Genomic DNA, 55,384 nt, shown 5'->3' on the forward strand with positions numbered 1-55,384 from the left:
CGCCACACCCTCGACCGAGACCATGGTCTTCTGCAGCAGGATCAGTTCGGGCCGCAGATGCATGTCGAACAGGTCGGTGATCTCGAACAGCTGGCCCAGCAGACGGCCCATCGAGACCTTGGAGGCCGCCTTGCCGATGACAGGCTCACCCACAGCCCGCAGGGCCTGGGCGAAGGCCTCGACCGAGTGTTCGGGCGGCACATAGCCGGCCTCGAAATGCACGCGGCTGATGCGGTCATAGTCGCGGCTCAGGAAGCCCCAGAGAATCTCCGCCAGATAGCGCCGCTCAGCCGGCCCGATCCGCCCGACGATGCCGAAATCGATCGCCGTCAGCTCCGCCGGCGCATGGCAGAACAGATTCCCCTCATGCAGGTCGGCGTGGAAGGTCCCGTGATCCAGCGCCTGGGTCAGGAAGGCGCGCACGACATTGTCGGCCAGGGCGTTCTTGTCCAGCCCCGGCTGGTCGGCGGCGGCCGGGTCCGTCATGGCCATGCCCGGTGCCCATTCCAGCGTCAGCACCCGCTTGCCGACCCCGTCCCAGATCACCGCCGGCGCCGTCATATGGCCGCCGGCCGCGACGTCCCGGTCCATGATGTCCTTGAGCTCGGAGGCCGCGGCCGCCTCCAGCCGCATGTCCAGCTCCAGCTGCAATGCCCGGGCAATGGTCTCGACAAAGGCCGAGGGCTCCAGCCGGCGCGCCAGCGGCACGAAGCGGACCGCGAGCCGCGCCGCCAGCCGCATCGAATCCAGCCCCTGCAACACGCGCCGCTCCACGCCAGGGCGCAGCACCTTGACCGCCACCTTGCGGCCGTCGGCCAGCCAGGCCGGATGAGCCTGGGCCAGGGAGGCCGCCGCGACCGGCGCTCCGAAATCGGTGAACAGGGCCTCGACCGGACGACCCAGTGACCGCTCGACCTCGCGCCGGGCCTCTTCCAGCGGGAAGGGTGCCAGGGCGTCCTTCAGCCGGCCCAGATCGCGCGCGAACTCGATGCCGAAGATGTCCGCCCGCGTGGCCAGCACCTGCCCCAGTTTGATCGCCACCGGCCCCAGATGTTCGAACGCCTTGCCCAGCCGCTGACCGGGACGGCCCTCGCGGCCCTCCTTGCCGGCGAAGGCGTGCAGCAGATGGGCCAGCCAGCGGATCCACACCGGCAGCAGGGGCGTGATCTCGCGCGGCGCGAGGGCGTCATGGCGCACCAGCACCCAGGCCCAGCCGAGCAGCCGCAAGGTCGCCTCGACCGGGCGGCGCACCGGTTCGGTCGGCGGCGGCGGCGGTGCCGTCTTGTAGTCAGCAGGAAGGGTCAGATCGCCCACCCGTGATGGATGGCGGCCACGCCGCCCGACAGATTGGTCACCGTCACCCGGCTGAAGCCGGCGTCCTCGATCATGCCCTTGAAGGTCGTCTGGTCCGGGAAGCGGCGGATGCTCTCGACCAGATACTGGTAGCTGTCCCGGTCCCCCGCGACCCAGCCGCCGATGCGCGGAATGGCGTGGAAGGACCAGGCGTCATAGGCCTTGCGCACCGCCGCCGCGGTCGGTCGCGAAAACTCCAGGCACAGGAACCGCCCGCCCGGCTTCAGCACCCGCCGCGCCTCGCGCAGGGCCTGCGGAATATCGGCCACATTGCGGATGCCGAAACTGATCGAATAGGCGTCGACCGAGGCGTCCGGCAGCGGCAGGGCCATGGCGTCCCCGACCGACCACTGCATCTCGGGCTCGCCGCCCTTCTGCACGCCGGCCATGATCATCTCGGCGTTGTAGTCGAGCACGATGATGGAGGCGTCCTCGCCGCCGCGCCGCTCCTGCGCCGCCCGCGCCATCTTCGCATAGCGCCGCGCCATGTCGCCGGTGCCGCCGGCCACATCGAGGATGGTCTCGCCCGGCCGCGGGTTCAGCTTGGCCGCCGCCGCATCCTTCCAGAGCCGGTGCACGCCCCCGCTCATCAGGTCGTTCATCAGGTCGTAGCTGGACGCCACGCTGTCGAACACGCCGCGGACAAGCTGCACCTTCTCCTTCGCGTCGACGTCGCGAAAGCCGAAGGATGAGGTCTTGCCGGTCGAGGTGGAGGCGTCGGTCATGGGCGCGGTCTAGCGCGTCGTCGCCCGTCCGTCACCGGGCTGCGTGGTCGCGGTCGCCGCCTCAGTGAACCCCGGCTTTCGGGCGCGGCACGCCGAGGTCCTTCATCAGGCCGCGGATCGCGCCGTAGCAACCGCAGGCAGCGGCTTCCAGCGCCTTGCGGTCGGTGACCTCGACCCAGCCGCGGCCCCGGCGGATCAGGCCCTTGTCGACCAGCAGGGTGCCCACTTCCGATACCGTGGCGCGGCGCACGCCCAGCATGCCGGCGATATCGGCCTGGGTCAGGACGAAGCGATCGCTTTCGGCCCGGTCATGGATGGTCAGCAGCCAGCGCGCCAGCCGCTCGTCCAGCCGGTGCCGGGCGTTGCAGGCCGCGGTCTGCTGCACCTGGGCGAACAGGCTTTCGGTGAATTTGGCCAGCGCCATCCGCATCGGCTCGCTGTCCTGCAGGGCGTCGGCGAAGACGTCCGCGGGACAGCAGGCCGAGACGCCCTCGACCTGGGCAATGGCGCGACTGGCGGCGCGGGCGTTCATCGGCCCGCAGGTGACCCCGACCAGACCCTCCCGGCCGATGGCGGCCGTCTCGATCATCCGGTCGTCGTCGAGGATGGTCATCAGGGAGACCACCCCGCTCATCGGGAACCAGACCTCCTCGACCGCCTCTCCGGCGTCGTACAGCATCTGGCCCTGTTCAAACGGCCGTTCGTGCAGATGAGGCTCGATCCGCCGCCGGTCAGCGGCGGGAAGGGCGGCGATCCACATATTGTCCAAGGTCGACTCCCGTCGTGAAGGCTTACGCCGGGTAACGCCAAAGCTTCACCGCGTGTTCCGTATCGCTTGTGGACGCCCGGCGGGCGCGATACGGCGAGGGGGACAGGAGGACGCCATGGCCGACCGGATTGACGTTGCGGAAGCTCTGAAAGGCCTGCCGCTGTGGCGCGCGCATGACGGCGACCGCCCGGCGATCGCCCGCAGCCTGGCCTTCGCCGACTTCAATGCCGCCTTCGGTTTCATGACCCGCGTCGCCCTGCTGGCGGACAAGGTCGATCATCATCCCGAGTGGTCGAACGTCTACAATCGCGTCGAGGTCCTGCTGACCACCCACGACGCCGACGGCGTGACCGACAGGGATGTAAACATGGCCCGCTTCATCGATGAGGCGGCCGGCGCGATGGGAGCGAAATGATGACGGGCAAGGCAGGACGGGTTGCGGGCAAACAGGCCCTGATCACAGGCGCGGCCGGCGGACTGGGCGAGTCCATGGCCTGGATGCTGGCGCGCGAGGGCGCCAAGGTCGCCGTGACCGACGTCAATCTGCCGGGCGCCCGGGCGCTCGCCGATGCCATCAATACCGAGATCCCCGGCTCGGCCTTCGCCTTCCAGCATGACGTCGCGAAAGAGGACCAGTGGGCCTCGGTCATCGACGGGGCCGTCGAGGCGATGGGCGGCCTGTCCATCCTCGTCAACAACGCGGGCGTCGGCGACGGCCTGACCTTCGTCGAACAGGATACGGTCGCGTCCTGGCAGCGTCAGTTCGAGATCAACCTGCTGTCGATCATGCTGGGCTGCAAACACGCCATGCCCCACCTGCGCGCTACCGCGCCGGCCTCGATCATCAACATCTCCTCGATCGCCGGCCTCGCCGCCGCCCCGGGCATGGGCGCCTACAACGCCACCAAGGCAGGGGTGTGGATGTACACCAAGACCGTCGCGCTCGAGGCGGCCAAGATGGAGTGGAACGTCCGCTGCAACTCGGTCCATCCGGTCTTCATCAAGACCCCGATCCTCGACCCCTTCATCGCCCTGGCCGGCGGCGACGAGGCCAAGGCCCACGAACGCCTCAGCCGCGGCATCCCGCTGAAGCGGATCGGCGAGCCTGACGACGTGGCGTACTGCGTCCTCTACCTCGCCTCGGACGAGTCGAAATTCGTCACCGGAACCGAGTTCAAGATCGACGGCGGCATGCTGGCGCAATGAAGTGTGCCGTCTCCTCCCCATCTCTGATGGGGAGGGGGACCGCGAAGCGGTGGAGGGGGGCCGCGCCGCCATCTACCCCTCCGTCACGGCGCAAAGATGCGCCGCGCCACCTCCCCATCGCTTCGCGACAGGGAGGAGACATTTCAGTCCAGGTCCACCGGCAGGATCTGGCTCGAAAGCAGGGTCTCCATCCCCTGCCAGTGATCCGGACCCTGGCGCTCGACCCAGGCCTGGACCACGTCGCGGCCGAGCCCGTAGTTGATGATGTAGCTGCGGTTGACGTCGATGAACCGGACCCTCTGGGACGCCCGCGCCTCGCTGAACAGGATGTAGTGCATCAGCAGGCGGGTCGCCTCGGCCCGGTCGATCCGCCCGGCCAGATAGGCGTCGGCGATCGTATATTCCGCCCGTGCCAGCTTCCGCATCAGCGCCCCGAGCCGCGCCTTGCGTTCGGTCGTGGCCGGGTCGAGACCGGCCAGCGGGAACAGCACGTCCCGCTCATAGGCCAGACCCTCGTCGCCCGGGAAGGCCAGGTCGATGCCGTAGTTGGCGCTGCCCTCAGCGACGAAGGACATGGGCGAGAACAGCGGATAGACGCTCATCTCGACCCAGCCGCGCTCGCGCACAAAGGTCTGTTCCAGCAGGGCGTTGTAGACGTGGTGGCCCGGATAGCCCTCGTGGCAGCCCAGATCGATGGCCCGTTCGGTATAGATCGGCAGGTCGGAATTGATCTCGATCCGGCTGGCGGCGTCACCGAGATAGTAGTTGTAGCCCGACCAGACCTTGTCGCCGACGAAACTGAGGGTGAACCGCTCATGCGCCGGCAGTTCGATATGCAGGGCGGTGCGACGGCGGCACTCGGCGATGGCGGCATCCATCACCGGCTGCAGCCGGTCCTTCGGAATGACGAAATCGGCCCGGAAGGCGATGACCCGGTCGGTCAGCGAACCCTCGCCCGGCAGCAGGGCGTCGATCTCCGCCAGGACCGGATCGAAGCTTTCAAGCGGCGGCAGGTCCGGCCGGATGCCGAACAGGGCTTCGGCCTCATCGGCGAAACCCATTTTCTCGCCCGAGATCATCCGCAACCGCGCCGCGGCCGCAGAGACGTGGGCGACCAGATATTTGCGCCGCTGGACCTCCGCCGGAGCTGCGCTCGCCATGCCGCCGTTGCGGTCGAGGTTCGCCAGCCGGTCGGTCAGGGCACCGGCGCGCTGGATCAGCTGGGCCGGAGTCTCGGTCTCGGCCCGGGCGGCCACCTGCCACGCGGCCGGCCCGTAATAGGCGTCCACATAGCCCGGCTCGAGCTCGCCGATGTCCAGGATCAGCATGACATAGGATTCGGCGATGGCATCAAGGCTGTCCGGCGCAACGCCGGGATGGCCGGTGGTCGCATCGTCCGGCACCGTGGCGCAGGCTCCCACAAGCATCAGCAGGCTGAACAGAACGGCACGCATCGGGACCTCCATCATCGAAGCGAGTACAGGCTAGACCGGGACGCGTCGTCCCGCACCCCGCAAATCGACCGGTCCGGCCGGGCTTCGCCTCGGAAGCGGGCAGGTCGCATTCGGTGTTGAGGGCGGGGCGGTCCTGCTGTAAGGCCCTTCGTCCGGCGTTTAGCCGTCAGACGCACCCGTAGCTCAGCTGGATAGAGTACTGCCCTCCGAAGGCAGGGGTCAGAGGTTCGAATCCTCTCGGGTGCGCCATTTTCCTTCCCGACCGGAGCCGCGCGTGACCGACGCCCTTCCGACCGCGCCAGCCGGCCAGCCCGTCGGGCGCGTCATCGCCATGCCCGCCGACACCAATCCCGAGGGCGACATCTTCGGCGGCTGGCTGCTGGCCCACATGGACCTCGCCGGTGCCACCCCGGCCTTCGAACTGGCGCAAGGGCGCTGCGTGACCATCGCCCTGGACGGCATGGTCTTCCACCAGCCGGTTTCGGTGGGCGATGAGGTCTCGATCTACGCCCGCGTACTCAAGACCGGCCGCACCTCGATCCGCGTCCATGTCGAGGCCTGGAAACGCCCCCGCAACCACGCCCAGGCCGCCTCGGTGCGCGTGACCGAGGGCGTCTTCACCTATGTCGCCATCGACGAGGACCGCAAGCCGAGGACGCTGCCGACCGCCGTCGGATAACCCACTGCGACAGTGGGAAATCTTGACCTTTGGCCTCCGCGCCCCTACCTCGCGGGCATGTCCATTCGTCGCATCCTCACCATCGACAACGCCGCCGACCTGGCGGTGCTGAAGCAGATCTCCACCCCCGTAGAAGGGCCGGTGACCGATGAGCTGCGCCGTCTGATGGATGACATGCTCGACACCATGTACGACGCGCCCGGCATCGGCCTGGCCGCCGTCCAGATCGGCGACACGCGCCGGGTCATCGTCATGGACCTGAACGATCGCGACGGCGTCGCCGACGATCAGGACCCCGCCGAACTGTCCGACGAGGACCGGGCCAGGTGGGAGCTCGCGCGTCGCAACCCGCGCTACTACGTCAATCCCGAGATCGTCTGGGCCTCCGACGAGCTGTTCGCCTATGAGGAGGGCTGCCTGTCGGTCCCCGAATATTACGACAGCGTCGAACGCCCCGCCCGCGTCCGCCTGCGCTACATCAACTACGCCGGCGAGACGGTGGAGGAAGAGGCCGAGGGCCTCTACGCCGTCTGCATCCAGCACGAGATGGACCACCTCGAGGGCGTCCTGTTCATCGACCATCTGTCCCGGTTGAAGCGCGAGCGCGCCGTGGCCAAGGTCAAGAAGAACGCAAGGCTGGCCGCCTGATGCCCCGGCTCAAGCGCGGCCGCGACCGCATCATCGACACCCAGGGCCGTCGCCGCCTGACCCGCAATGAAAAGGTCGGCATCGGCAGCCTCGCCGTCCTGCTCGGCGTCGCCGCGGCCGGCGTGATCGCCGGTGTCCTCCTCGACCGCCTGCTCGATTTCGACGACATCCTCGACGCCGGCGGCGAATGGGACGAGGGCGGCGGCGTCCACACCCGCTGGGAGTAGGCCCGTCAGGCCGCTACCACCGCACGTGTGTGTTCGTTGAACCACTCAAGCGTCCGCGCCCAGGCCTGGGCCGCTGTCGTTGGATTGTACCGCTCGGGCGTGGCGTCGTTGAAGAACCCGTGGACGGAGTCGGGCCACAGATGGCCCTCGTGGCGGACATTGTGGCGCGCCAGCTCGGCCACCTGCGCCGGATAGTCGGCGGCCAGCCGGGTATCGAGCGCCCCGTGATGGATCAGGATGGCGGCACGGATATTCGCCACAGCGGCCGCGGGCGTCGCACCGCCGTAAAAGGGCGCCGCTGCCGCCAGCTCAGGTCCCAGAATTCCGGCCAGCGCATTGGCCTGGCCTCCGCCGAAACAGAAGCCGGTCGCCGCGATCTTGCCGTTGCAGTCGGGGCGCGCCTTCAGCCAGCGGGCGGCGGCGACCAGATCCTGGGTCATCTTCGCGCGGTCCAGCGACGCGAAGAGCTGCCCACCCCGGTAGTCGTCGCCGGGGTAGCCGCCCACCGTCGTCAGGGTGTCCGGAGCGAAGGCCATGAAATTCGCCAAAGCGAAGCGACGCGCCACATCCTCGGTATGGGGGTTCAGCCCCCGGTTCTCGTGAATGACGATGACGCCCGGCAGCAGGGCGGGCGTGGCGCTGCGCGAGTCCGCGCTGAAGGGGCGGACCAGATAACCCCGGATCGAGCCGTGGCCGTCCGGCGACGGCACGGTGACATAGGAGGCGCGTATCCGTTCGTCGTCCTTCTGCACCTGCTGACCCAGGGCATAGTTCGGCATCAGGGCCTCGACGATCGCCGTCGCGGTCAGCCCGCCGACGGCATAGCGACCGACCCCGCGCATGAAGGCACGGCGCCCGATCTCGCCATGGATGAAGCGCGTGTAGAGGTCGATCGCCGGTGCCGGGATCTTCCCGGGATCATCAGTCATGGTGTGCGCTCCTGTTCCACGGCCCCCGCGACCGGGGCACGGGCAATGTGCACCACGGTTCACGGAACGACCACTGCGGCGAGACGGATCGGGCCACCCGCAGGATGGGACGGCGAGACCGCGATTGACGATCGATCATCCCGCCTGACAAACATCGGGCCGGCGTTCGACAGGAGGCACCAGATGTCACGGCGGCTGATCACCCTGCCTGCCCTCCTGCTCGTCCTGGGTCTCGGCCTCGCCGCCTGTGGTCAGGCAGATGACCCCGGGACCGGGACGGCCCCTGTCGAGGCCCCGGCCGCGGCCCGCGAGGCTTCGACCGCAAGAGTCGAGGTGCCCAAGGTGGAGCGGGAGGGCGTCTGGCAGCCCGGCCCCGACGGCACCCAGGTGCCACTCTGGCCCGCCACGGTCCCGCTCGCCAAACCCGACAGCGGCGATCGTCCCGAGGCGACCGGCAATGGGTCGCCAACGGTCGGGGGCCGGCCATGGCACTGGGCGACCTATGTCACCCGGCCGACCATGACGGTCTACCGGCCGAGGGGGCGCAACACCGGGGCCGCGATGCTGGTCCTGCCGGGCGGCGGATTCCACGCCGTGGCCATGGACCTCGAAGGCACCGAGATCTGCGACTGGGTGGTCCGGCAGGGGATGACATGCGTCGTACTCAAATACCGGACCCCGCAGGTGTGGCCGACGGTGAATGGCCGGCAGCAACGACCGGAGGTGTTGCTGGGTCTCGAAGACGCCCAACGCGCCATGGCCCTGCTGCGGCAGGACGCCACCACCTGGGGCATCGATCCACGGAAGATCGGCGTGATCGGCTTTTCGGCCGGTGCCTATCTCGTCGCCAATATGAGCAATACGGATGAGCGGACCTATCCGCCGACCGACGCCGCCGACCGCCAGTCCTCACGGCCTGACTTCGCGATCGTCGCCTATACCGCCCGCATGCTGGACAACCGCGAAGGCCGGAACAACCTGCAGCTTCAGCCCTGGGTGACGATCAGCGAAACGGCGCCGCCGACCCTCATCATTCACGCCATGGACGACTCCGTCGACGATATCCGCCAGCCCATGGCCTATGCGCTGGCGCTCAATGACGCCGGCGTGCCGGTGGACATGCGTCTGTATGCCAAGGGCGGCCATGCCTTTGGAATGCGACCGACGACCGATCCGATCACGACCGACTGGCCCGAACAGGTCAGGACCTGGCTGATCGGCCTGGGGGTGTTGTGACCCTGCGGCCCTGACACCGGTCTTCCCCTCGCCTTGTCCCCGCCCCGCGCATAGGGCAAAGCGCGCGGATGCGCCTCGCCTTCATGGGTACCCCCGAATTCGCCGTGCCGTCCCTGGCCGAGCTCATCGCCTCGGGCCATGAGATCGTGGCCGTCTATTCCCAGCCGCCGAAGCCGCGCGGCCGCGGCCAGAAGCTGACGCCGTCGCCGGTGCAGGCCTTCGCCGAGACCATGGGCCTGCCGGTCTTCACCCCCGCCTCGATGAAATCCCCCGAGGCGATCGAGACCTTCCAGAGCCTCGAGGTCGACGCCGCCTGCGTCGTCGCCTACGGCCAGATCCTCAAGACCGAAGTGCTCGACGCGCCCCGCCTCGGCTGTTTCAACCTGCACGGCTCGCTCCTGCCCCGCTGGCGCGGTGCCGCCCCGATCCAGCGCGCCATCATGGCCGGCGACCGCCAGACCGGCGTCCAGATCATGCGCATGTCCGAAGGCCTCGACGAGGGCGCGATCCTGCTCTCGGAAATCCTCGACATCCGCCCGGACGACACCGCCGCCACGCTCGGCGAACGCATGTCCCACACCGGCGCCAGCCTGTGGCCCCGGGCGCTGGCCGCCATCGAGCGGGGCGGCGTCGAGGGCACGGAACAGGTCGGCGAGCCGACCTATGCGAAGAAGATCACCCCCACCGAGGCCCGCATCGACTGGTCCCGCCCGGCGGCCGGGGTCGACGCCCATATCCGCGGCCTGTCGCCCTTCCCCGGCGCCTGGTTCGAGGTTCCGGGCGAGGACGGGCCGGTGCGGATCAAGGTCCTGATGTCGCGCGTATCGACCGGCTCGGGCGCGGCGGGTCAGGTGCTGGACGGCGCCCTGCGTATCGCCTGCGGCGACGGCGCGGTCGACCTGCTCCGGGTCCAGCGCGCGGGCAAGGCGGCCCAGACGGCCGAAGAGATGTTGCGCGGCTTCCCGCTGCCGGCCGGAACGGTGCTGGGCTGATGCCGCGCTACCGGCTCACGCTGGAGTATGACGGCTCGGCCTACAACGGCTTCCAGGCCCAGACCGACCAGCCGACCGTGCAGGGCTCCGTCGAGACGGCGATCACCGCCTTCTGCGGCGAGACCGTGCGGCTCGCCGCCGCCGGCCGCACCGACACCGGCGTCCACGCCACCGGCCAGGTCATCAGCCTCGATCTGGAAAAGGACTGGCCGGCGAAGACGGTGATGAACGCCCTCAACGCCCATCTGGTCGGCGAGGCGATCTCGGTGCTCGATTGCGTCGGCGTTGATGACGACTGGCACGCCCGCTTCTCGGCGACCGGCCGGCGCTACCTCTACCGCATCCTCAACCGCCCCGGTCCGCCCGCGCTGGACGCCGGCCGGGTCTGGCACATGCGCAAATCCCTGGACGCAGACGCCATGCACCAGGCGGCGCAGAGCCTCGTCGGCCTGCACGACTTCACCACCTTCCGCGATGTGAACTGTCAGTCGAAATCGCCGGAGAAGACGCTCGATGTCGCGCGCGTTTCACGCGTCGGCGATGAGGTGCATCTGGTCTTCGAGGCGCGCAGCTTCCTGCATCGTCAGGTCCGGTCGATGACCGGCACCCTGGCCGAGGTCGGGCTGGGCCGGTGGGCGATCGAGGACGTCGCCGCGGCCCTCGACGCCCGCGACCGCGCCGCCTGCGGCCCCGTGGCACCGTCCACGGGGCTCTATCTGACGGGCGTGGTCTACTAGTTCCTGGCGCCTTCAGCGCCCGCAGCGACGGCGCTGCCCACGGCGGACACGTCACGGCCGACGCCCGAGATGGTGTTGCAGCCCGACACAACCAGCGAGGCGGCGACGAGGGTCAGGGCGATGATCTTTTTCATGGAGAAATTCCTTGGGAGGATTGAACCTTGGCCATGAACGCGAAGCGTGGCCGTGGGGTTGCATGGCCAAGCCGGGGTCTGATCTGCTAACCCCCGCCTCATGAGCCAGCCCGCCAACACCGCCGCCCGCCGCATCGTCGACACCCTCGTCATGAACGGCATCGATCGCGTCTTCTGCGTCCCGGGCGAGAGCTATCTCGCCGTCCTCGACGCCCTCGCGGACGTGCGCGACAGGATCCAGGTCATCGCCTGCCGTCATGAGGCCGGTGCCGCCAACATGGCGGAAGCGTACGGCAAGCTGACCGGCAAGCCCGGCGTCTGCATGGTCACGCGCGGGCCCGGTGCGACCCACGCCTCCATCGGCGTGCATACAGCGCATCAGGACTCCACCCCGATGATCCTGTTCGTCGGCCAGATCGCCCTGACCGACCGCGGCCGCGGCGCCTTCCAGGAGGTCGACTATCGCGAGGTCTTCGGCGGCCTGGCCAAATGGGCCACCGAGATCGAGAGCCCCGAACGCACCGTCGAGGTCGTCGAACGCGCCTTCGCCACCGCCCTGCAGGGCCGGATGGGGCCCGTGGTCATCGCCCTGCCCGAGGACATCCTCCACGCCGACGGCGGCCCGGCCCCGATCCGGCCGGTGACCCCCGCGAAGGCGGCGCTGGACCCGGCCTTCGTCGAACAGGTCCGCGAGCGGCTGGCCAGGGCCGAACGTCCCCTGCTCGTGCTGGGCGGCTCCGGCTGGACCGAGGACGCTGCCGCCGCCATCGGCGACTGGGCCGAGCGCATCGGCCTGCCGGTTACCCTGTCCTTCCGGCGCAAGGACATCCTGTCCAACGACCGTCCCAACTACGCCGGCGACCTCGGCCTCGGCTGCAATCCGAAGCTGACGGCCCGGGCGAAGGCCGCCGACCTGGTCATCGCTGTCGGCGCCCGCCTCGGTGAGAACCCGACCCAGGGCTACACCCTGTTCACCCGCGAACAGACCGCCGACCGCCTGATCCACATCCATCCGGGCGCGGAAGAGCTGGGCCGCGTATGGACCCCGCTGATCAGCGCCACGGCCGACAATTCCCTCGCCGCCCACGCCCTGTCCACGATCGGTCCGGGCCGGACCTGGCACGATGAGGCCACCGCCGCCCACGCCGACTACCAGGCCTTCTCAACGCCTGTGCCGGTCACCGGCGCGGTGAACATGAGCGAGTGCATGGCCCATGTCGGCGAGAGCCTGCCGCCGACGGCCATCATCACCAACGGCGCGGGCAATTTCGCCGCCTGGCTGCACCGCTTCTACCGCCATCGCGCCTGCCGCACCCAACTGGCCCCGACCTCGGGCGCCATGGGCTACGGCTATCCCGCCGCCCTCGCCGCCAAGTCCGTCCATCCCGACCGCGAGGTCATCTGCATCGCCGGTGACGGCGACTATCTGATGACCGGTCAGGAGATCGCCACGGCCGTCCAGTACGGCATCAATGTCGTGGTCGTGGTCGTCGACAACGGCACCTACGGCACCATCCGCATGCACCAGGAGACCCACTATCCCGGCGCGACGCGGACCATCGCCACCGACCTGGTGAACCCCGATTTCGTCAAATATGCCGAGGCCTTCGGCGCCTTCGGCATCCGCTGCGAGACCACCGCCGGCTTCCCCGCAGCCCTCAAGGCCGCACGGAACGCAGGCCGCCCCGCGCTCGTTCACCTGATCACCTCGGCCGAGGATATCGCCCCGACCCGCACCATCACCGGCCTGCGCGCGAAGTAAGGGCCGGTGACGGCGGCGGCGCGCCCGCCTATGTTCGCCGCATGACCGACGCCGCGCCCGACTCGCCCTCCCCCGACGCCTCCCAGGACGGCCAGCCCGTCCGGCTGTGGATGATCGACGCCTCGGCCTATATCTTCCGCGCCTATCACGCCCTGCCGCCCCTGACGCGCAAGTCCGACGGCCTGCCCGTCGGCGCCGTCCAGGGCTACTGCAACATGCTGTGGAAGCTGATCCGCGACATGAAGGGCGCGGACGGCCCGACCCATCTCGTGGCCATCTTCGACCATTCGGAGAAGACCTTCCGCAATGAGATGTACGACCTCTACAAGGCCAACCGCTCGGCCCCGCCCGAGGACCTGATCCCCCAGTTCCCGCTGGTCCGCGAGGCCACCGCCGCCTTCGGCGTCCATTGCGTCGAACTGCCCGGCTATGAGGCCGACGACCTGATCGCCACCTATGCCTGCAAGGCGCGCGACGCCGGCGGCGAGGCGGTGATCGTCTCCTCCGACAAGGACCTGATGCAGCTGATCGGCCCCTCGGTCGTCATGTGGGACCCGATGAAGGAGCGCCGCCTCGCCGAGGAGGCCGTGTTCGAAAAATTCGGCGTCACCCCCGACAAGGTCGTCGAGGTCCAGGCCCTGATCGGCGACAGCGTCGACAACGTCCCCGGTGCCCCCGGCATCGGCCCCAAGACCGCCGCCCAGCTGATCGAGGAATACGGCGACCTCGACACGCTTCTGGCCCGCGCCCATGAGATCAAACAGCCCAAACGCCGCGAGACCCTGATCGAATTCGCCGACCAGATCCGCCTGTCGCGCCGCCTCGTCACCCTCGACTGCGAGGCCCCCGCGCCCGAGCCCATCTCCGACTTCGCCGTCCGCGACCCGGACCCCGAGACCCTGGCCGCCTTCCTCGACAAGATGGAGTTCCGCTCCCTGCGCAACCGCGTCGGCGACGGCAAGGCCCCCGCGAAAGACGGCACCGCCTTCGTCGCCCGGCCAAAGGTCCCCTCCGCCCCCGTCGCCACGCCCCGCTACGGCCAGGTCGCCACCGGCCCCGCCGAGGCCCAGGGCTTCGACACCGAGGCCTACACCTGCGTCCAGACCCTCGAAGAGCTCGACGCCTGGATCGCCCGCGCGACAGAAGCCGGGGTCGTCGGCTTCGACACCGAGACCGACGCCCTGTCCGCCACCCACGCGGGCCTGTGCGGCGTCTCCCTGGCCATCGGCCCCAACGACGCCTGCTACATCCCCCTGACGCACGAGCACCCGCCCGCCGCCAACGCCGGCGGCCTCGACTTCGGTGGCGAGACCGAGCAGCGCGAAGCCCTCACCCAGATCGACAAGCCTGTGGCCCTCGCCCGCCTGAAGGCCCTGCTCGAGAACCCCGCCGTCCTCAAGGTCACCCAGAACGGCAAATACGACCTCGCCGTCATGGCGCAGCGCGGCATCCGCGTCGCCCCGATCGACGACACCATGCTGATCTCCTACGTCCTCGAGGGCGGCCTGCACGCCCACGGCATGGACGAGCTGGCCCGGCTCCACCTCGGCCACGACCCCATCACCTTCAAGACCGTCGCCGGCACCGGCAAGGCCCAGAAATCCTTCAAACACGTCGAGCTGAAACCGGCCACCGCCTACGCCGCCGAGGACGCCGACGTCACCCTGCGCCTCTGGCACATCCTCAAGCCCCGCCTGGCCGAAGACCACCTCGTCACCGTCTATGAGACGCTCGAGCGCGGCATGCCTGCCGTCCTGGCCGACATGGAGCGGGCCGGCATCCGCGTCGACCCCGACCGCCTCAAGCGGCTGTCCTCCGAGTTCGGCCTGCGCATGGCCGAGCTGGAGCAGCAGGCGCACGAGCTCGCCGGCCGCCCGTTCAATGTCGGCTCCCCGCGCCAGATCGGCGACATCCTGTTCGGCGAGATGGCCCTGACCGGCGGCAAGAAGACTGCCAGCGGCCAGTGGGAAACCGGCGCCGCCACGCTCGAGGCCCTGGCCCTCACCCACGACCTGCCGCGCGTCCTGCTGGACTGGCGTCAGCTCTCCAAGCTCAAGGGCACCTATACCGACGCCCTGATCGAGGCCGCCGACAAGACCACCGACCGCGTCCACACCAGCTACCAGCTGGCCGCCGCCACCACCGGCCGCCTCGCCTCCTCCGACCCCAATCTGCAGAACATCCCGATCCGCACCGAGACCGGCCGCCAGATCCGCCAGGCCTTCATCGCCGCCCCCGGCCATGTCCTGATCAGCGCCGACTACAGCCAGATCGAGCTGCGTCTGCTGGCCCATATCGGCGACATCCCCGAGCTCAAGCGCGCCTTCGCCGCCGGCATCGACATCCACACCGCCACGGCCAGCGAGATGTTCGGCGTCCCCGTCGACCAGATGGACCCCGAGACCCGCCGCCGCGCCAAGGCGATCAATTTCGGCATCGTCTACGGCATCAGCGCCTTCGGCCTGGCCGCCCAGCTGAACATCGACCAGGGCGAGGCCGGCGCCTACATCAAGACCTATTTCGAGCGCTTCCCCGGCATCCGCACATACATGGACGCCACCAAGACCCAGGTGCGCGAGACCGGCATGGTCTCGACCGTCTTCGGCCGCCGCATCCACATCCCCGCCATCCATTCGAAATCCGGGGCCGAGCGCCAGTTCGGCGAACGCGCCGCCATCAACGCCCCCATCCAGGGCGCCGCCGCCGACATCATCCGCCGCGCCATGATGCGGATGCCGGGGGCGCTGGTCGACGCCGGCCTGTCAACGAAGATGCTGCTCCAGGTCCACGACGAACTGGTCTTCGAGGCCCCGGAGTCCGAGGCCGAGCGCGCCATCGCCGTGATCAAGCGGACGATGGAAGGGGCGGCGGAACCGGCCGTGGCGCTGACGGTGCCGCTCGTGGTGGAGGCTCGGGCGGCGGGCAATTGGGACGAGGCGCACTGAAGGCCGTTTAGCCGGTAAAGCCGTCGCCGGTTTCACCGATATTGGACACCAACCGCCCGCCCTCCAGGGTCACCTGGCGGCTGCACCGTCCGGCCACGCCTTCATCGTGGGTGCACATCAGGAAGGTTGTGCCGTCATCCCGGTTAACCTCACGCATCAGACCCAGCACAAGATCGGCCGACTCCCGGTCGAGGTTTCCGGTCGGTTCGTCGGCGATTATGAGGTCCGGCCGGTTCATCAGGGCACGGGCGATGGCGACGCGCTGCTTCTGCCCGCCTGAAAGGCGGGTGGCCGGGAAGTCGATACGGTCCTTCAGCCCCACCCGCGTGAGCAGGTCCCGCGCACGTTCGCGCATCGCCGGTGAAATCCCGCCGGCCGGGGCGGCGGCGGGGAAGGCCACATTCTCCATCGCCGTGAAGTCCGGCAGGAGGTGATGGAACTGGAACACAAAGCCGAGGCGGCGGTTTCGAAACTGCGCCCGCATCCGCTCCGACAGGCCGTCCACCCGTTCGCCGCTGATGGTCAGGCTTCCGGCCGTCGGGGCCAACAACAGCCCGATGATCGACAACAGCGTCGACTTTCCCGACCCGGACGCACCCAGCAATGCGACCAGCTCGCCCTTGTCGAGGGTCAGGTCGATACCCTTCAGCACGAGGGTTTCCTCGTCGCCGTTGCGGAACGTCTTCTCGATCCCCAGCGCTTCCAGGACTCTCGTCATTGCTGGATCGCCTCCAGTGGATCGACCCTGGACGCCGAGCGCGCAGGAAGGATGGAGGCCACCACCGCGCCGAGGGTGGTGAGGACCAGAGCCCAGACATAGCCGCCCTGTTCCGGCGCGATCGGCAGGATGGACGTGCCGTCGGGCCTTGTGATGCCCTCGATCCAGACACAGAGGCCATAGCCCGTGGCGCAGCCGATCAGGGCGCCGATCAGGCCGATCAAAAGTCCCTGAAGGACGAAAACCCATAGAATAAAGCCACTCGGCACGCCGAAGGCCCGCATGATCCCCACCTCGCTCCGGCGCCGGTAGGCCGAAAGAACAAGGGCGCTGGCGACGCCGATGATGATCGAGATCAACGAAAAAGCCTGGATCATGGTGCCGGTCCGCGCCTGGGCCTGCAGGGCATCCTCCAGTCCGAGGTTCTTCTCCTGCCAGGGTGTGGCGCGCAGGCCGGTCGCCTCGCCCAGGAATTGGGCCTTGGCGCGGGCGGCCTCCGGATCGTTCAGCTTGACCTCGATGTTCGTCACGCCCTCGGGCAGGACGAAAAGCGGCCGGGCGGTCTGCAAGGAGACGAAGGCGATGCGCTCGTCCAGGCTCTGGACGCCCGTGCGGAACACACCCTTGACCGTCAACTGTCGCTCGACGCCACGTTCGGTCCGCAGCAGGACAGACTGGCCGGCGCCGAGTCCCAGTTGCTCGGCCGTCCGCACGCCGATCAACAGGCCGTCCGCCCCCAGGTCGCCATCGCCCTCAATGATATTCGGGGTGATCTCGGAGATGGCGTCGATGCCCTGCGGCTCCAGCCCGATGATCGATACGGGCCTCACGGCCTCGGCCTTGACGAGAAAGGCGCTGCCGGAAATCCGGGCGCTGATGGCGGTCACGGCCGGATCGGAACGCAGGAGCTCGACCACCATCGGCCAGTTTCGGATCTGCTCCCGCTGGAAGGTGGAAACCAGCGCCACGGATTCGACCGGCAGGTCCGGCCCGGCCAATACCCGCGCAACCCGCGTCGGCGGCTCAAGACTGATGTGTGCGCTGTCGCCCGTCACCTGGTCGGTCAGAAGCGTGGCAAGGCCGGCGATCAGGGCGGTGATGAAGACGAAGACCGTGACCCCAAGCGCAACGCCCGTAATCAGCAGCAGGGTCTGGGACGGGCTGGAAAAAAGATACCGACGCGCGACCAGGAGGACGAACATGGGTCATCCACCCGACATCGGCGCCACGGGACGAACACGTGCGCCGGGGCTTGTCGAAGCAGGGTCCAGAACCACGCGGTCGCCGGCCTTCAACCCCGTCTCGACAATCGCGTTGACCGAAGGCCAACGCGCCATGGTGATCGGTCGCAGTCGAACAATATCGTCGGCATCCACCACATAGACCTTTGCCGCGACCGTCGCGTCCACCACGGCGCTGCGCGGTACAACGGTCGCACCCTGACGCTGATCCACAATAATGGTCACGTCTACGGACCGGCCCGGCGGAAGATCCGGCGCGCCGTCCGACGACAGCCGGACCATGCGTCCACCGGTGCTGGAGTCGACCCTCGGCGAAACCTCGGTGACGCGAGCCGAAAAGATGACGGAGGATCCTGACAGTGCGGCACGGGCCATCTGGCCGGGCCTCAGGGCGTCGGCATAGGCCTCCTCGACCTCGGCGCGTATCTCGACACCGCTTGTCGAGCCCAGCTCAAACAGGGTTTCGCCGGCCGCCACCACCTGACCGTTGTCGATCGGACGAACCAGCACCATACCGGCCATCGGGGCCAGGATGGTGAAGGCCCGCGCCCGCTCGGCCGACGCGCGCACGGCGGCGGAAGCGGCCGCGACATTGGCCTCCGCCGTGTCGAGCGCTGCACGCGCGGCGTCGAGCGCCGCCCTGGCGGCAAAGCCTCGCTCGTGCAGGGTCCGGGTTCGTTGATGGCTGAGCCGCGCTTCCCTCGCCTCAGCCTCGGCGGCGCGCAGCCGGGCCACATCCGCCTCCGTCTGCGCCTGTTCGACCGCCGCGAGAATGACCGCCAGGGGGGCTCCCGCCGCGACCTGGTCTCCCTCATCCTGAAACAGACGGGTGACCTGGCCCGGGTTGGGCGATGAGACCTGCACCAGCTCCGCCGAGCGGGCGCGCCCGACCACGGACAGGGCCTGCTCGATCGTCCGGGGTCTGATCTCGAGGACGGCGACCTCGGCCGGACGTCGGGACAGGGCGACCACGGCCGCGACCACAATCACCAGCACCAGGCCAATCGCGAACAAGACCGGTCTGGAGATTGCCCGCATGTCGTGATCTTCCCGGCCGCGGCGCGACGCGACGCCCTGTTCCTGCGCGACTGACCGCCGCTATGCAAGTTCTCAGAGCCGTCGCGAGGCTTCAGACGCCCGGCAAGAACGCCGATCTTCCCGCACAGGGCTCAACGTCGACGATCGGAACCAATCTGGAAGGGGGTCTCCAGCCTACCGACCGCAGCTCGATCCGCGCCGCCTGTTGCAGGATGGCGCCGGGGCAGGCGCGCTCGATCTCGGACAGCAGGGTACCGATGCCGGCGCGGCCGTCGGCGCTGGTCAGGTCGAGGCCCTCCAGGGCCTGCAGCAGGCGGGCGGCGATGCGATCTTCGGCACGCATGATCTGTGTCCTCTTTCTGTAACGCCGACCCGGGGTGATCCAGCCGAACGGAGGGGGCGGAGTCAATCAGAACGTTCGTGATTTGTTCTTTTCGTGTGGGCTACCCCCAAAGCTATCGTCATTCCGGGCGGAGAGGCGCGCAGCGGCTCGCAGACCCGGAACCCAGCGGCGCCGCGACGGCGGCGAAACACTGGCGTTCGCAAGAGGCCCTCACCCGTAAACACCGCGCTCCCGACAGGTTCGCGCTATCGCGCGCCGCTGGGTTCCGGGTCTCCGCTGCGCTTCGCCCGGAATGACGAAAGCAAGAGGGGATGGGGCGCCGCCAACAGTGTCTTCTCGCCCCCGATAAACACGCCCCTTCCAGCCCCGAAAGGTGCCCTTACAGTCCCCGAACAGCCGCCGCGCACCACCACCAACCCCCCATCACTCCGCACCGGCGTATAATGCGACTCGAGGCGGCCAAAGGGCCGCCCCGCTTGAACGGTCTTTGACATCACCACCCTCAAACCCCGCCCGACCGCCCCAGGCCGACGCGGATTGTCAGCAGATTGACGCTGCCCGGACCCGCGCCCGAAACCGCCCCAACTTTTTCCGCGCCTCACAGTGTACTCCCGCCCCTCGCGCCGCCCGTGCTAAGGCCCCGCCATGACCCCTCAGACCACAGATGTCCTGATCGTCGGCGCCGGCGCGGCCGGGATGATGTGCGCCATCGAGGCCGGGCGGCGCGGGCGCTCGGTCCGCATCCTCGACCACGCCCGGGCGCCGGGCGAGAAGATCCGCATCTCCGGCGGCGGGCGCTGCAACTTCACCAACACCGGGACCAGCCCCGCCAATTTCCTCGGCGAGAACCCCCGGTTCGCCACCTCGGCCCTGAAACGGTTCAGCCAGCATGACTTCGTCAAACGCGTCGACCGCGCCGGCATCGCCTGGCACGAAAAGACCCTCGGCCAGCTGTTCTGCGATGACTCGGCCAAACAGATCATCCGCATGCTGACCGACGACATGCGGGCGGCGGGCGTGGTCCTGTCGCTGGGCGTCTCGGTCGATCGCGTCGACCGGGTCGCCGATGGCTATGAGGCCGCCCTGTCGGACGGCTCCGTGGTCCGCAGCCGCTCACTGGTGCTGGCCACCGGCGGCAAGTCGATCCCCAAGATGGGGGCCACCGGCTGGGCCTGGGACGCCGCCCGCCAGTTCGGCCTGCGCGTCACCGACACCCGCCCGGCCCTGGTCCCCCTGACCTTCGAGGCCGGCCTGCTGGAGACGCTGACGCCCCTCGCCGGCGTCGCCGTCGACGCCGTGGTCAAGGGCGGCGGCACCAGCTTCGCCGAGGCCATGCTGTTCACCCACCGCGGCCTGTCGGGCCCCGCCATCCTCCAGATCAGCTCCTACTGGCGCGAAGGGGAGCCCATCACCGTCGCCATGGCCCCCGGCGAGGATCTCTACGCCCGCCTCAAGGCCGCCAAGGAGGAGAACGGCAAACAGATGGTCCACACGGCGCTCGGCCACCTCATCCCCCGCCGCCTCGCCGAAAGCGTCTGCGAGCGCGAGGACGTCAAGGGCAAGCTGGCCGAGGTCGGCGACAAGACCCTGCGCCGCCTCGACGCCGCCGTGAACGGCTGGACCGTCAAGCCCGTCGGCTCCGAAGGCTACCGCACCGCCGAGGTCACCCTGGGCGGCGTCGCAACCGACCAGCTGGACCAGCAGACCATGGCCGCGACCTCCGTCCCCGGCCTCTACGTCATCGGCGAGGCCGCCGACGTCACCGGCTGGCTCGGCGGCTACAATTTCCAGTGGGCCTGGTCGTCGGGTTGGGCGGCAGGGCAGGCTTGCTGAGCACGCTCAGGGACAGACCTGAGGTCGGGAGACGGCCACCGGCGGAGCGGAGGCGACCACCAGCATCTGTGTCTCGCGCGGCGCCGAAGCGGGCTGGGCGGCGAAGAGCCGGTTCCTTTCCGTCAGCGTGAGCGTCTCGATGGCGACGGCGTTCCAGCGCTGACCCTCGTCGTCCTCCACAGCGAGAATGAAGCGGCCGCCCTGAGTGGCTGCTTCCAGAAGCCCCGGAGTCGCAGGCCCACCGTAGGCGTCCGCTCCGTGTCCACCGCTGGACCAATACTGGCGGTGGTCCGGCCCTGCGGGAACGAACACGCGATAGCCCCGCCAAACCTGTCCCGAAGGACCCTCGACCACGGACTGAACCCAGCTGTCGCGGTTGCGGCAGTAGTTCTGGAAACCGATCGACCATGACACCGAGTTCGGCGTCGAAAGATCGACGGCCTCGTTCTCGAAACCGATCGCGAACTGGAAGCCCGAGGCGTCGACATAGTCTCCCGCCTTGAGCGAAAGCTCTCCTGTCGGTTCAAGCCTGACGGTCTCCGTCCGCATCGGCCGTCCGGACGGGTCGGACGAAGTCGCGCAGGACGAGATAACGAGCGCCGCAAAGGCACAAAGCAAGGTTCGCATCTGGCTTCCTGTTTTCCCGTCACAGTGGTGGCACCGGCCAGATCAAGTCAAGCCAGCCCGGCGGGTCGATCCGTCAGGTCTTCGCGGGCCTGCGTTTCGCCGCTACATCCCCCCCATGCCCTTCACCGCCACCGTCCTGACCATGTTCCCCGAGGCCTTTCCCGGCCCGCTCGGCGTCTCGCTGATCGGCACCGCGTGGCGCGAGCGCGGGCTCTGGAGCCTTGATACGGTTGACATTCGGGCCTTTTCCACAGATACGCGCGGCTTCCTGGACGACACCCCCGCGGGTGGCGGCCCGGGAGCCGTGCTGAAAGCGGACGTGGTGGCCAGGGCGCTCGACAGCGTATCCGGGTCAGGACGGCCGCTTTTGTACATGAGCGCCCGGGGTCGGCCCCTGACCCAGGCGCGCGTCAAGGAATGGGCGAAGGCGGACGGGATTACCGTCCTCTGCGGCCGGTTCGAGGGGGTGGACCAGCGCGTGCTCGACGCGCGCGGGTTCGAGGAGGTCTCCGTCGGGGACGCGGTGCTTGCCGGTGGCGAGGCGGCGGCCATGGTGGTCATCGAGGCGTGCGTACGACTGATCCCCGGAGTGCTGGGCCAGGCGATGAGCCTGAGTTCGGAGAGCTTCGAGGACGGCCTTCTGGAGCATCCGCAGTACACGCGACCGCGAACGTTCGAGGGGCTGGAGATACCCGAGGTGCTTCTGTCGGGCGACCACAAGAAGGTCGCACAATGGCGCGAAGAGCAGCGGCGAGAGACGACCCGGGAACGACGGCCAGACCTCTGGGCGGCTTATCCGGACAAGACCAATGCGGGACCAGGGCCCGCCAAATCACAGCTAAAGAGCGCAAAAGCTCGAGGAGAATAGAATGAACATCCTTCAGACGATCGAAGCCGAAGAAAAAGCCCGCCTGATCGCCACGCGCGCGATCCCCGACTTCCAGCCCGGCGACACGCTGCGGGTCATGGTCAAGATCAAGGAAGGCGAGCGCGAACGCATCCAGGCCTTCGAGGGCGTCTGCATCGCCCGCGCCGGCGGCGGCGTGAACGAGAATTTCACCGTGCGGAAGATTTCCTTCGGCGAAGGCGTGGAGCGGGTCTTCCCGATCCTGTCGCCGAACATCGACGCCATCGAGGTCAAGCGCCGCGGCGTCGTCCGGCGCGCCAAGCTCTATTACCTGCGTGACCGTCGCGGCAAGTCCGCCCGGATCGCCGAAAAGCAGACGATCCGCCCGGTCAAGGGCGTCGTGGTCCCGGAAACCGGCACCGCACAGAAGGCCGACGAAACCGAAGCATAAACCGCTTCCTTTCGTTGAAATTGCAAAGGCCCCGGCGAAACCGCCGGGGCCTTTTCTATTGCGGCTGGTCGTCGGCCTAGTTCGGGTAGAGCCGCCCGTCCGCGTCCTTCTGGCCTTCCAGGCTGTGCTTGAGATCGCGCATCTGGTCGTGCCCGTCCTTCACCGTGGTGTAGGCCCGGCGGATGGTCTCGCGGGTCGTGGCCGAGACCTTCGAGTCATCAAGAGCGGTTTCGAACTTGCCCTTGATGAAGTCCTCGCCGTTCTCGACCGAGTTCACCACGGCCTGTTCGTCGCGCAGCAGGGCGTGTTTGACGTCGAGAAAGGCGCGATGGGCCTTGGCCAGGATCGAGCCGTCGTCTTCGGGCTCCCCGCCCAGGTTGCGGACCGTGCCCTGCAGGTCAACCGCCACCTGCTGGCGCTCGAAGCTCCGGGCCTCGAACAGGGAGCGGTAGCCGGGCTTGTCGGTTTCCTTGGCGGCTTCGCGATAGCCGTCGGCACTGTCGATCGTGGTCTCGATCAGGCTGTTGAGAACGTGGATGTCGTGGTCGTTGGAGGTGGTCATATTCAGGCCTTTCACAGCTTCCGGGAGGAGACGTGAAAGCGCTGTCGGGCCTGAAAAGGTTTCAGCTTCGCCGTTCTACAATTTCGTGCGCAGCGACCAGAGCTCGGGGAAACAGCGGCGTTGCAGCGTCTCGGTCAGGTAGGCGACACCCTCGGTTCCGCCGGTGCCGCGCCGCCGGCCGATGATGCGCTCGACCGTTACGACGTGCTTGTGTCGCCAGGTCAGCAGGGCATCGTCGAGATCCACCAGCTTCTCGGCGAGTTGATAGAAGGGCCACCAGCGGGCGGTGTCGCGATAGACCTCCAGCCAGGCGGCCTCGACCTCCTCGGAGGGCTCATAGGGCTGACTGACATCCCGGTTCAGAACCGCGGCCGGGATCGGCAGGCCCGCGACAGCCAGCTGGGACAGGGCGTCGTCGTACAGGCTCGGTGCGACGAGGGCGGCCTGAAGCGCGGCATGGGCCGCCGGACGTTCGACATGGAAGCGCAGGAAGCGATCGTCCTTCAGCCCCAGCATGAACTCGAACCGCCGGAACTGGTCGCTCTGGAATCCCGAGGACGAGCCGAGGACGCCGCGGAAACGCAGATAATCGGCCGGCGTCATGGTCGCCAGAATGTCCCAGCTCATCGTCATCACCGCCTGGATGCGGCTGACGCGGGCGAGGCATTTGTAGGCGGGGACCAGATCACCGCTGCGGACCAGGGCCTGGGCCAGGGTCACCTCATGCAGGATCTGTTTGAGCCAGAGTTCCTTGGTCTGGTGGATGATGACGAAAAGCATCTCGTCATGCTCGTCCGACAGCGGGTGCTGGGCGATGAGCAGCTCGTCGAGGCTGAGATAGCCGGCGTAGGTGATGTCGGAGGGTTTGGCGGCGTCGGTCATTCCCGACCTATCGCGCGGGAGACGCGGAGGCTCAAGGCTTGTCGGGATCGCCCGGCCGGTCGTCCCAGCCTTCACGGCTGGACTTGAACGCCAGCGCCATCAGGATCCAGGTCAGCGCGACAGTGCCCAGTACGCCGAGCGAGAGGGCGATCAGGCCATGCAGACCCAGTGGCCCGCCGCCGATCGCAATCCATGCGAAGCGGACGCCGACCGTCGCAATCAGGGCGACGCCAAGGACGGTGAGGCCCCTCAGCAGCAGACGACGCGCGGTCAGCGCTGGACCCATTGGCCCTGGGCGTTGCGGTACCACTGGCCGGTGCTGATCCGGGGCAGAAGCTGCGTCTGGAACATCCGGGCTGCGGCGGTTTCGGTCGTCGCGCCGTCGCCGGCGGCCTGGGCGCTGCGGGCGTAGGCCTCGCGGCGTGCGACGTTTGTCGCCTGGACGGCTTCGGTCAGGGCGGCGTCGGAGGCCGGGACGCGGAAGCCCAGGTAGCCGTCAGCCTGTTCGCCGACCGTACCCTGCACCTTGGCGGCGTCGATCATCGACTTCTGGGCCGACGTCTGGGCGAAAGCCGCGCCCGCGGCGACGCCGAGAGCCGCGATGGCCGCAGCGACGACGAAGAACTTGCGGAAAGACATCTGGGTCAACTTTCGCGTCAGAACAGGTTGGGGTTTTCGACGAGGAGGTCCTGCAGCTCCTTGTCGAGTCGCACGCGAACATCGGCGTCGAGTTTCGCGTAGATCTGGATCGGATCCACCTGCAGCCGGACCGTGGGCGTGCAGGCACCGAGGCCAACTGCGGCGATGATGCCGAGCAGGGCGAGGTGGGTGCGCGTCCGGGTCTGGGGCCGAGTCATGAGCGGTGGTCTCCGGTCTTCAATCCACGACGATCTAACGCGATTGAGCGTGAATGGGTTCTGAACGAGGAAAATGTTCCGATCACGGCGTGCCCGGAGGCTCAGCCGGCGACGGCGACGAAGGACGGCCGTCGCGGGCGCGATTGAGCTCGAGAAGATCGCCGATCAACTGGTTGAGGTTGAGGGTGGTGTCGAGAGTCAGGTCGATCCCTGTGCCCGACGGCAGGGGCAGGGTCCGGTTGAGGAACTCACGGCTGATGAATTCGGCGAGTGGGATGCGCAGTTCCTGTCGCACCGGCGGGTCGTGACGACCGCGGATGCGGAACAGCACGCCGATCCGGCCCTGGTCGAGGCTGTTGACCTCGGCGGACAGGATGTCGAACGAGAGGTTCTCCATGGCCTGGTAGGCCAGATCCTGAACTGTGTTGGGCGGCACCCCCTCGCCGCCACCGCCGGCCTCGAGGCCGCTGAGCGCCTCACGCGCGATGGACAGGCGGCCCGGCTGGACCGCTGCGAGCGACCCACCGGCGATACGGACGCCGTTCACCCGATCGGAGGTGAAGGGCAACCGACCCGAGACCACGGCATCAAGGTTGACCTTGTCGCCGAACCCGGAGCCGGCGATCACCTGACCCAGCTGAACGTTCTCGAACACGATGACGCCGCTGATCGGCTGCGCGGGGTCCAGTGGCACGGCGAAGGGCTCGACCCGGATGTATCCGCCGGCCACCGCGAGATCGCCGCCCTCGATGGTCACCGCCGCCTTGTCGAGACCGAACGTCAGCTCAATGTCCGTGAGCGGGACGACCGACTCCAGAAGGTCGGCGGAAAGGCGTTGGCCCGGCGCCGCGGTCAGAGGGGCCAGATTGATGAAGTCGATGGTCCCGCGCAGGCCCTTCACCGGGCCGGCGGGGCTGGTGAAGTCGAGGCCGGGGATGGTCAGGCGGCCCGCGCTGGTCCCCTCGGCATCCGCTCGCCAGTCGATGCGGCCGCTGAAGGCCGCCGAACCGGTCGCCGGCGAGCCGACGAATGCGGCCAGGGGACTGAGGTCGGCCGGTTGAAGCCCGCCCTCAGAGAACACGATGGAGGGGGCGTCGATGGTCAGGCCGCCGACCCCCGACTGGCCATCGTGCGCCAGGGTCAGGCGGCCGAGCGAAACGCCCTGGCGCGCAAGATCGAAGGCGCCCGTCCAGTCCTCGCCGGACAGGCGGGCCGATCCGCTGGCGGTCAGGGGGTTGAAACGCAGGGGCGTGGTGGCGTCCTCGACCGCCGCGCGCGCAATACGGACCTCAAGGCCGACACCGCCCGGACCGCCGGTCGCCGTGAAGCCGCCCTCTGCTTCGCGGAAATTCAGTGCCAGGAAAGGCGCGGAAGCGATCAGCCCGCGCAGGGCACCCTCCGACCGCCAGCGGCCATCGGCCACGCTGACCAGCGGGCGGGCGACGGGGCAGATGTCGCCTGCGATGTCGGCCACATCGCTCTCATCGAGTTCGAGCCGGTCGACGGTCAGCGGTATGCAGCGCGCGGCGACATAGGCGAGGCGGCTGCCCGAAGAAGTCAGTTCGCCGCGGGTCTGAAGGGTGATCCCCCGGGCGAGACCGAAATCCAGAGCGGCGCGCCCATCCAGGGTGGCGGTGAACCCCGACGGCGTCAGCCGCCAGGCCGGAATGGCGAAGGCGGCCTCGGGCAGGCCCTGACCGCGCGTTGTCGTCAGCGACAGGGCACCGCCGCCGGCCTGGCCGGCGGCGGCGAGGAATATCGGCGTCGCAGCGGGGCGAAGGGTGAGCACGCCTCCGTTCGTCGGCCGCAGGGTCGCCGGACGGGTCAGGGTCAGGCGGGTCCCCGAGTGCCCCGTACTCAGATCGAAGCCGGGGACATCGAGCGCAAAGGCCGAGAGTGCGCGCTTCATACCCGCCAGTTCCGGGACGTCATCGTTCGAGGGCGTACCGAACAGGGGCCAGGCCCCCCGGGCCGACCGGAGCGCGCCCGTGGCCATAACCCGCAGCCCGCCGTCAGAGACCAGATCGAAATCGGTCCTGCCCCGGACACCGGTCAGGGTCAGTTCGTCCCGGGCCAGCCGCGCCGCGGACAGGGCGACGGTGCCGCCCGCTTCCACCGCTGCGCCGTGACCGCCCATGGTCAACCAGCGGGCTGTCAGCGTCAGCCCGGCGCCGTCCAGCCCGGCTCCGGATGCGCGGGCGGCGCTCGCGACCGCGCCACCCGCCAGGCTCCAGCCGAGACCGCGAGGATCGCGCGCCACGGTGGACCGGGCGTCGGTCAAGAGCAGACGGGCAGTCGCCGCCGACGCCGCGGGACCCTCGATCCGGCTGGCCCGAAGATCGACGGCGCTGGTCCCCTCTATGCGGAAGGCGTCGATCCAGCCGCTTGTCTGGCCGTCGAAGGTCAGGCGCAGGTCGGTGTCGCGCGCCGATGCGTCACCGGCGGCGAGCCGTGCAACCGCGACATGCAGGTTGACCCGCGCGCGCCCGTCGCCGCGCCGGACCTTGAGGTCGGGATACGGCAGATCAGCGACGACGGTCGCCGCGACCGCCGTGCCGGAAAAGCCGGGCAGGCTGGCGCGGTCCGCCGCGGCGGAGAGGCGCAGGGCGACGCGATCACCCGTGGTCGTCAGGTCAACCATGGTCTGCAGCCCCCGCGCCTCGACGTCGCCGCTCTTGAACGCCGTCGGGGGCATGCGGGCGGTCAGCCGCATCAGCTTGCCGTCATCAATCCGGGCGTCGCCGAGGATGCGGGTCGTGCCGTAGTCGGTGTCCAGCCGGACCTGGGCGCCTTCGACCAGAACCAGTGGGCCCCGGCTATCGGGACGGGGTGGCTGGCCGGTGAACCGCTCGATCAGCGGGTCCAGCGAACCGAGGGTCAGTTTGCCGTTGCGGACGCTGGCGCGCACCACCGGGCGGATCAGGCGAATTCGGGTGGGCGTCAGACCGATCCCTCCCGTCGACCATGGTGCGCCGATCGCATAGTCGACCTCGACCCGTTCGACGGTGACGTCCGGGTCGGCGGCGTCGCCGATACGGACCCGGGCCACCAGACCGTCCAGTTCGAGCCGGTCGACCTGCATGTCGGCCTCAATGCCCTGCTGCTCCAGCCAGCCGATCAGGACCTGCCGGGTCGCGGCGCGCCGGTTGAGGTAGAGCAGGCTCGTCAGGACCAGGAGCACGCCGAACACCACGCCCGTGGCCAGCACAGCGCGGCGACCCCGGTTGCGCACAGGCCGCGCGGGAGGCGGAGCGGGATCAGTCGCAGCGGTCATGGACTGGTCATAACGGGACAGGCGCGCCGGAAGAAAGGCCGCTGAGCAAAGGAATTCTCCGGTTCAGCAATATGGGCGTGTCCGCGGAAACACAGGTGAGTGGCGCATGCGCCACTTTGAATGTCTCGCGCGTCAGTTCGGGACATGTTGCCGCAGGAATGAGTCAATTCGCCGCCAGAACGCAGCGAATACACGAGCAGTTTCCGCCGTTAGTCTCATGGTTCACGCAAGCTTTACCCATGACTACGGCTCCGGTTAACGCGCTGTAACGAACCGCCTTCCCATGATGGGACGGACGGGCTATACGCCCTGTCTCGCGGCGGGGGCTCCTTCGGCGCGAACCTTGCTACCAGTGGCTTTGGCGCCGTCCGGCGTCGTCGTTTCTCGGGGACCGATGGCTCAGTTCGATCCACGTCGCCAACCGATGCGCATTGCGCCGCACGCCTTGACGGCGGTGGCCGCGATCTCGGTGGCGCTGCTTGCAGGTCGTGTGTACCAACCCGCGAAAGCGGAAGAGGCTCCGCCTCTTACCCAGAATCAGATCGCTGTCCTGGCCGATCAGGCCTTCGCTGCCGCGGGCATGCCCGCCGGCCTCACGACGCCCGAAGCGATTCCCGTCCAGATCCGCCGCGGCGAGACCTTCGAGCAGGCCGTGCGCCGCACGGGCATCGCACCGGAAGAAGCGTCGGCCGTGGCCGCCACCCTGTCGAACGCCATGGACGTGAACGCCATGCGCGCCGGCCAGCGTTTCGAGACTGCTATTTCCCAGCCGCGCGGCGGCCGGGGCGAGGCCCGTCTGATCGGCCTCACCATGCGCACCGGTCCCGCGACCCAGCTGACCGTCTCGCGCAGCTTCGACGGTGCCCTGCGTCTTCGGGCGCTGGAGGAGAAGGTCACCCACGAGACCGTTGTTCTGACGGGCAAGGTCGAGGGCTCGCTGACGCGGACCGCCCGTCGCGAAGGTGCGCCTGCCGAGGTGGCCCGCGCCGCCGGCCGTCTGTTCTCGCACCGGTTCGACATGGACCGCGACATCCGCGCCAATGACGAGTTCACCTATGTCTTCGGCCGCACCGTCACGGAAAACGGCCGCACCATCGGCACGGACGGGCTGCTCTACGCCGAACTGAAAGGCGTCGCCTTCTATCGCTTCCAGCCCGACGGGGCCCGCGAGGCCCAGTATTTCGACGCCACCGGCAAGAACACCCGCTCGGCCTTCATGCGTACCCCGCTTGAGCGAGGGTTCCGCGTTTCATCGTCGTTCGGCTTCCGCCGTCACCCGATCGCCGGCTATCGCAAGATGCACCAGGGTATCGATTTCGCGGCCGGCAGCGGCACGCCGGTCGTGGCCCCTGCTGACGGCGTGGTTGTCGAGGCCCGTCGCTGGGGCGGCTATGGCAACTGGCTGCGCATCCGCCATTCCAACGGCCTTGAGACCGGCTACGGCCACCTCTCCCGCTACGCCTCGGGCATGCGCGCCGGACAGCGCGTGCGTCAGGGTCAGATCGTCGCCTATGTCGGTTCGACCGGTGCCTCGACCGGCCCACATCTGCACTATGAAATCTGGCGCGGCGGTCAGCGGATCAATCCGGCCGGCGTTCGCACCACCGAGGGCACGATCCTGGCCGGTGCCGACCTTGCGGCCTTCAAGGCCGAGAAGGCCCGCATCGACCGCATCCGGGCCGCCGGCGGCGAACGTCGCCCGGTCGTTCAACGCGCATCGGTTGAAGGCCTCCGCCCCGCCCAGGGCTGAGCCCTTCTTTCAGCTTCCCGGATTGGCCGCCGCGATCAGGGCGTCGTCCATCTCGCGCGCCCGGATCGCCGCGGGCCGCTGGAACAGCCGGGCCGCATAGGCCTTGAAGGCGTCCCGCTCCGGCAGGCTCCTGAACTGCAGGCCCCAGCCGATCTGGCTGCCCAGATAGACATCCAGTGCGGTGAAGCGGTCGCCCAGCAGCCATGGGCCGCCACTGCTGGTCACCGCATGGTCAAGCGCATCGACCACCTGCTCGAAACTGCCGTAGCCTGCCATTCCGGCCTTGTCCGCCGGGGCCAGCAGGCCCAGCGATTTGGCCGTCACCGCCGCCTCGAGCGGACCGGCCCCGAAGAACATCCAGCGCAGGTAGGCGCCTCGCGCCGGGTCATCCAGCGCCGGGGCCAGACCCGCTTCGGGAAAGGCGTCGGCCAGCCAGGTGCAGATCGCGGCGCATTCCGTCACCGTCACCCCGCGATGCGTGATCGCCGGCACCTTTCCCATCGGATTGATCGCCAGATATTCGGGCGCCTTCATCGTCGTGCCGTAATCCAGAACCACGGTGCAGTACGGCTGGCCGACCTCCTCCAGCATCCAGCGCGCGATGCGGCCGCGCGACATGGGGTTGGTGTAAAGGACGATCTCGTCGGACTGGCTCACTGCGCTCTCCCTCGCGTTCCGACGTGAACGCTAACCCGAAGACGGCATGGAACAAAGACGAAACATTCTGCGGGGTCTGGTCGGCGGAGTTCTGCTTTGGGGTGCCGGGTCCGGGGCTGAAGCGCAGACTGCCTTCAGCTCACGCCGCATTGCAGTGACAACCCGCGGTCGAGGCCCGGACGTGCTGCTGATCCCCGGCCTGGCATCGACCGCCGAGGTCTGGCGTGGCGTGGCGGACCGGCTGGCCGGCAAGCGGCGACTTCACCTTGTCTCGGTCCGCGGGTTCGGCGACTTGCCTGCGGGCGCAAACGCCAGCGGCGGGGTCATGGCGGCGGTCGCCGCCGAGGTTCGGCGCTACATCACGGAGCAACGGCTGGAGCGGCCGGCCATCATCGGCCATTCCATGGGCGGCCAGCTGGGACTGCGCATCGCGGCGGACGCCGGTGCCCGCATTGGCCGTGTCATGGTGGTCGACTCCTCGCCGTTCTTTCCGGCCCTGATCAGCCCCCAGGCGACCGTTGGCGACGTCGAGCCGATCGCCCAGCTGGCCTTTCAGGCGATCCATTTCCTCGGCGACGAGGCCTTGCGTGCGCATGGGCGGCAGATGGGCCTGGAACTGGGCGGTGCCACCGATGCCGTGTTCGGGACGCTGGGCTGGCAGGGCGGCGACCGCCGCGTCCTGGCCCAATCCCTGTACGAGGTAATGACCGTCGACCTGCGTCGCCGCCTGCCCGACATCACGGCCCCGGTGACGGTTGTGTACGGCTGGAGTTCGGACGGAAACTCGCCGCGCAGCCGCACGGACAGCCTGTTCCGCGGTGCCTATGCGCGACTTCGAACTCCGGCGGCCTTCGTGCCGATCGCGGGGGCGGAGCATATGGTGATGATCGATCAGCCGACCCGGTTCATAGCGGCGGTGGACCGGTTCCTCGCCTGAGGCTCAGTCGGCGTCCGGCTGATTGTCCGGATGGGCGGCGATGAAGGCGGGATGAAGCGCTGCCGCCCCGTCGATAGCCAACAGGCGCGGGAAGGCGTCGACCGGCACGTTGAACCGGCGGGCCGAATAGATCTGCGGGATCAGATAGCAGTCGGCCAGGGTCGGGGTGTCGCCGAAACACCAGCCTGCGCCACGGCGGCCGACGAGTGCTTCCAGCGCCTCAAATCCGGGAACGATCCAGCGCGCGGCCCAGGCGTCCACGGCGGCCTGGTCGGCCCCGAAGGTCTCACGCAACGTCTTGCCGACGCGCAGATTGTTCAGCGGGTGAATGTCGCATCCGATCAGGGCGGCCATGGCGCGGACATGGGCCCGATCCACCGGGCCGGCGGGCAAAAGGGCCGGGGCGGGGTGGGTTTCCTCCAGCCATTCCAGAATGGCCGGGCTCTGGGTCAGGACCGCGCCGTCGACCTCCAGCGCGGGCACCATGCCCTGCGGATTGAGCGCAGCGAAGGCCGCCGACCGCTGGGCACCGGTGCGCAGGTCGATCCCCTGTTGCTCATAAGCGAGCCCCTTGAGCGCCAGGGCGATGCGGGTGCGGTAGGCGGCACCCGAACGCCAGTAGCCGTGCAGGATCATCGCGGCCTCACCGTGAAGCGCAGGGTTTGCAGGCCGCCGATCGTCGCCTCCACCCGGTCGCCGGGCTGAAGCGGGCCGACGCCCTCGGGCGTGCCGGTGAAGATCATGTCGCCGGGCCGGACATCCCACAACTCACGCGCCTTGGCGAGGATCTCGGCCGGGTTCCAGACCATGTCGTCGAGCCGGCCCGACTGGCGGGCCTCCCCGTTGACCGACAGGCCGATGGGCGCGGCGGGGTCCGGCAGGGCGCCGAGCGTCAGGGTGCCGCAGGGGGCCGACTGGTCGAACCCCTTGGCGGCGTCCCAAGGGCGGCCCTTTTCCTTGGCCGCCGCCTGGAGGTCGCGGCGGGTCAGGTCACAACCGACGGCCCAGCCGGCGATGCCGCCGTCTGCACCGATGGCGCAGACCAGTTCGACTTCATGGTGCAGATTGGCGGTCGCCGTCGGAAAGACCGGGTCGACGCCGTCGACGACGACGGCGTCCGCGGGTTTGGTGAAGAAGAAGGGCTCGGCACGCGCCTGACCCATCTCGCGGGCATGGGCAGCGTAGTTCTGACCCACGCAGAGAATGCGGCGGATCGGGAAGCGCTCGCTCTGGCCGGAGATCGGCAGCGAGGCAGTCGGCGCGGGGGGAAACAGCCAGTCGGTCATTCGCCCTGTCTATGCCCGGATGCGGCGCTTCGCCACCGTCTGCTGATGCTGCAATGCGGGAACCGTCACCGGACAGTGGCGTTCCGGCTCAGGGTTCTCTATCTAACCGTCAAGCTTGACGAACGGAGCGCGCATCATGGCGACGACCAAAACGGCACGGGCGACCGTGAAAGACGACATCAACACGCTCAAGGACGATCTCAAGGTGCTCGGCACCGAAGAGAAAGCCCGGCTGCGCGAGAAGGCGACGGCGGCGGAAGCCCGTTTGCGCGCCAAGGCGGCGGAAGCAGAAACCCGCCTGCGCGAAGAGGCCGATGTCCTGCGCGATCGGGCCCGCGGCTATTACGACACCGCCCGGGTGCGGGGTCAGGAATATTATGACGAGGCCAGCGAACGCTTCGACGAAGCGCAGCGCTATCTGGTCGAGCGGGTGCAGGAGCGCCCGATGCAGTCGACCGCCATCGCGCTCGGCGTCGGCGTCGTCCTTGGTCTGCTTCTCGCCGGTCGTCGGCGCTGATGCTCGGCAGCGGCATGGCCAGGGGTCTGGTCAAGAAGGCCGTCGCGGCCTCGGTCGCGGCGGGTGCCGCCCTGGTCGCCGTCCTCGCGCTCGGGGCGACGATCTTCTTCGCCCTGCAATTGGTTGTCGTGCCGTTGGCCGCCGCGGCGATCACCTTCCTCCTGTTCGCCGTGATCGCCCTGGCGGTTGCCCTGATCTTCGTCGCGCGCAGCGAGACGGAAGAAGAGGCGGATGAAGAGGACGTCTCGGGCCTCGGCCAGCGCGCCTATATGCTCTTCCGTCAGAGGCCCATCCTCGGCACCGTCGCTGCCCTTGCCGGCGGCTGGATCTTCCTGCGGAACCCGGCCCTGGCCACCATGGTGGCCGCGGCCTTCACCGAAAAATCCCACGGAAGTCGCCGGCGCCGCTGATACGGAACGGCATAGAAACAAACCGAAGAAGGCCGTGGTCGATCAGACCGCGGCCTTTTCCATTTGTCCGGCCTCGTTGGGATCCGGCGCCGTAGCGATCCGCCGGGTGTCCTGTCTGCGCGGCAGCTTCCAGGTCTGGTCGGGCTCGAACCGGTCACCGGTCCAGGCCACGGCAGTAACGGTGATGTGGTGGGCATCCCAGTCGATCTGGTTGAAACTGGGAGGCGCGCCCCTCTCCCGATGCGAAAGCGTCCCGCATCCGACAGCGTAGGAGCAATGATCGCCGAGGCTGATCGGCAGGGCAAACGGGACGTGGACATGGCCGGTGGTGATCAGATCAACCCCGGCCTCGGCGAAGATCAGGGCCGCCGCGTCACCGCGCTTGACGTCGCCGGTCATGGGCGTGCCGATCATCTCGACCAGCGGATGGTGGCAGGCGAGCACCCGCAGCGCGCCGACCGGCGCCTGACGCAGCGCCTCTGCGGCCCTGCGGGTCTGATCCAGATCGATGACGCCCTTGGACCAGTTGGCCCGCGCCTGCCATCCGCGCGCGGTGACAACCCCGCGCACCATCAGATTCGGGCTGAGGAACTGATGATCGTGCGCCGGGTGGCCGGTGGCGCGCTCGAACGCCTTCCAAGGGCTGAAAACACGCGCCAGCAGGCTCCAGTAGGGGACGTCGTGATTGCCGACGATGACGAAGCGCGGGTCCGGCATGGCCGCAATCCAGCGACCCGCCGCCTCGAATTCATCGGGCAATCCCTGCTGGGTGATGTCGCCCGTAATCAGGACAAGGTCATGCGCCGTGCCATGCGCGTAGTCCAGGGCAGCCGCGCAGGCATGCTGATGCTCGCATCCGAAATGAATGTCCGAGAACTGGAGGATGCGCCCCACTAGACGGCACCCTCCGCGGCCGGCGGGTTCGGAGCCAGTGCGCGGAAAGCCGTGCGGATGAAACGCACCTTGGCCTCGTGCCGCAGCAACGCCGGCTCGCCGTCGATCACGGCGGGGATGCGGGACCGGGCGCGGATGGTCGCCTGCTGGATCGCCTTGGTCGTCACGGCCGGATCCTGACGCCAGTCGTCGAACACGGCGTGGGCGGCGAGACGGAAGGCCTGCATCGCATCGGCCGGATTCATGGCAGCGGCCTCCAGCCCCGTATGCTCGTCCATCGCCTTTGAGATCATCGGGCTTATCAGGACAAGCGCCTCGGCGCGGCGATCAGTGCGTCCATCGAGCGAAAAACGCAGACGGCCGGAGAAGGCGCGCTTCAGCGCCCGGCGTCCGTAAGCCCAGGCCAGGCCAAATTTGCCCTCGCGAACCGCCTCGCGGGCAGGTGCCCAGAGGGCCGGCGCGCCCAGGATAGCGGCGCAATAAAAGGCCTGTTTGAAGCGCCCGTCGGTGACCTCGCCACCGGCGACACGCTGCGGCGCGCCTTCTTCAAGCGCGCGCCTCAGGGCGACCTTCCAGTCAGCGGTGCCATACAGGGCGCGAGGCAGCATGTTCATCGTGCCGCCCGGCAGCGGGGCCACCAGGGGGCCGTCGGCTCCGGCCCGGGAGGCTATGGTGCCCGCCGTTCCGTCTCCCGCAAGGACGAACAGTGCATCCGGGCAGGCATCGAGCGCCTGCTGGACCTGGCTGTCGAACTGGCCACCCTCAAGCGCGACGACAGTCGCCTCCAGAGCATAGTCGGCGAGGATCGCGGCAGCCTCGTCCGCGGCATTGGGACCGACCCCCCCGGACAGGGGGTTCACCAGCATGATGACCCGCTCCAGGGCAACATGCGGTGTCAGAACATGCGACTCAGAGACCTCGGTTCCCACCTCGGTCCCGGGATCAGTTTCAGGCGCTGCGGTATCAGTCATGTCGCCCGAACGTCCCGACCGGAACGATGTTCCGACCGGGATCGATCAAGCGTGACTATTGTTTCTTCATCTCGTCAGAAGCCGCTGCCGCTCCGGCCTGGGCGACGTCGCCGGCCTTCTCGGCAGCCGCGCCCGCCGCCGTGGCGGCTTCGTCAGCAACCTCGGGCGCTTCGCCCTTGACCATGGAAACACCCTTGGTGATCCAGCCGTCCATCATCGCGCCGCCCTCAGCGAGCGACTGCTCCTTGACGCCCAGCACGGCGGTCAGAACGCCGAAGAGGGCCAGCAGGGTCACGAGGATCCCTACGATCGGATTGCCCGAACGCCGCTTGGTGCGGGCCCATACCGGGCTGTGCTCGCCGTCGTCCGCCATGCGGACCGGTTCAGAAAAACGCATACGATACCCCCGTCTCAACTCAGAAAATCGAGGCCGCACCCTCCGGACGACGCCGATTGAAGCCTGATGCAGGCTTGGGCTAGAACATAGCGCGGGAACCGCAACGCTTATCCAGCGTTCTCACCCGTGGGGCGAACCTGAGGGATGAAGGAAATATCCATGAACAAGGCAATCATCGCGATCGCCGGCGCCGGACTTCTGGTCAGCGCCTGCGCGACAGACGAATACGGCAATCCCAGCCAGGCGGCCCGTCAGGGTGCCATCGGTGCCGGCATCGGTGCCGTCGCCGGTGCCATCATCGGCAATAACGTCGGCGACGGCAACGCCGGTCGCGGCGCGGCTATCGGTGCCGTTGTCGGCGGCGTCGCCGGCGCGGTGCGTGGTTCGCAACAGGACCGCGCCAACCAGCAACGCTACCGCGACAGCCAGAACCGGTACTACTATTGCTACGACGGTCGTCAGGACGAGTGTTACTGGGAAAACGGTCAGCGTCGCTACTAGGCGCGGGCTGGTTGACTGAAAATCAGGGCGGTTCGTCGAGAGGCGGACCGCCCTTTTCTTGAGCTGTGAGGGGTTGGACATGAAGCGATTGATCGGGGTTGCCGGGCTGGCTGTGGCGGTCGGGCTGTCCGGGTGCGACGTGACGCGGTTCATGGATCGCAGCGCGGTGGTGACCGAGCCGTCGCCCTGCACGGCGAAGCGGTTCGAGGTCTATTTCGCCGACAGCGAGGCGCGGCTGACCGAGCCGGCGCGTCAGGCGATCGGCATGGCGGCGGCGCAGCTGCAGGGCTGTGATATCCGCAAGGTGCAGGTGCTGGGTCTGGCCGACGCGCGCGGCGGGGCGACGGCGAACCTGAGCCTGTCGGAGCGCCGGGCCCAGGCGGTGGCCGAGGCCCTGACCGCGGCCGGCTGGCCCGCCCCGGCGTTCGAGGTGGAAGCCGGCGGCGACGAGGGTGCCGTGACCGACGCGGGGGTGCGCGAGCCCATGCGCCGCCGCACCGAGGTGCTGGTCGACGCCGCGCCACGCTGAAATCTTTCCGGGCGCGACGCCGCACCACTCCAAGCAGGCAGTGACGGAGCCGGGTGCGGACGGCTAAGGTCCGCGCGACCGTCTCCGGAGGCCGCGTGAACCATCTCGTTCGATTGTTGATCCTTGTGGCTGTGAGCCTGTGGCCGATCGCGGCCATGGCCCAGCCGGCGGCGGAGTCCGGCCCGCAGCGCACCGAACGGATCGAGGCCGAACTGGTCCCGATGTCGGCCTGGGCGGCCCCCGGTTCGACGGCCGTGGTGGCGGTGAAACAGACGATCCAGCCCGGCTGGCACACCTACTGGCGCAATCCGGGCGATTCCGGCGGGGCCACCACCCTGACATGGACCCTGCCGCAGGGCGTGCGGGCCGGCGACATTGTCTGGCCCCTGCCCGAGCGCCAGCGCATCGCCGGGCTGATGAACTACGGCTATTCCGGCGAAGTCTGGCTGCCGGTCACCATCGAGGTTCCGGCCTCGGCCCGGGCCGGGTCGGTGCTGCCGCTGACGGTCAAGGCCGCCTTCTTCGTCTGCAGCGCCGAAATGTGCGTGCCCGAGGACCTGACCCTGCGGCTGGACCTGCCGGTCCGGGAGGGGGCCGCGCCGCTGGACCGCCGCCACGGCGCCGCCATCACGACGGTGCTGGAGCAGGCCCCGCGACCGGCCGGGCTGGAAGCGCGGATCGCGCTTCAGGACGGCATCCTGACGCTTTCGGCCGCGGGCGGACCGCTGGCGGGCCGCGACCCGGGCCCGAGCTATTTCTTCCCCTTCACCGGCGGCGTCATCGACCATCCGGCAGCCCAGACGGGCACGTGGGGCCCGCAGGGGCTGACCCTGCGGCTGTCGCCAGGCGGCGAGACCCGGGCGGCCGGGCTGGCCGGTCCGGTCGAGGGCGTGCTGGTCACCACCCACGGGACCTGGGAAATCCGGGCCGAGGCCGGAACGCCTCTTGCCGGAACAAGCGGATCCGGCACCCTGGCCGCCGCGGGGGACGGGCCCACCGACGCGCCCGGGCCCGCGTCGGACACCAGCCCGGCGCTCTTCGTCCAGGCCCTGCTGTTCGCCATCCTCGGCGGCCTGATCCTGAACCTGATGCCCTGCGTCTTCCCGATCCTGGCGATGAAGGCGGCCTCGCTGGCGGCCTCGGCGCATGACCCGCGCCACGCCCGGCGCGACGGCCTGGCCTTCCTCGCCGGCGTCCTGACCACCTTCCTGCTACTGGCCGGGGGACTGCTGGCGCTGCGGGCGACGGGCGAGGCGGTCGGCTGGGGCTTCCAGCTGCAGTCGCCGCCGGTGACGGCCGGGCTGGCCCTGCTGATCCTCGCCGTGGCCCTGAACCTGTCGGGCGTCTTCCATGTCGGCGGCGGCCTGCAGGGTGCCGGAGCGGGACCGCTGTCGCGCCTGCCCGGTGGCCTCGGCGCCTTCTTCACCGGGGCTCTGGCGGTGATCGTGGCCGCGCCCTGCACCGCCCCCTTCATGGCCTTTGCGCTGGGGGCGGCGCTGGTCATGCCCTGGCCGATGGCGCTGCTGGTCTTCCTCGGGCTGGGGCTCGGCCTCGCCCTGCCCTTCGTCGCGGTCAGCCTGTCGCCCGGCCTGCTGGCGAAACTGCCGCGGCCCGGACCCTGGATGGAGCGGCTCAAGAACCTGCTGGCCTTCCCCATGTACGCCACCGCCCTTTGGCTGGCCTGGGTGTTCAGCCGCCAGACGGGAGCCGAGGCCCTCGGCCTGCTGTTCGCCGCGGGCCTGCTGCTGGCGCTGGGGGCCTGGCTGATCGGCTGCGGCCAGACCGAGCGCGGCTTCGGACGGCGCGGGGTGTTCCATCTGACCGCCGGCGTCGCGGCGCTTCTGCTGGCCGGCGCGGCGTTGATCCTCGCGGCCCGCGCCCCCGCCGAGGCCGCAGGTTCGGCCGCGGTGGTCGAGGGTGCGGGACCGACCAGCGCGCCCTGGTCCACGGCGGCGGTCCAGGCCGCCCTGGCCGAAGGACGACCCGTACTGGTCAATTTCACCGCCGACTGGTGCGTGACCTGCAAGATCAATGAACGGACGTCGCTGTCCACGGCGGGCGTGAAGGCGGCGATCGAGGGTTCGAACGCCGTCTATCTGGTCGGGGACTGGACCCGCCGCGACGACGCCATCACCGCCGAACTGCAGCGCCACGGGCGGTCGGGGGTACCGTTGTATCTGCTGTATTCACCGGGCTCGGCCGAGCCGCGCGTGTTGCCGCAGCTGCTCACCGAGGGGGTGGTGGTGGAGGCGTTGAAAGGTGGATGAACCCTCTCCCGTTGGGAGAGGGCTTGAGCGCCCGGGAGCGCAGCGATCGGTTGCGCGAAAGGGTGTGGGTCGGGTGGCGGCATTCGGCGTCAGCCGTGTCGCTGTCGGGAGCGGCGGCTTCGCCGAGGGATAGAGCCGACCCACATCCGGCCCTTCGGGCCACCTTCTCCCAATGGGAGAAGGAAACGAGTTAGAGAGCCAGCCCGCGAGCATGTTCGCGTATCGCAGCGATGATCCGTTCGGGCGAAGAGAGCGCTTCCCCGTTGCTGAATCGCAGGACGGTCCAGCCGAGGCTTTCCAGCTCCACTTGCCTGAGGTGGTCCCTCAGCACGACATCATCCCGTTCGTGAACGCCGCCGTCGATCTCCAGGACGAGCCGAAGGCGGTCGCAGGCGAAGTCGGCGAAGTAGCGGCCGATCGGGTGTTGGCGGCGGAAGCGGTGGCCGTCGATCTTCCCGCCGCGGAGCCGCTGCCATAACCGACGCTCCGCCAGACCGGCGGACTGACGTTGAGCGCGCGCGAAAGCTGTTCTCTGGCCAGCCATCGCACAACTATAGATTAATTCAGTGAATGCGTCAGCATCCCTCTCCCGGTGGGAGAGGGCTTGAGCGCCCAAGAGCGCAGCGATTGGTCGCGCGAAAGGGTGTGGGTTGGGTGGCGGCATTCGGCGTCAGCCGTGTCGCTGTCGGGAGCGGCGGCTTCGCCGACGGATAGAGCCGACCCACATCCGCCCCTTCGGGGCACCTTCTCCCAATGGGAGAAGGATCAGGTTTTCTCAACACGGCCACCCCTCCGCCGCCCCATGAGGAAGGCCGGCGTCCTCGCGCCAGGCGTCGCGGTTGGCCTGCAGGGTCACCTCGTCGAGGTAGGACAAGGGGTGCAGCCAGCCTGACTCGCTCCAGAAGGCCGCGGTCCAGCCGTGCCGGGCCGCCCAGGCCCGGTCGCGGGCCGCCTGATCGGGCGGAAGGTTCTCCGCTCTCCATTCCAGCACGAAACCGAGGTGCCAGACGGGAACCTGCTCCAGCGGGCCGCCCCGCATCGCCTCGGCCAGATTGGCCGCGAGCAGCCGCGTCTCTTCAAGCTGATATTCGAAAGCGGCCTGTTTGCGCCGGGCGTAGTGGTCCCAGCCTTCCGGCGGCTCCGGATCCGGATCGGCGGTCACGCGCCGCTTCCAGCCTTCCGACGCCCGGCGTTTCCACAGATTGGCAAGACCCACGTCATAGCGTTGCGCCAGCGAGGCCGCGGTCTCGCCCGCCTCCCAGGCCCGGCGCACCGCGCGCCAGGTGTCTTCGCACCGGAGTTTTCGGGGGCGACCCTCATACATGAATGCAGGATCAGGCACCGCTGCGTCAGAATCGGTCGTGCTGAATACTGATCCCTCTCCCGGTGGGAGAGGGCTTGAGCGCCCAAGAGCGTAGCGATTGGTCGCGTGAAAGGGTGTGGGTCGAGTGACGGCCTTCGGCGAATGCCGTGTCGCTGTCGGGAGCCGCGGCTTACGCCGAAGGATAGAGCCGACCCACATCCGGCCCTTCGGGCCACCTTCTCCCAATGGGAGAAGGGACCGGATCTACACTTCCGGCTGCGGGGGCGCGGTGATGACTTCGACGTTGTCGTTCAGAAGGTAGTGGAGTTCGTCGAGGGCGACGCGGCGTTCGGCGGGGGTGGTGGCGGCCTCGACGGCGGCGATCTTGACCGGGATGTCCTCGGAAATGCCGCGCAGGATGCATTTCAGGTCGCCGTCCGTGCCCCGGTCCTTGAGGATGACATGACCCTGCATATCGAGGGCGGCCAGTTCGGCGGCGTGGGCGCGGAAGCCGGTGAAGGCCTCGCCCGCCGCGAAGTCGGACTGATCCATCACCCCGGCGTCGATCCAGCCCTGGACCACGCCCTTGAGGGCGCCGGAGCGGGCGACGATGTCAGCGAACAGGGGCTCACCCGCGACCGAAACCGGCGCGTCGGCGGCCGGCGGCGGCAGGGCCGCGGCCAGGGCGATATTGGGATCGGAGAGCAGCAGGGAGACCGCCAGGGCGACGCCGCAGGACATGGCTAACCTCATATAGTTGGCCGAATCGCGGATTCGGCGTTGAACCGGCTTACGCCCGACCCGTAAACGAGGGTTTACCTTTCCGAATTTCGAGCTCGCCCGATGACCGCCCGCACCCAGGCCCTCGACATGCTTCGCGGCGTTGCCCGCAAGGACGCCGACGGACGCATTCTGCACCAGTTCGCGACCGATCCCGGCCGCGTCGACCGCATGGGGGTGGAGGCCGCAGGCCTGTATCTGGACCTGTCGAAACAGGCCTGGAGCGCGGAGGGGTTCGAGGCCGCGCTGGATCTGGCCCGGACCTGTGACGTCGAGGGGCGGCGCAACGCCCTGTTCAGCGGCGAGGCGGTCAACAATACGGAAGGCCGCGCGGTGCTGCATCCGGCGCTGCGGGCCGCCGATGACGCGGATTTCCGCGCGCTCGGCGAACCCGTGTCCGCCGAGGTCGCCGCGGCGCGCAAGGCCATGGCCCGGTTCGCGACCGACATCGGCTCGGGGGCCGAAGGGGGTGGCACCAACCAGCCGTTCACGGCCATCGTCCATATCGGCATCGGCGGGTCGGACCTGGGGCCGCGGCTGTTGTGGGACGCCCTGCGGCCGCTGGAGCCGGTCATCGACCTGAGGTTCGTGGCCAATATCGACCCGCGCGAGATGGGCGAGGCCCTGGCCGGGCTGGACCCCGAGACGACGCTGGTGGTGGTCGTGTCCAAGACCTTCACGACGCAGGAAACCCTGGCCAATGCCGAGCTGGCCAAGGCCTGGCTGGCCGAGAGCCTGTCGCCCAAGCGGATGGTGCATCACCTGATCGGAGTGACGGCGGCACCGGACAAGGCCGCGGCCTGGGGCTGCGGCCGGACCTTCGCCTTCCGCGACTGGGTCGGGGGGCGATACTCGCTGTGGTCGGCGGTCAGCCTGTCGGTGGCGGTGGCCCTGGGCTGGGATGTGTTCGAGCGGCTGCTGAACGGCGCCCGGGCCATGGACGAGCATTTCCTCTCGGCCGATCTGGAGCGGAACGCCCCGGTGTTGCTGGCCCTGGCCCAGATCTACAATGTCGAGGGCCGCGGCCGCATGGCCCGGACCGTCGCCCCCTATGCCCACGGCCTGCGCCGGCTGCCGGCCTTCCTGCAGCAGCTGGAGATGGAGTCGAACGGCAAGCGGGTGAGGCGCGACGGCTCGCCCGTCGACACCGCCACCAGCCCGATCGTCTTCGGCGAGCCGGGCACCAACGGCCAGCACGCCTTCTTCCAGCAGATCCATCAGGGGCCGCAGGTGGTGCCGGCGGAGTTCATCGTCGTGGGCCATACCTCCGAGGGGGCCATGGACGCGCGCGAGGGCGACGCCCCGCTGTGGTCCAATGCCCTGGCCCAGGCCCAGGCGCTGATGGTCGGCAAGACGGAGGCCGAGGCCCGGGCCGAGCTGATCGCGGCGGGGGCGGACGCGGCCGAGGCTGACCGGCTGGCCCCGCACAAGACCTTCCCCGGCGATCGCCCGTCGACGACGATCCTGATGGACGCCCTGAGCCCCGAAGCGGTCGGCGCCCTGATCGCCCTCTATGAGCACAAGACCTTCGTCGAGGGGGTGATCCAGGACATCAACAGCTTCGACCAGTGGGGCGTGGAGCTGGGCAAGGCGCTGGCGAAGGTCGTGCTGAAGGATGTGGCGGCAGGAGAACCGTCAGCGGGGCTGGATCCGTCGACGGCGGAGCTGATGAAGCGGCTGATGGTCTAGGGCGCAGCAGGGAGCGTCCGTTTCGGCGGTCCCGGTTGCCTGACATCCATGAGGGCAAGCCGGGCCGGCCTCCGCCGAACTATTCCGGCTCGCCCGGTTCATCGTCGTTGCTTGCCGGGCCAGGCGCGCGCGTTGCCGTGCCTTCATCCGCGTCGGCCGGCGGCTCTGCAGGAGCGGGCTCCGGGTTGTTCGCAGGCGGGTCCGTGGCCTCATCTTCAGACGCGTCGCGGAGCGAGCCGCCAGCAGGGGTCCCGCAGTTGTTGGTGGACCCTTCGCACCTCATATTGGCCTTGCCACCATTGAGCTCGTCGGCCCTTTGTGCCCAGACCGGGCCGCCGATCGCCAGCGCCGCGACAGCGACCGTGAGGCTCAATGCAAACCTTGAGGATTTCGGCAGACGCGAGGCCATAAGACCGCTCCGTTTTGAATGCGCTCCAGACGCATGGCCCGGCGAGGGGCCGCCCGGGCAAAAGAGGCTGGATGCCGGAAAGGGGCAAGTCAAGTTGACCCGCCCGGTCCTGACCGTCGGCCGACCGGCGGAAGGGATGGAGACTACCAGCGGCGCTCGTAGCGGTAGTCGCGGTCATCGCGGCGGTAGTCGCGGCGATCCCGGCGGTCGTCGCGACGGTCATAGCGGTCGTAGCGATCGCGGCTGTTGATGCCGTGTTCCCGCTCCCAGTGGCCCAGGTTCCGGTAGCAGCGGCCGCCGCGGTAGTAGCCGCAGTCGTCATCGCCCGAGCTCGCGCCCAGCGCCGCGCCGGCGAGGGCGCCGCCGGCGACATAGGAGCCGTCGCCGTCGCCGATCAGGGCCCCGGCCAGGGCACCGATGGCGGCGCCGATCAGGACATCCTCGGTGCGGTCGCTGTCACGGTCGCGGTCCCGGTCGCGATGACGGCTCTGGGCGTCGGCCGGGCTGGCGGCCATCAGGCTCAGGGCCATGGCGCCGATCACGGCCGGCGCAGCGAGAGCGATCTTCGAAAACGTCTTCATGGTCGGGCCCCTTGGTGATTGCTGCGGCGGATGCGCCAAGCTTGACCACAGGTCTAGGACCGGTCGTCTGAACGGGCCGCGAGGTCGTCGTTCATCCGGCGTTCATCCGGAAACGGCCTTGCCAAGGGCGGTTCGCTCAGCCGAACATGGGTATCGAACAGGGGAGACGCCGGTGGCGAGGCTGGTGCGGAGCAGCGTGATCGGACTGGCGCTGGCGGCGACGGCGGCCTGCGCCACGGCCCAGGACCGGCCCGCGCCCCAGCAGCCGCCTCCGGTGACCGCGCCAGCGCCGCCCCCGCCACCTCCACCCCCACCACCGCCGCCTCCGCCGCCCGCCGACGTCCGCATCTCCGCCCCCTCCACGCTCGACGCTGTGGCCGACATCCTGTCGCGCGAGACCGACGCCGAAGCCGCGGCGGCGGCCCTGATCGTCCTGACCAATGAGCGGTTCACGGCCGGCGACCTGCCGGGTGCGGAGGCCGCCATCGCCGCCGCCGTCCAGGTGGTGGAAACGCGGTTCGGCCCGGAAGGGACCCCGGTCGGGCGGCCACTGACGGTACGGGCGCGGCTGAAGCTGGAGCAGGGCGACTATGCCGGGGCCCTGGCGGACATCGACCGCACCCTCGCCCTGCTGGATCGGGAGGCCGCGCCGGACCCGGTGCACCGGGCGACACTGATCTATGATCGCGCCCGGGCCTTTGACTTCATGGGGCGCAATGAGGAGGCGGAGGCGGCGGCCCGGGCCAGCCTGGCCCTGCGCCGTGAACATCTGGGGCCGGTGCATGAGAAGACCGCCGACAGCCTGAACCTGGTCGCCAACGCCCTGACCGCCCAGGGCCGGCACGCCGAGGCCGATCCGCTCTACCGGCAGGTCCTCGGCATGTATGAGGTGCTGTACGGGCCGACGGACTATCACGTGGCCATCGTGCTCTCGAACCTCGGCAACTCCCTTCGGCGCACCGGTCGGGCGCATCAGGCGGCGCCGCTGTATGCGCGGGCGGTGGCGATCGCGGAGCAGGCCGGTGATCCCGTGCTGCTGGCCCAGTGCCTGACCAACCAGGGCTGGTTCCTGCATGTGACGGGGGACGGCGTGGCCGCCGAGCCGGCCTTCCGGCGGGCGCTGGAACTGGCGCTGGAGATCGTCGGGCCGGACCATCCGTTCACCGGCAATGCGCGCGCCAATCTGGGCTTCGCCCTGTCCGACCAGGGCCGCTGGGCCGAGGCCGAGGCGCCGTTCCGCGAGGGGCTGGCGGCCTATGAGGGCGGGGTGGGGGCGGACAGCCCCGACCTGCTGGAGACGATCGAGGGCTATGCCGCCGTGCTGGACCAGCTGGGCCGCGCCGGTGAGGCGGAGGCGCTGTACCAGAGGGCCCTGACCATCGCCTCGACCCGCCTGCCGCCGGCCCATACCGACGCCATGGACGGGGCCCAGAAGCACGCCGGCTTCCTGATCCGGCAGAACCGGCCGGACGAGGCGCTGCGGCTGGTGCGGGCCGAGCTGGGCGATCTGCTGGGGCAGGACGGCCGCGGCCGCGACTGGCGCACCCGCGTGCGCGGGGCCCGGCCGCTGTTCGCGCGTCAGGTCGAGGCCGGCTGGACCCTGGCGGCCGCGGCGGACTGAAACCCCGCTGAAATCCTGCCCTGCCGCGCTTGACGGTGGCGGTGCCTGTCCCTATTTGCCGCTCGCGTTAGCACTCGGACCCGTTGGCTGCCAATCGGCCGCGCCGAGGCTGAATACAAACTTTGGGAGACAGACAAATGGCGTTTCGTCCGCTCGGCGACCGTGTGCTGGTAAAGCGCGTGGAAGAGGAATCCAAAACCAAGGGCGGGATCATCATCCCCGACTCGGCCAAGGAAAAGCCCCAGGAAGGCGAAGTCGTCTCGGTCGGGCCCGGCGCCCGCGATGAGGACGGCAAGCACGTCGCCATGGACCTGAAGGCCGGCGACCGCATCCTGTTCGGCAAATGGTCGGGCACCGAGGTCAAGATCGACGGCGAAGACCTGATCATCATGAAGGAATCCGACGTCCTGGGCGTGCTGTCCTAAGCACCCGCGTCTGATTTCCGTTTCAAAACCAAATATTTAGGAGCTGCCAGATGGCTGCCAAACAGGTTATGTTCTCCACCGACGCGCGCGAAAAGATGCTGCGCGGCGTCAACGTCCTGGCCAATGCGGTCAAGGTCACCCTCGGTCCCAAGGGCCGCAACGTCGTGATCCAGAAGTCCTTCGGCGCCCCGCGCTCGACCAAGGACGGCGTCTCGGTGGCCAAAGAGATCGAGCTGGAAGACGCCTTCGAGAACATGGGCGCCCAGATGATCCGGGAAGTCGCCTCCAAGACCAATGACAAGGCCGGCGACGGCACCACCACCGCCACCGTCCTGGCCCAGTCGATCGTCCAGGAAGGCCTCAAGGCCGTGGCCGCCGGCATGAACCCGATGGATCTGAAGCGCGGCATCGACAAGGCGGTCACCGCCGTCCTCGCCGACATCAAGGCCTCGAGCCGCAAGGTCTCCGCCAACTCCGAAATCGCCCAGGTCGGCACCATCTCGGCCAACGGCGACAGCGAAGTCGGCGACATGATCGCCAAGGCCATGGAAAAGGTCGGCAACGAAGGCGTCATCACGGTTGAGGAAGCCAAGACCGCCGAGACCGAACTCGACGTCGTCGAGGGCATGCAGTTCGACCGCGGCTACCTGTCGCCCTACTTCATCACCAACGCCGACAAGATGGAGGTCCAGCTCGAGGAGCCCCTCATCATGCTGCACGAGAAGAAACTCTCGTCGCTGCAGTCGATGCTGCCGATCCTGGAAGCCGTGGTCCAGTCGGGCCGCCCGCTCCTCATCATCGCCGAGGACATCGAGGGCGAGGCCCTGGCCACGCTCGTCGTCAACAAGCTGCGTGGCGGCCTGCGCGTCGCCGCCGTCAAGGCTCCGGGCTTCGGCGACCGCCGCAAGGCCATGCTGGAGGACATCGCCGTCCTGACCGGCGGCACGGTGATCTCGGAAGACCTCGGCATCAAGCTCGAGAACGTCACGATCGACATGCTCGGCAAGGCCAAGAAGGTCACCATCACCAAGGACGACACCACCATCGTGGACGGCGTCGGTGAGAAGGACGCGATCGAGGCCCGCATCGGCCAGATCAAGGCCCAGATCGAGTCCACCACCTCGGACTACGACAAGGAGAAGCTGCAGGAACGTCTGGCCAAACTGGCCGGCGGCGTCGCAGTCATCCGCGTCGGCGGCTCGACCGAGGTCGAGGTCAAGGAGAAGAAGGACCGCGTCGACGACGCCCTGAACGCCACGCGGGCGGCCGTTGAAGAAGGCATCGTCCCCGGCGGCGGCATCGCCCTGCTGAAGGCGACCAAGGCGCTGGAAGGCCTGAAAGGCGACAACGCCGACCAGACCGCCGGCATCGCCATCATCCGCCGCGCCATCCAGGCCCCGATCCGTCAGATCGTCGAGAACGCGGGCGTCGAAGGCTCCATCGTCGTCGGCAAGGTGCTGGAAAACCCCTCGGCCACCTTCGGCTTCAACGCCCAGACCGAAGAATACGTCGACATGATCAAGGCCGGTGTCATCGACCCCGCCAAGGTCGTGCGCACCGCCCTGCAGGACGCGGCCTCCGTGGCCGGTATCCTGATCACGACGGAAGCGGCGGTTGCCGATGCGCCGAAGAAGGCGGCCGGTGGCGGCGCCGGCGGTGGTGATATGGGCGGCATGGGCGGCATGGGCGGGATGGACTTCTAGTCCGCGCTCAGTCGTTAGGCTGAACGAACAAGAGGGGCGGGGCCGCGAGGCTCCGCCCTTTTTGTTTGTCCGGCGTTGGCAGATCGCAACTTTGGCGCAGCCCGCCCGGATTGAGAGTGCCCGGCCGCTGATGGCGCTATTGCGCTCTTGCGTCATGGGTTGAATATTTGAGCATGGACAACCCTGGCCAGCCCGGTCCCGACCAGCTTCAACTGTTCGACGCCCCCGTCGAGCCGGAGAAAGAACTCGGCACGCCTCCCCGCCCGTTTAGCAACTACATTGTCTACGTAGACGAGAGCGGCGACCACAGCATGGTTTCTATAGACGACAGCTATCCGGTCTTTGTGTTGTCGCTATGCATTTTTAGCAAGAATTACTACGTGAATTCAGTCGTTACGGCGCTGGAGGAGTTCAAGTTCCGCAGTTTTGGCCACGACATCGTGATTTTGCACGAACGAGATATTCGAAAGGAAACCGGGCAGTTCAGGTTTTCTGGCCCCAAGGAAAAGAATCGCTTTCTGGGCGCGCTATCCAGGATCATCGAGGCGAGCAAATTCATCCTGATAACCGCCGTCATCGACAAGAAGCGGATGAGGGATAGAGGCGAGGTTGCCGACAACCCTTACCACGTCGCGCTCCGGTTTTGCCTGGAGCAGCTCCGCGAGTTCCTGGCTGAGAAAGATCAGCTCGCCGCACAAACCCACATTGTCGTCGAGTGCCGTGGAAAGAAAGAAGATGCCGAACTTGAGCTGGAGTTTCGCAGGGTTTGCGACGGCGCGAACAAGTTCGGCGTGCCGCTCCCATTTTCAATAGTCTTCGCCGACAAGAAGGCGAACTCGTCGGGCCTCCAGCTGGCAGACCTGGTGGCCCGACCAATCGGCCTCAGTGTCGTCAGACCCGATCAAGCCAACCGGGCGTTTAACATACTGAAAGAAAAGTTTTTCTGCAGGGGCGGACGAGCGAACGTTGGCAACGACTACCAAGGCGTCGGCTATCTGATCCACCCGGAGGCTTAAAAAGCGAAAGGCCCCGGTGAACCCACCGAGGCCATAGCGCCGACCGGGATCCCCCAATCCACTTGACTCTCAAGATAACTCGTGAATTGGCATCGCGCAATGGAACGTCTCCAGAACCTGGAGATATTTTCCGTGATGTTCCGCTTATGGGCCGGGAGCCGATTCGCGGACAGAACGCCAAGGAGGCCGGGATGATTGGCCGCGACCACACGACTTTCGCCGAGCCCCTGGCCCATCCGGGCGCGCATCTGCGCGAGGATTTCCTGCCCGACTACGGCCTGACGCCCGGCGCCTTGGCCAAGGCCATGGGTCTGAAGGACCGGACGCGGATCGAGCGGGTGGTGCGCGAACAGCAGCCGGTGACCTCGGACACGGCCCTGCGGCTGGCGCGGGTGTTTGGGACCACGGCAGAGTTCTGGATGAACCTGCAGACGCAGCATGACCTGTCGAAGGCGGCGATTGCGGCGCGGGATGAGCTGGCGAAGATTGAGCCGTTGCGGGCGGCGTAGGGGGCCTTGGACTAGCGTAGCTGAGGCGGCGCGGCGAGGTCCCAAGCATCAAGGTGAGCAAGCAAGATTGCCCGTTCCCTTATCTTCTCGGGATGGACCGGCACCCGGGGTTTGGGTGAGCCTTCGAGTTCGACATAGACCTTATTCTCCTTGCGCACGCCGCCGTCCCGCTTGGTCCCCCGATAGTACTGGCCGATATTGGTCTGAGCAGCCTGCTCCGCAGTGGCCACGGGCAGGACAACCGCGTGGTATTTGCTGGGCGAATAGACTCCGACCAAGACGATGACGTCAGCCCTGAGCGCTGCTTCCGTCTTCCCGTTGAACATCGGGACGGTGCCAGCCACGATCTCTTTCGTGCAGTAGCCATACTGAACCGCGCGACGAGCACCCGATTTCAGGCTTGTGCCCTTCACTTGCACGTTGAAGCTCTGGCCGGCCTTCGACGCGATGAAGTCCACGTTGGCGAACGTCTTCGACGTGTAGGCGAGATCGATGATGTGATAGCCGCGCGATTCCAGCTCGTTCATCACGATACGTTCGGCGATCCGTCCGACGTTGACTCTTGCGACCTTCATGTTCACCTCTGGATTGTAGAACGGAAATACTAGAACGAGAATCTGACATGGTATACGGGCCGAAGCCGCGGCACCGGAAACACTAGTTTGTATCTGGACGTGACGGGGGCCCGGTTTTCCTCGGATGAGCAGGGGAGTGTCGGAGCCGTCCGACCCGGCGCGCCTCAAGGACGCTGCGCGCCGCTCGCGCGGCAGGCCGGGACGGCCTGTCCTTGACCCGCACCGGGTCGGGCGACCGGGGCTGGGCGTGTCGGGCGCGCGGGGCGCGCCGAGGTTTGGGAACTGGATCTTTGGATCCGCTCATCCCGGCGAAAGCCGGGACCCAGTTCTGTCCAGCGTGACACCGGTGTTTCAGGACGAGCGGGCGTGTCCGAGGCTCGGGCTGAGGTCACCCAAAGCACTGGGTCCCGGCTTTCGCCGGGATGAGGGGAGAGTGGTGCGGTCGTCGTCGGATCGCATGCGATCCTCCTCCACCCCTCCACCATCCTTCGCCTGCGGCTTCGGATGGTCCCCCTCCCCATCGCAAGCGACGGGGAGGAGACACGGTGGTTCCTACTGCGCCGGGCGGACTTCGACCGGCAGGCCGAGGGCTTCCAGCTGGGGCTGGACGACGGAGGCGTCGCCGACGACGACCCAGACGAACTGGCCCGGGTCGATGGCGGCGCGGGCGGCGGCGTCCATCTGTTCGGCGGTCAGGGCGCGGGTGCGGCTGGCCAGGGTTTCCTGGTAGTTGTCCGGACGGCCGTAGAGGGCGTTCGAGCGCAGGGCGCCGAGGATCTGGCCCGAGGTCTCGAAGCCGCCGGCCAGGCCGCGGGTGTCGCCGTTGACGGTGCGGTCCCGCTCGGCGGCGGTGACGCCGTCGGGGCCGAGGAAGCGCTCGTACTGGGCGATCAGGGCAGCGATGGACTCACCCGTGCGATTGGCCTGGACCGGGGCGTTGACGATGTAGGGGACGCGGTGCTGGAGCGTGTTGATCGAGCCGCGCACGCCGTAGGACCAGCCCTTGGTCTCGCGCAGATCGGCATTGATCCGCGACAGGAAGTCGGTGCCCAGCACGGTGTTGGCGGCCTGCAGGGTCAGCAGGTCGTCGGTGCCGGAGACGCCGAGGACCGCGCCGCCATAGATGATCGATTGCGGCGATTGCGGCCGGTCGATCAGGACGATGCGGGCGGTGGTGGCGGGGATGTCGGTCGGGAAGGCCTTGGTCCCGCGCGGGGCGGCGGGGGCGCGCCAGTCGCCGAAGGCCCGCTCCAGCCGCGGGGTCAGCTCTGACAGCGGCAGGTCGGAGACCACGAAGATGCGGGCATTGTCGGGCCGGACCCATTCGGCGTGTTCGGCGATCAGGTCCTCACGGGTGAGGGCGCTGATGGTCTCGGGCGTGCCGGTGCCGCCGAAGGGACGGCCATAGGGGCTGGCCTCGCCATACATCAGCGGCGGCAGGGCGCGGGCGGCGATGGCCGCCGGCTGGGTCCGCTCATTGGCCAGGCCGGCGAGGCGCTGGGCGCGCAGACGCTCGACCTCGGCCGGGGCGAAGGCGGGGTTGCGCACCATGTCGGAGAGCAGGACCAGCGAGGGATCAAGGTTGGTGGTGACGGCGGTCAGGCTGGCGGCGGTGCGGTCCATGGAGGCGCCGACATTGACCGAGGCGCCGAGCCGTTCCTGGGCCTCGGCCAGGGCGTTGGAGTCGCGGGTGGTGGTGCCTTCGCTCATCAGCGTCAGCATCATCGAATGGACGCCGAGGGCATCCGCGCGATCGGCGGCATAGCCGGCGTCGAACTCGACCGCCACGCGGGTGACGGGGACGGTGGTCGACTGCGCATAGACGATCTCGACGCCGTTCGAGAGGGTGGCGCGCTCGACGTTCGGGAAGTCGAGGTTGGGGACGTCGCCGATGGTCGGCATGGGGTCGCGGGCGACGCGCTGGATCTCGGCGGCGGGGACCGGGGTGGCGCCCGAGGGGGTGGCGGCGGCCTCGACATAGGCCTCGCGCTCGCCGGGCTCGACGATCTGGCTGTAGACCGGGCGGCTCAGCCAGCGCTGCATGGCGTCGCGCACCTGGGCCGGGGTGACGGCGGCGTAGGCGGCCAGTTCATGGCGGTAGAAGTCGGGGTCGCCGGCATAGAGCTGGCCCTCGGCGAGGACCGAGGCCTTGCCGTTGACCTGTTCCAGACCCTGGATGGTGCGGGCGGCATACTGGGTGACGACGCGGTCGATCTCGTCCTGGGTCGGGCCGTTGGCCATCAGCTCGGCGAGGACGGCGTCCATCCGGGCCGAGACGGCGGCGACGTCACCGCCGGGGCGGACATTGGCCGAATAGTTGAAGAAGCCGAGGCGGTGGAAGGCCTGGGCCCCGGCGCTGACCGAGGAGGCGGACTGGTCGCCGCGCACCAGGGCGTTGTCGAGCCGCGAGGACTCCAGACCGCCGAGGATGGAGGCGCCGACGGCGAGGGGCACGGCGTCCGGGTCGAGCATGCCGGGGACGACCCAGGCGCGGCTGACGCGGGTCTGGGCGACGCGGTCGCGCAGGACTTCCTCGACCGGGGCGGCGAGGGTCGGGATGTCGGCGGCGGCGGGGACATTGACCGGGCCGCGGGCGATGGAGCCGAAATAGCGGTCGGCGAGGGTGCGGGCGGTGGCCTCATCGATGTCGCCGGACAGGACCAGCACGGCGTTGTTGGGCCCGTAGTTGTCCCGGAACCAGTTGCGCACGGTCTCGAGGCTGGCGGCGTCAAGGTCGGCCATCGAGCCGATGGTCGAGTGGCGATAGGGGTGGCCGACGGGGAAGAGGGCGTCCTGCTGGGCGTAGGACGACAGGCCGTAGGGCTGGTTGTCGCGCTGGCGCTTCTCGTTCTGGACGACGCCGCGCTGCAGATCGAGCACCTCCTGGCCGACCTGGCCGAGCAGGAAGCCCATGCGGTCGCTCTCGAGGAACAGGGTCTGTTCGAGGGCCGGGGTGGGGACGGTCTGGAAATAGTTGGTGCGGTCGAACCAGGTGGTGCCGTTCAGGCCGGTGGCGCCCGCGGCGCTCATGGCCTGGATGTGGCTGGTCGGGGAGTTCTCGGAGCCGCCGAACATCAGGTGTTCGAACAGGTGGGCGAAGCCGGTGGAGCCGGCGGGCTCGTCCTTGGAGCCGACATTGTACCAGATGGACACCGCGACCACCGGGGCCTTGCGGTCCTCATGGACGATGACGGTCAGGCCGTTGTCGAGCTGGAAGCGCGACCAGGGGATGTCGACGCGGGCGACCAGGTCGGCGACCGGCGCGCCCTGCAGCGGCGCGGCCTGCGGCAGGGCCGGGGCGGAGACGACGGCGGCCGGGGCCGATCCCGTGTCGGGCGACAGCGCCCAGACCGAGGTTGCGGGCGCGATGACCGCGAGAATGGCCGCGAGCGAGACGAGACGACGACGCATGGAGAACACCCCTGATGACTGACGGTCGTGACCATAGCCGGGGCGTTCAGACACGCAATGCCCGGCGCGACCGCCTCAGCGCGCCGCGACCGTTTGTCCGGGGGGCCTCAGTCCTCGAGCGGCGGCAGGCCGGCTTCCTTGCGGGCGGCGGCGGCGGCTTTTTTCTCAGCCTTGGCGGCGGCCTTCTCGGCGGCCTTCTTGGCGTCGGCGCGATCGCGTTCCTGACGCTCGAAACTGTAGTTGGGCTTTCGGGCCATGGGCGGCTCCTTCTTTATTGTTGGCGCTACCGCGCTTCGCGCTGCTGGAGCGCAGGAGGCGCTAGGCCAGCGCCGTGTGGGCACAGGGTGGGGCAAGCGGGTCGCCGGGGCAACCATTGACGGTCAATCGACGGCGATGACCTCGACGACCTGTCCGGCGACGACCGCTTCGTCGCCGACCCGTTTGTTCATCAGGGCGACGGCGAGGGGTGAGACATGGCTGACCGAGCCGGCGGCGGGGTCCGCCTCATCCTCGCCGGTGATGCGCCAGGTCTGGGTGCGGCCGTCGGCGCGTTCGAGGGTCACGGAGCCGCCGAAGCGGACCCGGCCGTCGGGTTCGGTCTCGACCAGCTGGGCGGTGGCGCGGCGGGCGGACCAGTAGCGCAGGTCGCGGGTGGCGCGGGCCATGGCGGTGCGGTCGGCCTCGATGGAGCCGTGGGCCTGGGCGGCCGAGTAGGCCGCGCGGGCCGAGGCCAGGGCGGCCTCGATCAGGGCCAGTCCCGAGGGAGTGACCAGATTGGGATGGGGCGAAATCGGACGGTCGGGAAGGTCGGCGGCCGTGGCCTCCAGATCTTCCTCGCGGGTAAAGGCGACGCTCATGGGGGATGAGCGTATGCGGGTTTGGGGGGTTCCCGGAGCGATATTTCACCCACCCCCGCTTTCGTCATCCTCCGGCGAGCCAGCGAGACCGGGGGACCCAGCGGCGCCGAAGGCGATCTTTGCAGGCAGGCTGGGTGAAGCAGCCGCGCGCTCGACAGCTTCGCGCTCTCGCGCGCCGCTGGGTCCCCCGGTCTCCGCGGCTGCGCCGCTTCGCCGGAGGATGACGAAAGCAAAAAGGGGGCGTCGGAGGCGGGACATGATACTGGCTGCGCGATGACCGACACGAAGACAGTTCACATCATCGGGGCCGGGCCCGCCGGGCTGATGGCGGCCGAAAGGCTGGCGCGAGCGGGCGTGGCGGTGGTGGTGCATGAGGCCATGCCGTCGGTGGCGCGGAAATTCCTGATGGCCGGGCGGGGCGGATTGAACCTGACCCATTCGGAAGACCTGGCACCCTTCACCGGCCGCTATGGCGAGGCGGCGGGCGTGGTCGCGGCCTGGCTGGAGGCCTTCTCGCCGACGCATCTGATCGGCTGGGCCGAAGGGTTGGGGCAGGCGACGTTCACGGGCTCGTCGGGAAGGGTGTTCCCGCGGGCGATGAAGGCCTCGCCCCTGCTGCGCGCCTGGCTGGGACGGCTGGCGGAGCTGGGCGTCGAGGTCCGGACGCGGTCGCGCCTTGTCGGCCGCCGCGACGGCGGCTGGGTGTTCGAGACGCCTGACGGCGAGCGGGTCGAGACGCCCGATGCTGTGGTGCTGGCGCTGGGCGGGGCCAGCTGGCCGCGGCTGGGGTCGGACGGCACCTGGCGGGACTGGCTGCAGGCGGAAGGGGTGGCGGTCGAGCCCTTCCGGCCGTCGAATGTCGGCTTCGACGCGGCCTGGTCGGAGATCTTCGCGGACCGGTTCGCGGGGCAGCCGCTGAA

59 protein-coding genes and 1 tRNA gene (2 of these 60 only partly in view) are annotated in these 55,384 nt (G+C 68.7%); 28 read left to right on the plus strand and 32 right to left on the minus strand.

Annotation, left to right across the window (positions count from 1 at the left end; all coding sequences use genetic code 11):
* The 3 genes from ubiB to KB221_00365 form a co-directional block, all read right to left on the minus strand.
* Positions 1–1,314, minus strand: partial view of a 2-polyprenylphenol 6-hydroxylase gene (ubiB, locus tag KB221_00355; protein WIY69492.1) — the 5' portion only. Its footprint begins 282 nt before the window's first position; the window shows 1,314 of its 1,596 coding nt (coding positions 1–1,314); it begins with the start codon at positions 1,312–1,314; the stop codon falls past the left edge of the window.
* Positions 1,302–2,078 carry a class I SAM-dependent methyltransferase gene (locus KB221_00360; protein ID WIY69493.1) on the minus strand — a complete coding sequence of 259 codons (777 nt, stop codon included), beginning with the start codon at positions 2,076–2,078 and terminating at the stop codon, positions 1,302–1,304. Before KB221_00360 ends, ubiB begins: the two co-directional genes overlap by 13 nt.
* Before the next feature lie 61 nt (positions 2,079–2,139).
* A complete protein-coding gene (locus KB221_00365) occupies positions 2,140–2,838 on the minus strand; it encodes a Crp/Fnr family transcriptional regulator (protein ID WIY70952.1) in 699 nt (232 codons plus the stop codon).
* 124 nt (positions 2,839–2,962) lie between these two features.
* Between KB221_00365 and KB221_00370 the strand changes: the two genes are divergently transcribed.
* Together KB221_00370 and KB221_00375 are read left to right on the plus strand one after the other, a co-directional pair.
* Positions 2,963–3,262 carry a 4a-hydroxytetrahydrobiopterin dehydratase gene (locus KB221_00370; GenBank protein WIY69494.1) on the plus strand — a complete coding sequence of 100 codons (300 nt, stop codon included), beginning with the start codon at positions 2,963–2,965 and terminating at the stop codon, positions 3,260–3,262.
* Complete coding sequence (locus tag KB221_00375) at positions 3,262–4,053, plus strand: SDR family oxidoreductase (GenBank protein WIY69495.1); 792 nt, start codon at positions 3,262–3,264, stop codon at positions 4,051–4,053. Before KB221_00370 ends, KB221_00375 begins: the two co-directional genes overlap by 1 nt.
* A 143-nt stretch (positions 4,054–4,196) precedes the next feature.
* On the opposite strand, the gene KB221_00380 is transcribed toward KB221_00375, so the two are convergent.
* Complete coding sequence (locus KB221_00380; protein ID WIY69496.1) at positions 4,197–5,507, minus strand: hypothetical protein; 1,311 nt, start codon at positions 5,505–5,507, stop codon at positions 4,197–4,199.
* A 172-nt stretch (positions 5,508–5,679) separates the two neighbouring features.
* Between KB221_00380 and KB221_00385 the strand changes: the two genes are divergently transcribed.
* The 4 genes from KB221_00385 (at position 5,680) to KB221_00400 (ending at position 7,061) form a co-directional block, all read left to right on the plus strand.
* Positions 5,680–5,756: transfer RNA gene (locus KB221_00385), tRNA-Arg, on the plus strand.
* 25 nt (positions 5,757–5,781) lie between these two features.
* Positions 5,782–6,186 carry an acyl-CoA thioesterase gene (locus KB221_00390; GenBank protein ID WIY69497.1) on the plus strand — a complete coding sequence of 135 codons (405 nt, stop codon included), beginning with the start codon at positions 5,782–5,784 and terminating at the stop codon, positions 6,184–6,186.
* Positions 6,187–6,243: 57 nt separating this feature from the next.
* On the plus strand, positions 6,244–6,834 hold the full coding sequence (locus tag KB221_00395; protein WIY69498.1) for a peptide deformylase: 591 nt from the start codon (positions 6,244–6,246) through the stop codon (positions 6,832–6,834).
* A complete protein-coding gene (locus tag KB221_00400) occupies positions 6,834–7,061 on the plus strand; it encodes a hypothetical protein (protein WIY69499.1) in 228 nt (75 codons plus the stop codon). The genes KB221_00395 and KB221_00400 overlap by 1 nt, the downstream gene beginning before the upstream one ends.
* A gap of 5 nt (positions 7,062–7,066) precedes the next feature.
* Here the strand turns inward: KB221_00400 and KB221_00405 are convergent, their stop codons facing one another.
* Positions 7,067–7,990 (minus strand): dienelactone hydrolase family protein, encoded by a 924-nt coding sequence (locus KB221_00405; GenBank protein WIY69500.1) that lies wholly within the window; start codon positions 7,988–7,990, stop codon positions 7,067–7,069.
* Positions 7,991–8,173: 183 nt separating this feature from the next.
* On the opposite strand from KB221_00405, the gene KB221_00410 reads away from it, so the two are divergent.
* The 3 genes from KB221_00410 to truA all read left to right on the plus strand — a co-directional run bounded on the left by KB221_00410 (position 8,174) and on the right by truA (position 10,955).
* Complete coding sequence (locus tag KB221_00410) at positions 8,174–9,226, plus strand: alpha/beta hydrolase (protein WIY69501.1); 1,053 nt, start codon at positions 8,174–8,176, stop codon at positions 9,224–9,226.
* 68 nt (positions 9,227–9,294) lie between these two features.
* A complete protein-coding gene (gene fmt / locus KB221_00415) occupies positions 9,295–10,218 on the plus strand; it encodes a methionyl-tRNA formyltransferase (protein WIY69502.1) in 924 nt (307 codons plus the stop codon).
* Positions 10,218–10,955: a tRNA pseudouridine(38-40) synthase TruA gene (gene truA / locus KB221_00420; GenBank protein WIY69503.1), complete on the plus strand. Its 738-nt coding sequence runs from the start codon at positions 10,218–10,220 to the stop codon at positions 10,953–10,955. The genes fmt and truA overlap by 1 nt, the downstream gene beginning before the upstream one ends.
* Here the strand turns inward: truA and KB221_00425 are convergent.
* Positions 10,952–11,089 carry an entericidin A/B family lipoprotein gene (locus KB221_00425; protein WIY69504.1) on the minus strand — a complete coding sequence of 46 codons (138 nt, stop codon included), beginning with the start codon at positions 11,087–11,089 and terminating at the stop codon, positions 10,952–10,954. The genes truA and KB221_00425 overlap by 4 nt on opposite strands.
* Positions 11,090–11,189: 100 nt before the next feature.
* On the opposite strand from KB221_00425, the gene KB221_00430 reads away from it, so the two are divergent.
* Together KB221_00430 and polA are read left to right on the plus strand one after the other, a co-directional pair.
* Positions 11,190–12,851, plus strand: a complete 1,662-nt coding sequence (locus tag KB221_00430) for a thiamine pyrophosphate-binding protein (protein ID WIY69505.1) — start codon at positions 11,190–11,192, stop codon at positions 12,849–12,851.
* Between the two features lie 41 nt (positions 12,852–12,892).
* Entirely contained in the window at positions 12,893–15,796 is a 2,904-nt protein-coding gene (polA, locus tag KB221_00435; GenBank protein WIY69506.1) for a DNA polymerase I, read from the plus strand.
* 7 nt (positions 15,797–15,803) lie between these two features.
* Here polA and KB221_00440 read toward each other — a convergent pair whose 3' ends face one another.
* From KB221_00440 to KB221_00455, 4 genes are all read right to left on the minus strand, one after another.
* Positions 15,804–16,514, minus strand: coding sequence for an ABC transporter ATP-binding protein (locus tag KB221_00440; GenBank protein WIY69507.1), 711 nt, complete (start codon positions 16,512–16,514; stop codon positions 15,804–15,806).
* Positions 16,511–17,716: an ABC transporter permease gene (locus KB221_00445; GenBank protein ID WIY69508.1), complete on the minus strand. Its 1,206-nt coding sequence runs from the start codon at positions 17,714–17,716 to the stop codon at positions 16,511–16,513. The genes KB221_00440 and KB221_00445 overlap by 4 nt, the downstream gene beginning before the upstream one ends.
* 3 nt (positions 17,717–17,719) lie before the next feature.
* Entirely contained in the window at positions 17,720–18,769 is a 1,050-nt protein-coding gene (locus KB221_00450; protein WIY69509.1) for an efflux RND transporter periplasmic adaptor subunit, read from the minus strand.
* 115 nt (positions 18,770–18,884) lie between these two features.
* Positions 18,885–19,136, minus strand: coding sequence for a hypothetical protein (locus tag KB221_00455; protein WIY69510.1), 252 nt, complete (start codon positions 19,134–19,136; stop codon positions 18,885–18,887).
* Between the two features lie 645 nt (positions 19,137–19,781).
* On the opposite strand from KB221_00455, the gene KB221_00460 reads away from it, so the two are divergent.
* Entirely contained in the window at positions 19,782–20,969 is a 1,188-nt protein-coding gene (locus KB221_00460) for an NAD(P)/FAD-dependent oxidoreductase (GenBank protein ID WIY69511.1), read from the plus strand.
* Between the two features lie 6 nt (positions 20,970–20,975).
* Here the strand turns inward: KB221_00460 and KB221_00465 are convergent, their stop codons facing one another.
* Positions 20,976–21,518 carry a hypothetical protein gene (locus KB221_00465; GenBank protein ID WIY69512.1) on the minus strand — a complete coding sequence of 181 codons (543 nt, stop codon included), beginning with the start codon at positions 21,516–21,518 and terminating at the stop codon, positions 20,976–20,978.
* A 193-nt stretch (positions 21,519–21,711) separates the two neighbouring features.
* Here KB221_00465 and trmD point away from each other — a divergent pair, with 193 nt between their 5' ends.
* Together trmD and rplS are read left to right on the plus strand one after the other, a co-directional pair.
* Positions 21,712–22,464 (plus strand): tRNA (guanosine(37)-N1)-methyltransferase TrmD, encoded by a 753-nt coding sequence (trmD, locus tag KB221_00470; protein WIY69513.1) that lies wholly within the window; start codon positions 21,712–21,714, stop codon positions 22,462–22,464.
* Position 22,465: 1 nt separating this feature from the next.
* Entirely contained in the window at positions 22,466–22,894 is a 429-nt protein-coding gene (gene rplS / locus KB221_00475) for a 50S ribosomal protein L19 (GenBank protein ID WIY69514.1), read from the plus strand.
* 76 nt (positions 22,895–22,970) lie between these two features.
* On the opposite strand, the gene KB221_00480 is transcribed toward rplS, so the two are convergent.
* From KB221_00480 to KB221_00505, 6 genes are all read right to left on the minus strand, one after another.
* Positions 22,971–23,456 carry a PA2169 family four-helix-bundle protein gene (locus KB221_00480; GenBank protein WIY69515.1) on the minus strand — a complete coding sequence of 162 codons (486 nt, stop codon included), beginning with the start codon at positions 23,454–23,456 and terminating at the stop codon, positions 22,971–22,973.
* Positions 23,457–23,531: 75 nt separating this feature from the next.
* Entirely contained in the window at positions 23,532–24,338 is an 807-nt protein-coding gene (locus KB221_00485; GenBank protein WIY69516.1) for a tryptophan 2,3-dioxygenase, read from the minus strand.
* A 31-nt stretch (positions 24,339–24,369) separates the two neighbouring features.
* Positions 24,370–24,624: a hypothetical protein gene (locus KB221_00490; protein ID WIY69517.1), complete on the minus strand. Its 255-nt coding sequence runs from the start codon at positions 24,622–24,624 to the stop codon at positions 24,370–24,372.
* A complete protein-coding gene (locus tag KB221_00495; protein WIY69518.1) occupies positions 24,609–24,977 on the minus strand; it encodes a DUF1318 domain-containing protein in 369 nt (122 codons plus the stop codon). Before KB221_00495 ends, KB221_00490 begins: the two co-directional genes overlap by 16 nt.
* A 17-nt stretch (positions 24,978–24,994) precedes the next feature.
* The gene (locus tag KB221_00500) at positions 24,995–25,195 is read right to left on the minus strand and encodes a YnbE family lipoprotein (protein WIY69519.1); all 201 of its coding nucleotides are present in this window, start codon (positions 25,193–25,195) and stop codon (positions 24,995–24,997) included.
* Positions 25,196–25,277: 82 nt separating this feature from the next.
* Positions 25,278–28,469, minus strand: a complete 3,192-nt coding sequence (locus KB221_00505; protein WIY69520.1) for a YdbH domain-containing protein — start codon at positions 28,467–28,469, stop codon at positions 25,278–25,280.
* Between the two features lie 424 nt (positions 28,470–28,893).
* On the opposite strand from KB221_00505, the gene KB221_00510 reads away from it, so the two are divergent.
* Positions 28,894–30,219 (plus strand): peptidoglycan DD-metalloendopeptidase family protein, encoded by a 1,326-nt coding sequence (locus tag KB221_00510; protein WIY69521.1) that lies wholly within the window; start codon positions 28,894–28,896, stop codon positions 30,217–30,219.
* Between the two features lie 9 nt (positions 30,220–30,228).
* Here KB221_00510 and KB221_00515 read toward each other — a convergent pair whose 3' ends face one another.
* Positions 30,229–30,876, minus strand: coding sequence for a glutathione S-transferase family protein (locus KB221_00515; GenBank protein WIY69522.1), 648 nt, complete (start codon positions 30,874–30,876; stop codon positions 30,229–30,231).
* Positions 30,877–31,057: 181 nt separating this feature from the next.
* Here KB221_00515 and KB221_00520 point away from each other — a divergent pair, with 181 nt between their 5' ends.
* Positions 31,058–31,813: an alpha/beta hydrolase gene (locus KB221_00520; GenBank protein WIY69523.1), complete on the plus strand. Its 756-nt coding sequence runs from the start codon at positions 31,058–31,060 to the stop codon at positions 31,811–31,813.
* Between the two features lie 3 nt (positions 31,814–31,816).
* On the opposite strand, the gene maiA is transcribed toward KB221_00520, so the two are convergent.
* Positions 31,817–32,449, minus strand: coding sequence for a maleylacetoacetate isomerase (gene maiA / locus KB221_00525; GenBank protein WIY69524.1), 633 nt, complete (start codon positions 32,447–32,449; stop codon positions 31,817–31,819).
* Positions 32,446–33,099 (minus strand): fumarylacetoacetate hydrolase family protein, encoded by a 654-nt coding sequence (locus tag KB221_00530; protein WIY69525.1) that lies wholly within the window; start codon positions 33,097–33,099, stop codon positions 32,446–32,448. Before KB221_00530 ends, maiA begins: the two co-directional genes overlap by 4 nt.
* Positions 33,100–33,235: 136 nt before the next feature.
* Between KB221_00530 and KB221_00535 the strand changes: the two genes are divergently transcribed.
* On the plus strand, positions 33,236–33,616 hold the full coding sequence (locus tag KB221_00535; protein ID WIY69526.1) for a DUF883 domain-containing protein: 381 nt from the start codon (positions 33,236–33,238) through the stop codon (positions 33,614–33,616).
* The gene (locus KB221_00540) at positions 33,616–34,026 is read left to right on the plus strand and encodes a hypothetical protein (protein ID WIY69527.1); all 411 of its coding nucleotides are present in this window, start codon (positions 33,616–33,618) and stop codon (positions 34,024–34,026) included. The genes KB221_00535 and KB221_00540 overlap by 1 nt, the downstream gene beginning before the upstream one ends.
* A gap of 42 nt (positions 34,027–34,068) precedes the next feature.
* Here KB221_00540 and KB221_00545 read toward each other — a convergent pair whose 3' ends face one another.
* From KB221_00545 to KB221_00555, 3 genes are read right to left on the minus strand one after another with little or no spacing between them, the layout of a single operon-like run.
* Entirely contained in the window at positions 34,069–34,920 is an 852-nt protein-coding gene (locus KB221_00545) for a metallophosphoesterase (GenBank protein ID WIY69528.1), read from the minus strand.
* A complete protein-coding gene (locus tag KB221_00550) occupies positions 34,920–35,891 on the minus strand; it encodes a diacylglycerol kinase family protein (GenBank protein ID WIY69529.1) in 972 nt (323 codons plus the stop codon). The genes KB221_00545 and KB221_00550 overlap by 1 nt, the downstream gene beginning before the upstream one ends.
* 55 nt (positions 35,892–35,946) lie before the next feature.
* A complete protein-coding gene (locus tag KB221_00555) occupies positions 35,947–36,288 on the minus strand; it encodes a hypothetical protein (protein ID WIY69530.1) in 342 nt (113 codons plus the stop codon).
* A gap of 159 nt (positions 36,289–36,447) precedes the next feature.
* On the opposite strand from KB221_00555, the gene KB221_00560 reads away from it, so the two are divergent.
* The 3 genes from KB221_00560 to KB221_00570 all read left to right on the plus strand — a co-directional run bounded on the left by KB221_00560 (position 36,448) and on the right by KB221_00570 (position 39,585).
* Complete coding sequence (locus KB221_00560; protein WIY69531.1) at positions 36,448–36,789, plus strand: glycine zipper domain-containing protein; 342 nt, start codon at positions 36,448–36,450, stop codon at positions 36,787–36,789.
* Between the two features lie 79 nt (positions 36,790–36,868).
* Positions 36,869–37,318 carry an OmpA family protein gene (locus tag KB221_00565; protein WIY69532.1) on the plus strand — a complete coding sequence of 150 codons (450 nt, stop codon included), beginning with the start codon at positions 36,869–36,871 and terminating at the stop codon, positions 37,316–37,318.
* Between the two features lie 155 nt (positions 37,319–37,473).
* On the plus strand, positions 37,474–39,585 hold the full coding sequence (locus KB221_00570; GenBank protein ID WIY70953.1) for a protein-disulfide reductase DsbD family protein: 2,112 nt from the start codon (positions 37,474–37,476) through the stop codon (positions 39,583–39,585).
* Positions 39,586–39,775: 190 nt separating this feature from the next.
* Here KB221_00570 and KB221_00575 read toward each other — a convergent pair whose 3' ends face one another.
* The 3 genes from KB221_00575 to KB221_00585 all read right to left on the minus strand — a co-directional run bounded on the left by KB221_00575 (position 39,776) and on the right by KB221_00585 (position 41,629).
* A complete protein-coding gene (locus KB221_00575) occupies positions 39,776–40,129 on the minus strand; it encodes an endonuclease domain-containing protein (GenBank protein WIY69533.1) in 354 nt (117 codons plus the stop codon).
* Between the two features lie 231 nt (positions 40,130–40,360).
* On the minus strand, positions 40,361–40,927 hold the full coding sequence (locus KB221_00580) for a hypothetical protein (GenBank protein WIY69534.1): 567 nt from the start codon (positions 40,925–40,927) through the stop codon (positions 40,361–40,363).
* Between the two features lie 225 nt (positions 40,928–41,152).
* Complete coding sequence (locus tag KB221_00585; protein WIY69535.1) at positions 41,153–41,629, minus strand: hypothetical protein; 477 nt, start codon at positions 41,627–41,629, stop codon at positions 41,153–41,155.
* A 102-nt stretch (positions 41,630–41,731) separates the two neighbouring features.
* On the opposite strand from KB221_00585, the gene pgi reads away from it, so the two are divergent.
* Positions 41,732–43,357 (plus strand): glucose-6-phosphate isomerase, encoded by a 1,626-nt coding sequence (gene pgi, locus KB221_00590; GenBank protein WIY69536.1) that lies wholly within the window; start codon positions 41,732–41,734, stop codon positions 43,355–43,357.
* 79 nt (positions 43,358–43,436) lie between these two features.
* Here the strand turns inward: pgi and KB221_00595 are convergent, their stop codons facing one another.
* Both KB221_00595 and KB221_00600 read right to left on the minus strand, forming a co-directional pair.
* On the minus strand, positions 43,437–43,766 hold the full coding sequence (locus KB221_00595) for a hypothetical protein (protein WIY69537.1): 330 nt from the start codon (positions 43,764–43,766) through the stop codon (positions 43,437–43,439).
* A 143-nt stretch (positions 43,767–43,909) separates the two neighbouring features.
* Complete coding sequence (locus KB221_00600) at positions 43,910–44,347, minus strand: hypothetical protein (GenBank protein WIY69538.1); 438 nt, start codon at positions 44,345–44,347, stop codon at positions 43,910–43,912.
* Positions 44,348–44,519: 172 nt separating this feature from the next.
* Between KB221_00600 and KB221_00605 the strand changes: the two genes are divergently transcribed.
* The 5 genes from KB221_00605 (at position 44,520) to KB221_00625 (ending at position 49,621) form a co-directional block, all read left to right on the plus strand.
* Entirely contained in the window at positions 44,520–45,968 is a 1,449-nt protein-coding gene (locus KB221_00605) for a tetratricopeptide repeat protein (GenBank protein ID WIY69539.1), read from the plus strand.
* Between the two features lie 137 nt (positions 45,969–46,105).
* Positions 46,106–46,393 carry a co-chaperone GroES gene (groES, locus tag KB221_00610; GenBank protein ID WIY69540.1) on the plus strand — a complete coding sequence of 96 codons (288 nt, stop codon included), beginning with the start codon at positions 46,106–46,108 and terminating at the stop codon, positions 46,391–46,393.
* A gap of 50 nt (positions 46,394–46,443) precedes the next feature.
* Positions 46,444–48,096: a chaperonin GroEL gene (gene groL, locus KB221_00615; protein WIY69541.1), complete on the plus strand. Its 1,653-nt coding sequence runs from the start codon at positions 46,444–46,446 to the stop codon at positions 48,094–48,096.
* A gap of 173 nt (positions 48,097–48,269) precedes the next feature.
* Positions 48,270–49,112, plus strand: a complete 843-nt coding sequence (locus tag KB221_00620) for a DUF3800 domain-containing protein (GenBank protein WIY69542.1) — start codon at positions 48,270–48,272, stop codon at positions 49,110–49,112.
* A gap of 191 nt (positions 49,113–49,303) precedes the next feature.
* Positions 49,304–49,621, plus strand: coding sequence for a HigA family addiction module antitoxin (locus KB221_00625; protein WIY69543.1), 318 nt, complete (start codon positions 49,304–49,306; stop codon positions 49,619–49,621).
* An 11-nt stretch (positions 49,622–49,632) separates the two neighbouring features.
* Here KB221_00625 and KB221_00630 read toward each other — a convergent pair whose 3' ends face one another.
* The 4 genes from KB221_00630 to greA form a co-directional block, all read right to left on the minus strand.
* Positions 49,633–50,202 carry a hypothetical protein gene (locus KB221_00630; GenBank protein WIY69544.1) on the minus strand — a complete coding sequence of 190 codons (570 nt, stop codon included), beginning with the start codon at positions 50,200–50,202 and terminating at the stop codon, positions 49,633–49,635.
* A 546-nt stretch (positions 50,203–50,748) separates the two neighbouring features.
* Entirely contained in the window at positions 50,749–53,607 is a 2,859-nt protein-coding gene (locus KB221_00635) for a pitrilysin family protein (protein WIY69545.1), read from the minus strand.
* A 107-nt stretch (positions 53,608–53,714) separates the two neighbouring features.
* Positions 53,715–53,864: a hypothetical protein gene (locus tag KB221_00640; protein WIY69546.1), complete on the minus strand. Its 150-nt coding sequence runs from the start codon at positions 53,862–53,864 to the stop codon at positions 53,715–53,717.
* Positions 53,865–53,987: 123 nt separating this feature from the next.
* Positions 53,988–54,464 (minus strand): transcription elongation factor GreA, encoded by a 477-nt coding sequence (greA, locus tag KB221_00645; GenBank protein ID WIY69547.1) that lies wholly within the window; start codon positions 54,462–54,464, stop codon positions 53,988–53,990.
* A gap of 273 nt (positions 54,465–54,737) precedes the next feature.
* Between greA and KB221_00650 the strand changes: the two genes are divergently transcribed.
* Positions 54,738–55,384, plus strand: the 5' portion of a protein-coding gene (locus KB221_00650) for a TIGR03862 family flavoprotein (protein WIY69548.1). 583 nt of this gene lie beyond the right edge of the window; the window shows 647 of its 1,230 coding nt (coding positions 1–647); it begins with the start codon at positions 54,738–54,740; its stop codon lies beyond the right edge, outside the window.

The sequence above is a fragment of the Aquidulcibacter paucihalophilus genome (assembly GCA_030285985.1).
Classification (GTDB): Bacteria; Pseudomonadota; Alphaproteobacteria; order Caulobacterales; family Caulobacteraceae; genus Brevundimonas.

Coding starts and splice junctions, on each gene's coding strand:
- KB221_00485 (WIY69516.1), bottom strand. CDS start 24,338: ATGACCGACGCCGCCAAACCCTCCGACATCACCTACGCCGGCTATCTC.
- KB221_00425 (WIY69504.1), bottom strand. CDS start 11,089: ATGAAAAAGATCATCGCCCTGACCCTCGTCGCCGCCTCGCTGGTTGTG.
- KB221_00465 (WIY69512.1), bottom strand. CDS start 21,518: ATGCGGACGGAGACCGTCAGGCTTGAACCGACAGGAGAGCTTTCGCTC.
- pgi (WIY69536.1), top strand. CDS start 41,732: ATGACCGCCCGCACCCAGGCCCTCGACATGCTTCGCGGCGTTGCCCGC.
- KB221_00400 (WIY69499.1), top strand. CDS start 6,834: ATGCCCCGGCTCAAGCGCGGCCGCGACCGCATCATCGACACCCAGGGC.
- KB221_00360 (WIY69493.1), bottom strand. CDS start 2,078: ATGACCGACGCCTCCACCTCGACCGGCAAGACCTCATCCTTCGGCTTT.
- groES (WIY69540.1), top strand. CDS start 46,106: ATGGCGTTTCGTCCGCTCGGCGACCGTGTGCTGGTAAAGCGCGTGGAA.
- truA (WIY69503.1), top strand. CDS start 10,218: ATGCCGCGCTACCGGCTCACGCTGGAGTATGACGGCTCGGCCTACAAC.
- KB221_00455 (WIY69510.1), bottom strand. CDS start 19,136: ATGCGTGCCGAAGATCGCATCGCCGCCCGCCTGCTGCAGGCCCTGGAG.
- KB221_00570 (WIY70953.1), top strand. CDS start 37,474: ATGGCCCAGCCGGCGGCGGAGTCCGGCCCGCAGCGCACCGAACGGATC.
- groL (WIY69541.1), top strand. CDS start 46,444: ATGGCTGCCAAACAGGTTATGTTCTCCACCGACGCGCGCGAAAAGATG.
- KB221_00395 (WIY69498.1), top strand. CDS start 6,244: ATGTCCATTCGTCGCATCCTCACCATCGACAACGCCGCCGACCTGGCG.
- KB221_00430 (WIY69505.1), top strand. CDS start 11,190: ATGAGCCAGCCCGCCAACACCGCCGCCCGCCGCATCGTCGACACCCTC.
- KB221_00620 (WIY69542.1), top strand. CDS start 48,270: ATGGACAACCCTGGCCAGCCCGGTCCCGACCAGCTTCAACTGTTCGAC.
- KB221_00640 (WIY69546.1), bottom strand. CDS start 53,864: ATGGCCCGAAAGCCCAACTACAGTTTCGAGCGTCAGGAACGCGATCGC.
- KB221_00540 (WIY69527.1), top strand. CDS start 33,616: ATGCTCGGCAGCGGCATGGCCAGGGGTCTGGTCAAGAAGGCCGTCGCG.
- KB221_00440 (WIY69507.1), bottom strand. CDS start 16,514: ATGACGAGAGTCCTGGAAGCGCTGGGGATCGAGAAGACGTTCCGCAAC.
- trmD (WIY69513.1), top strand. CDS start 21,712: ATGCCCTTCACCGCCACCGTCCTGACCATGTTCCCCGAGGCCTTTCCC.
- KB221_00490 (WIY69517.1), bottom strand. CDS start 24,624: ATGGGTCCAGCGCTGACCGCGCGTCGTCTGCTGCTGAGGGGCCTCACC.
- KB221_00460 (WIY69511.1), top strand. CDS start 19,782: ATGACCCCTCAGACCACAGATGTCCTGATCGTCGGCGCCGGCGCGGCC.
- KB221_00500 (WIY69519.1), bottom strand. CDS start 25,195: ATGACTCGGCCCCAGACCCGGACGCGCACCCACCTCGCCCTGCTCGGC.
- KB221_00600 (WIY69538.1), bottom strand. CDS start 44,347: ATGAAGACGTTTTCGAAGATCGCTCTCGCTGCGCCGGCCGTGATCGGC.
- KB221_00365 (WIY70952.1), bottom strand. CDS start 2,838: ATGTGGATCGCCGCCCTTCCCGCCGCTGACCGGCGGCGGATCGAGCCT.
- KB221_00445 (WIY69508.1), bottom strand. CDS start 17,716: ATGTTCGTCCTCCTGGTCGCGCGTCGGTATCTTTTTTCCAGCCCGTCC.
- fmt (WIY69502.1), top strand. CDS start 9,295: ATGCGCCTCGCCTTCATGGGTACCCCCGAATTCGCCGTGCCGTCCCTG.
- KB221_00535 (WIY69526.1), top strand. CDS start 33,236: ATGGCGACGACCAAAACGGCACGGGCGACCGTGAAAGACGACATCAAC.
- polA (WIY69506.1), top strand. CDS start 12,893: ATGACCGACGCCGCGCCCGACTCGCCCTCCCCCGACGCCTCCCAGGAC.
- KB221_00575 (WIY69533.1), bottom strand. CDS start 40,129: ATGGCTGGCCAGAGAACAGCTTTCGCGCGCGCTCAACGTCAGTCCGCC.
- greA (WIY69547.1), bottom strand. CDS start 54,464: ATGAGCGTCGCCTTTACCCGCGAGGAAGATCTGGAGGCCACGGCCGCC.
- KB221_00495 (WIY69518.1), bottom strand. CDS start 24,977: ATGTCTTTCCGCAAGTTCTTCGTCGTCGCTGCGGCCATCGCGGCTCTC.
- KB221_00635 (WIY69545.1), bottom strand. CDS start 53,607: ATGCGTCGTCGTCTCGTCTCGCTCGCGGCCATTCTCGCGGTCATCGCG.
- KB221_00370 (WIY69494.1), top strand. CDS start 2,963: ATGGCCGACCGGATTGACGTTGCGGAAGCTCTGAAAGGCCTGCCGCTG.
- KB221_00565 (WIY69532.1), top strand. CDS start 36,869: ATGAAGCGATTGATCGGGGTTGCCGGGCTGGCTGTGGCGGTCGGGCTG.
- KB221_00585 (WIY69535.1), bottom strand. CDS start 41,629: ATGTCCTGCGGCGTCGCCCTGGCGGTCTCCCTGCTGCTCTCCGATCCC.
- KB221_00410 (WIY69501.1), top strand. CDS start 8,174: ATGTCACGGCGGCTGATCACCCTGCCTGCCCTCCTGCTCGTCCTGGGT.
- maiA (WIY69524.1), bottom strand. CDS start 32,449: ATGATCCTGCACGGCTACTGGCGTTCGGGTGCCGCCTACCGCACCCGC.
- KB221_00595 (WIY69537.1), bottom strand. CDS start 43,766: ATGGCCTCGCGTCTGCCGAAATCCTCAAGGTTTGCATTGAGCCTCACG.
- rplS (WIY69514.1), top strand. CDS start 22,466: ATGAACATCCTTCAGACGATCGAAGCCGAAGAAAAAGCCCGCCTGATC.
- KB221_00530 (WIY69525.1), bottom strand. CDS start 33,099: ATGACCGACTGGCTGTTTCCCCCCGCGCCGACTGCCTCGCTGCCGATC.
- KB221_00560 (WIY69531.1), top strand. CDS start 36,448: ATGAACAAGGCAATCATCGCGATCGCCGGCGCCGGACTTCTGGTCAGC.
- KB221_00625 (WIY69543.1), top strand. CDS start 49,304: ATGATTGGCCGCGACCACACGACTTTCGCCGAGCCCCTGGCCCATCCG.
- KB221_00510 (WIY69521.1), top strand. CDS start 28,894: ATGCGCATTGCGCCGCACGCCTTGACGGCGGTGGCCGCGATCTCGGTG.
- KB221_00505 (WIY69520.1), bottom strand. CDS start 28,469: ATGACCGCTGCGACTGATCCCGCTCCGCCTCCCGCGCGGCCTGTGCGC.
- KB221_00375 (WIY69495.1), top strand. CDS start 3,262: ATGACGGGCAAGGCAGGACGGGTTGCGGGCAAACAGGCCCTGATCACA.
- KB221_00405 (WIY69500.1), bottom strand. CDS start 7,990: ATGACTGATGATCCCGGGAAGATCCCGGCACCGGCGATCGACCTCTAC.
- KB221_00550 (WIY69529.1), bottom strand. CDS start 35,891: ATGACTGATACCGCAGCGCCTGAAACTGATCCCGGGACCGAGGTGGGA.
- KB221_00380 (WIY69496.1), bottom strand. CDS start 5,507: ATGCGTGCCGTTCTGTTCAGCCTGCTGATGCTTGTGGGAGCCTGCGCC.
- KB221_00480 (WIY69515.1), bottom strand. CDS start 23,456: ATGACCACCTCCAACGACCACGACATCCACGTTCTCAACAGCCTGATC.
- KB221_00555 (WIY69530.1), bottom strand. CDS start 36,288: ATGCGTTTTTCTGAACCGGTCCGCATGGCGGACGACGGCGAGCACAGC.